This window comes from Paenibacillus sp. J2TS4 (assembly GCF_018403245.1).
In the GTDB taxonomy this organism is placed as follows: Bacteria; Bacillota; Bacilli; order Paenibacillales; family NBRC-103111; genus Paenibacillus_L.
Genome location: NZ_BOSH01000005.1, coordinates 173,015 through 230,685, shown reverse-complemented (window position 1 = coordinate 230,685; position 57,671 = coordinate 173,015). Strand labels below are relative to the sequence as shown.

Here is a 57,671-nt window from a genome sequence, read left to right as displayed (position 1 = left end):
CCAAATACGGAGCGGATGGAGATGTTATCGAGATCTCTTTGAACACGGTCAAGGTCCAGAATTGGGATAAGACGATTACGACCTTGCCGACTTATGCGCTCATCTCGGATTCCTTCAAAAACTGGAGAGGCATGCAAGCTTCCGGCGGCCGGAGGATCAAACGCTCGGTTCATGTCGATATGGGCAGTATTGCCTTTTGCAGCGATGACATGATCGAGAAGTTCAAAAAAATTCATTATCTTCACGACTATATTACCAGTAGAGAGAAAGAAATCGAGCAGCATAACATCGAAAATGAAATAGACCGATCCAATAAAGTGAATGGCAGGGCATTGACGAACATCGGTGTTTTTAGAGCCTATATTGTACAATATCTCGAGCATCATCCCCAAATTCATAAAGGCATGACACGCATGGTCAGGCAATTGAATCCCGGGGAAACCGGACTGCCTTTGGAAATTTACGCCTTTACGAATGATACCGCTTGGGCGGTTTATGAAGGGGTACAATCCGATATTTTTGACCATATTCTTGCGGTCGCTCCAGAGTTTGGGCTTCGAGTCTACCAGAATCCAACCGGCCATGATTTGAAGAGCTTGTTGAAGGCGGGTTCGGCCGATTAGAGGGCTTGCCAAGCCAAAAATCGACTAATCCAAACTCTCAACCCCTATCCACCCGTCACAACATGCTCACCTGCATGCTGATTTTTTTGTAAATAATGAAAGCCTTTCCATCCCTGCATCGCTATGCTAGAATCCCACATAGGATAAGTTACAGCTTAAGCTCAAGTAGGCTTGATGGCGGGAGGGGTCGCATGCTTGCTTTTTTAAGGAGACATTCGATACGTTGGCAGTTGATTTTTACAGGCATCGTTATTTTGCTTATGCTCATTGTTATTGTCATTTGGAGCTATTATCGCATTCTGGACATTACCTATGAGCGGAATAGCGTATATACTCAGGAAATGATTACGACTATCAAACAGAATATTGTTTCTAACGCGGATACGATCAACCGGATCATGCCGAATATAGCGTATAACGATACGGTGCAGCAATATTTGCGGAACGAGGATCCGCTCGCCAGGTATGAGCTTTATTTGAAGCTGGAAAAATTGCTGGTGAACCTGAAATCGATGAAGCAGGGCATTCTGGAAATCGTACTGATTGGAATGAACGGCAACACGTATAATTGTATCAACTGCGAGAAGGACATTCCTTTAGAAGAGATTCCTGCGCGCACAACGGCCTATTACTTGGGGATTCACCCGATTCCGGCCGGAGTTCCCGTCCATCTGAGATCAACTTTTTCCGAAGATTATGTCATTTATGTCGGGGCGCCCATTTACGATACCGCTACCGGAGCAGGAACCAAAATCGGATATGCGATCATGGTGCTGGACGTCAATGCGCTTGTGCCGCATATGGACTATATGTCGCAGCGCATCACGGGTAAATTTTATGTTACGGACCGCAATGGGATGATATATGCGGGCAACAGTCCAACCGAAATCGGCCAGCCGCTTCCTGAAACGTTGAGGGTTTATGAACAGGGAGAGATCTCTTCCACCTTCAAGCATAATGGGGAGAAGTCTGTCGTACATACATTACAGATTCCTGAAATTGGAAGCAGAATCATTAGCATTTTTCAGGTGAAGGAGCTGTTTCGCGGTCTGGAGGATGTGCAGACCTTGATTATTGGGGTTTTTGCTCTGCTGATTGTGGTTTTGTTCTTATGCTATATTTTCATCAGCCGGAACATTTTGCTCCCGCTTCGTTCTTTCCTATCCTACATCTATGGGATCCGGGCTAAAGGGCTTGAAAGCCGAAGCCACCGTATAGCTGTCAGGGGCTATGCGGAATTTGACGTGATGGCGAACAAATTTAACTCGCTGCTGGACGAAATTGATGATTTGGTCGAAGAACTGATCGAATCCCGGACTCATATTTTTGAATTGGAGATATTAAAACAGCAGGCGGAGCTGCGCTTCCTGAAGAGTCAGATTAACCCTCATTTCTTGTACAATACATTGGAGACGATGAAGGGGATTGCCCTGGCACGGGGGGTTCGGGAAATCCGCGATATGTCGGATGCGTTAAGCCGGATTTTTCGTTACAGCATCAAGGGGGAGGAGCACGTAAGGCTGCAGGAGGAAATCGATATTATTCAAGCCTACGTCCATGTTCAGCAAACCCGCTTTGAAGGGCGTTTTAATGTGCAGTATGAGTTCGCTGAATCCACTTTAAACTGTAAAATGATCAAGATGATCCTCCAGCCTCTGGTGGAAAATGCGATATACCACGGGATTGAGCCGAGTATGGTGACCTGTCATCTTGTTGTAGGCAGTCGAATGGGCGGCAACGGGGAGATGCTGTTGTGGGTGAAGGACGATGGAGTGGGCATGGTGCCGGCCATCCTCGACAGCATCAGGCAGAGCCTGCGGAATCAAGAGACGGGAAGAGAGCTTCTCCCTGTTTCCTCTCCAAAGCATATTGGTATAATGAATGTGCATCAGCGTCTTCGTTTTGCCTACGGAAGTGGATACGGCATCTCATCCATTGACAGCCTGCCGAACGAAGGGACGAGGGTGACCCTCTGTATTCCTGCAAAAGGAGAAGATTTAGATGTATAAGGCTATGTTGGTGGATGACGAGAAGTGGATTCTGGAGAGCTTGAGGGGGACGGTGGACTGGACAGAAATTGGATTCGAAATCGTCGGGATAGCCGCGAATGGCATTGAAGGCTTTGAACGCATCACGGAGCTTCGGCCGGATGTGGCCTTTATCGATATCCGTATGCCGGGCATGAACGGGATCGAGTTAATCGGGAAGCTGAAGGCTGCCGAAGTGGCTACCAAATTCATCATTGCCAGCGGTTATGCGGAATTTGAATATGCCAAGCAGGCGATGACTTACGGGGCTGTCGGATATTGCTTGAAGCCTTTCAAAGAAGAAGAAATTATGGAGGCGCTCCTGGCTGTCAAACATTCGATAGCTAAGGAACGGCAGGCATTGCGCCATGAACTCGAGCGCCTTCGTGACCATGGGGATGTGACGCACCCCTGTGCTGCCGTTGAAGTGGAACCGGCGGGCTATAGTATCCCGGGTGAAAAGGGTGCGGCCCCTGCTCCAGATGCAGCGGATACGGACGGCAAAGAGACACTTCGGCTCATCGTGCGGCATATTCAAGAACATTTTCGCGACAATCTGACCATTCAGGACATGGCCAGGCAATTTTACTTACACCCGAATTATTTAAGCTCTTTGTTCAAAAAGGAGCTGCAAGTGAACTTCACCAAATATTTGACTGATTTGCGCATGCAACATGCCTGCAAGCTGCTTAAGTCTACACAGCTGGCCGTCAGCGATATTGCCATTCAGTCCGGTTACAACGAATACTACTACTTTGCTAAAACATTTAAGAAATATACAGGCAAAACACCTACCGAGTTCCGCATCGACTAATGGATTAGTCGGGGAACTTGGTTTTTTATCTAAGAACGTCTTAGAAATTTCCATACGTCAAGTGAGATTAATCCATAGGTACTTTCCCGGGTCTCCCTTACAATAATATGAAAGCGCTTAAAACAACAACGAAATGAGGGGATACGGATTGGGTTTTCGCAAGAACCTGCTGAGGCGGATGATCGAATATAGATATTTTTATATTCTCGTTGCCCCGCTGCTTGCTTATTACATCGTCTTCGAGTATGTTCCGCTCTACGGCCTGATGCTTGCGTTTAAGGAGTTTAATTTTTCCAAAGGGATTTGGGGCAGTGAGTGGGTCGGCTTGGCAAACTTTCAGGAAATTTTCTACCTGAACGATTTTTGGATTGCCTTTCGGAATACGGTCATTATTGCGTTCGGCCGGCTGCTGTTTGAATTCCCCGTGCCGATCGTTGTGGCGATTTTGCTTAATGAAGTACGTACCGCCCGCTTGAAGAAGTTTTATCAAGTTGTTTATACGTTTCCTCATTTTCTGTCCTGGGTCATTATTAGCGGAATTCTGATTAACTTCCTGGGGACCTTCGGGGTTTTGAACCAGATCTTGGAACTATTCGGCATCCAAAAAGTCAACCTGCTCGTTGACCCGAGTTCATTCCGGGCGCTTATCTTCAGCAGCAGCTTGTGGAGAGATATGGGCTGGGGGACGATCATTTACCTCGCAGCCATAGCGGGGATTAACCCTTCCTTATATGAGGCGGCCAGCATAGACGGGGCGAATCGCCTGCAGCGGATGTGGCACATTACTTGGCCGGGGCTAAAGAGCACGGTCGCCATCCTGTTCATTCTCAATGTCGGCGCGATGATGAGCTCGGGCGGAGGGGGCTTCGATCAGATTTTTAACCTGTATAATCCCGCGGTTTACGAGAAGGCGGACATTCTGGATACCTACATATACAGAAGGACATTTTCCGTAGGAGAAAGCTTCGGCACGTCAACGGCCGTCGGCTTGTTCAAATCGATTATTAATTTTGTCCTGCTGTATACGGCGAATAAAGCAGCCAAACGTCTTGGACAGGAAGGATTATTCTGATGAACTGGAAGAACACATGGGCGGACTACGCTATTCACGTATTTTTAATGCTGTTGGCTTTGATCACGATTTTGCCCTTTTACAACGTGTTAATTACTTCGTTCGCAGACCCGGCTGCGGTGGTCAAGCAGCAATTCTATCTGATCCCGACCAGCTTTAAGCTAAGCTCCTATGAGATGCTGCTTAAAGGAAGCTATATTGGCAGAGCATTGACGAATTCGCTGATCGTCACTTTGGCCGGGGTAACCATCAACATGCTGGTAACGACTTGCGGCGCCTACGCCTTGTCGAAGAAAGGCATGCCGGGCAGAAATGTGATGATGTCCGGGGTTATTTTCGCTATGCTATTCAGCGGCGGGTTGATTCCATTTTACTTGACGATCAAGAACTTGAAGCTCATTAACAGTTATGGCGCCATGATTTTGCCGGTGGCGGTGAGTACCTTTTTTCTGATCGTCATGATTAACCAGTTTCGCTCCATTCCGCCGGAGCTGGAAGAATCGGCGAAGATGGATGGCGCCAACGACATCTTTATTCTGTTTCGCATCGTTATTCCCATATCGAAGCCGACGATCGCCGCGATTACTCTCTTCTATGCCGTTGCCCGCTGGAACGAATGGTATTACGCGATGTTATTCATGACGGATACGAAGATGTATCCTATGCAATTATTCCTGCGAAACATGCTGATGGATGTGACCAAAATGGCCAGGGACGATATGGGCGCATCCATGGTGGCCCAGCTTAGCGAAACGTATCCGGACGGCCTGAAAATGGCCAGCGTCATCATAACGATGGCCCCGATCATGCTGGTGTATCCGTACTTGCAAAAATACTTTGCGGCAGGGGTCACCTTGGGTGCCGTGAAGGAATGAAGCTTCGGAGGCCCTTTCCTTCGGAACGGAATGGACGCTTTTCTTTATTGTCGTATTATAGAAAAAGTTTACAAGGGAGGACTAACGTGAACAAGAGACTAAGAACGATTTGGCTAATGTCCGCATGGGCTATTCTGCTTTTGATTATGGTGGGCTGCTCGAAGGATTCGAATTCGACGAATGGAAATACGGGCAATTCCGGAGGGAATGACAAGGAGAAGCAGGAACAAACAGGCGGCACGGACGACAACCCATTCGCCGAACATATGGACATTTCCGTATCCACGTTCAATATTGGCAAGGCGTTCCCGGACCGAAATTCGGACGAATATTTAAAGAGGATGGAAGAGAAGTTTAACGTGACGTTTGTAGATAAAGTGATCAGTTATTCCGATTATGTCGAGAAATTCCAATTGTGGAGCGCTTCCGGTGAATTGCCGGATGCCTTCAGCCACGACATCATTAACTCGGACACCTACTACTCGTGGATCAAACAAGGGATCATTCGAGAATTGCCGGATGATCTGAGTGCGTTTCCCAATGTTCAAAGAGTAATGAATCTGGATGAGACCAAAGCGCTTAAAGTGGATGATAAATTTTACATGATCCCGCGCCAGACGTATCAGGAACACGATCAATGGGCCGTGGAAAGATCCCTGGTTGTAAGAAAAGATTGGATGGACAATCTCGGGCTGGAGGCTCCGGTCACTTATGAAGATTATCTGAATATGCTCAGAGCCTTCGCCAAGGAGGACCCGGACGGCAATCATAAAGATGATACGGTCGGCCTGACGTTCCGCTCCAATGCGATGCTGCTTCCGATCGCTACAGGGACTTTTGCCAATTTGAGCAATAGCTCTTGGGTCAAGGAAGACGGTAAATATATCCCTTACTTTGCTTCCGAGCGGATGGATGAAGTCGTGAAGCAAATGCGTGAGCTTTATACAGAAGGAGCTATCGATCCGGACTTTGCCATTATGCAGACGAACGATGGCATTGATAAGTTCGGGCAGGGGAAGGTCGGGGCCATCTCCATTCAAGCCACGCCGAATGCATTGAAAAATCTCAGTAATTCATGGGAGAAATATAACAAAGATGTCAAACTGGAAGATGTCATCGCCATTATTCCCGAATCCTGGGCCAACCCGGAGGGGAAGCGCCATCGCCATCAAGCCATCACCTTCTGGTCGGAAAGCTACTTCAGCTCCAAAGTGGACGATAAGAAGATGGAACGGATTCTCCACATTTATGATTACTTACTATCCGATGAGTTTATCATCGACCGGTTTTATGGCATAGAAGGCAAAGATTACACGAAAGAAGGCGATACCTATACCATTACCCGCGAAAAGAATGAAAACGGCGAATTCGTGAGCATCGGCTCGCTCTATCCTTCCTTCAATATGCTCGGAGGTCTTGCGGCCTGGTATCAATGGACCGAGTTCTCCGGAAGTGAAGCGGTCGATATTGCTTATGGAGCGAAGCTGGTTGAGATGTCTCGTAAGGAACTAAACCATCGGATAGAAAATTATGAGCCGGTTCCGACCAATTTTAAAGTGGAGCTGCTGCATACGCCGGCTAAAGCGAAGCTGAGCGCGATTAACGTGGCGGAAGATATAACCCGGATTATGCTGGCCAAGGAAGATCCGGTGGCCATGTGGAAGGAGACGGTCAAAGGGTACGACAATAAAGGATTACAGAAAGCGATCGAAGAAGTCAATGAAGCGGTGCAAGCCCAAGGGCTGGATAACTGATATGAGCAAAATTAAGGAAATTCAAACTGACATGGGGCGGACTGCATGTGCGCCGCCTGATCCCGCTGATTGGAAGCCCGGCACCTCCATCCAGCTTGGGGCAGGTGCTGTGCCGAATATAAAGCTGGAGGATTTACGGGCCAGCGGCATAGACTGCATCGAACTGGCCTGGCGCAATGATGTATTCGATATGCTGGAGCCGGGCAACCAGAATCGGTGTGCGGAGCTTATCCGGCAAGCCAGGGGACTGGGCATTCAGGTCTGGTCCTTGCATCTGCCCTATGGTACAGAGTGGGATGTCTCGGCGGTGGATGAACGACACAGAGAAGCAGCAATCGCTCGGCATCTGCAGTTGATGCACTTAGCGGCTGAATGGAAGATCGGCACGGTCATCCTGCATCCAAGCTGGGAGCCGATACCCGATGCCGAAAGAAACGAGCGTCTGCAAGCTTGTCGAAGGTCATTGGCCCGTATGGCGGCCGAGGCTGAACGATTCAACCTGCGGGTTGCGGTGGAATGCTTGCCGCGAACCTGTCTCGGCAATACGAGCGAAGAAATGGGAGAGCTGCTCGAAGCCGATGAACGGCTGGGAGTATGCTGTGACGTTAACCACCTGCTGCAGGAGGCGCCGGAACAATATATAAGAAAGATAGGCTCACGCATCCTTACGGTCCATATGTCGGATAATGATGGCCTGGACGAGAAGCATGGGTATCCGGGGGAGGGGGTCATTCGTTGGAACGACGTGATTTCCGCATTACTTGAATGCGGTTATCAAGGCCCATTCATGTTCGAGGTACGACCGGTTAATCCTGACCGGCTTGGACAATGCTGGAGTCGTTTGATGAGTGCCTATAGCAAAAATGAATACTGAAAATAGCAGGAGGAGAAGATGAAGATCCCGCACCTATCGAAAAATGTTGGCGTCAGCAACAATACTGTTGCTGTGACGGATCAAGCCTCGCACCAGATCATTGTTCTGAGGATAGATGAATGGGCAAGGGGCCAGCAAGCCGCCGTTGTGTGGACATGGTCTGCAGCCGCCTCTAATGGATTTGAGAGACTCGAATCCTCCTGGGGACTTCCTACCGATGCCAAAATCAGGAGGAATGAAAAGCTCGGCGGATATTGGATGGCCGTTACCGATTCCAGAGGCCTGGCTGCGGTTGTGCCTTACCCCCAAGGAGACAGCAGACAATGGGGATGCAACGTCGGAGGCAATCCCCACTCCGCCGAACTATTGCCGAACGGAAATATTGCGGTTGCAGCAAGTACGGGCGGGTGGGTGCGCATTTATGCATCCTCCCAGGGGCCGGACTGTGGCGATTATGTGGAGTACCCGTTCCCCGGGGCTCACGGGGTCCAATGGGATCCCGAGCGTCAGGTGCTATGGGCTCTTGGCGACGATGATCTGGTTGCGCTTGAGATTGCAGGGCCCGATGCGGCCCCGGTAGTTCGGGAAGTGCATAAGATTGCCCTCCCGACACGGTATGGCCATGATCTTCAACCGGTGTATGGAAATACGGATCGGCTCTGGGTCAGTACGGGGAGCCATGTATACCAATATATCAAGTCCTTGAATGACTTCGATGAAAGCTATTCTAATAGCGATAGCATCAGCCGGGCTAACGTTAAAAGTGTGGGGAATTGTCCATCGGGTCAAGTCGTTTCCACGGTCCCGGATCAGGTGATCCGGCCGGATACCGGAAGCAGCTTCAACGATTGGTGCACCGCTCGTATTGATTTCATTAACCCCTCCATGACGGGCAATCTTCCCGGAGCGGCGATTTATAAAGCGCGGGTTTGGAATCCGAACTACAATTAATGCAAACCGAACCGAAACAGGTTATAATAATGGGAACGAATGTGCTATTATTATGATCTGCTAAGGAGTGATGTTTGATGAGTTCATCCAAACCATCTAATCCCAAACAGACATCGAAAGTGAAAGAACAGCGGGGGATTTACGATGTGCCCGAGCGCTGCGAAATTATTGGCGGAATTCGGTATGATTTTTTATCCTCCCCCAAATATGTGCACCAGAAGATATTGACGAATTTTCATCTTGCATTTCATGGGGCGTGCAAAGAGGAGGGGGAAATATTGCTCGCTCCGATGGATGTCCACTTCGACGAGGAGAATATCGTACAACCAGACGTCATTTATATAGCTAATGCGAACCTTGGAATTATTCGTGATGGTTTCGTGTTCGGTGTGCCTGATTTGCTTGTTGAAATTTTGTCCAGCAGTACGGGACAGAGAGACAAGACGATCAAGAAAGAGTTATATGAGAAACATGGCGTCAAAGAATATTGGCTTGCCGACCCAAGCTATCGGACGGTAGATCAATTCGTGCTAACCGAAGGGGAGGGCTATCGGCTTGCGGCCACTTTAACGGAAGAAGATCAACTCCAATCTCCGACGATTCCTTGTTTGACGATAGATCTCGCTTCGATCTTTCCGGACAATGATCGGCAATAAATATAGATAAAGGGCGTGATTTACGCCCTTTCTTCTTTTGTCACTGTAGCAACGATAATCGAAATGAAGAGCAATTCAATTCCTGTGTCCATACTTAAAGCCAACTGGGACAAGGAAAATGAAGAACCTGAAGTCGATGAATGACTTATTTGGAACAATCTATTAAAGAGCTGGAGAAAAAATACGGTGCTACCTTTGAGGAAACTTTTGGCGACAAGACTATCAGAGAATTAACCGAGGAAGACACGGACGCCTCCGTCTGGTTATCGTACAAAGTGAGGTTGGAAAGTGTCAAAAAATCTTAATATACCTAAGTCCACTTTCGCTACTTTAGAAAAGTTATACGATGAGATTTTCTCAATCCAGTTTCGGGAGATAAAAGAGCGTTTACGGGCCTTGATGCTTCCGTTACACAGGGGCAAATTATTGTGATCGACTGCTTATTGCTCTTTGCAATTGCGCTTGTCGTAATGCCAACTTCTCTTCGTCATCGCAGATCGCGACCCGGTACATGAAAATCGCCTCCTGCTTATCGTATGTCTTTCAGATACCGCACCCATTTCAAATGCTGCTTCTTGGCCAGTCGGAGGATGAAACCGTTCAAATTAGATTATATTATCAATATCTTCATCAAAGATCGAATTTGTACCTGAAGATGATAACATGGATTCACTCAGTTCTTGTTTATAACTTAAGATGTTATCAATTTTTTCTTCTAATGTATTAATCGTAATTAGTTTATGGACTTGTACAAAGTTTTCTTGACCTATGCGGTGTACACGGTCGGTGGCTTGATTTTCAACTGCTGGGTTCCACCAACGATCAAAATGTATAACATGGTTAGCTGCTGTTAGGTTCAAACCTGTTCCTCCAGCTTTCAAGGAAAGGATAAAAATAGGTGTTTTTTTGCTTTGGAAATCGTCCACCATCTTCGTCCGTTCCTTTTGTAAAGTACTACCGTGCAAGAATAGAACATTGACACCAAATTTTTCCGTTAAATGTTGTTGTAATAACTCCCCCATTTTTACATACTGAGTAAAAAGAATTACACTTTCATCTGCCTCAAGAATAGTACTAATCAGTTCATCAACTAGGGCTACTTTATTAGAACGTTCTGCGATTTTTGTTATGTTCTGTTCCTTTAAGTATAATCCAGGATGATCACACAATTGCTTTAATTTTCCGATTATAGTCATCATATATGGCTTCCGTGTTTTCCTCGTTAACTTCTTTGCTTTTTCTTTTACTTCATGCACCAATTTTTTGTATAACTCTTCTTGTTCATCAGTTAATGTGCAGTATTGCTTTTGCTCTATTTTCTCAGGTAGATCACCTTTTATTTTTTCTTCCCTCTTTGTTCTTCTTAGAATGAAAGGCTGAATGAGTTGTTGTAACTGTTGTGTCTTTTCTTGATTATGCTCACGTTCGATTGGTTGGACATATAGCTGCCTAAATACTGCTTCTGTACCCAGAAACTTTGGATTTAAAAACTCAACAAGTGACCATAACTCCATTAGACGATTTTCAATAGGAGTCCCGCTTAAGGCAACTTTACCCTCACTGTTCAAAGAACGTATAATATTGGATCTTTTTGTTTGGACATCTTTTATATGCTGAGCTTCATCCAAACAAATAATATGCCAATTCATGTTCTTGAAGAGAATATGGTCATTTGTAAGTGTGCTATAAGTTGTTAAGATAATATCGAATTTATCTATAAACATTTTGAAGCTATCTTTTTCCCTTTCGGTTCCATAGTGAATGTGGACTTTAATATTGGGAGCGAATTTACTGATTTCTTTTTCCCAATTAGCTAGTAATGAAGTAGGTACAACGATTAATGAAATTTTTTGTTTGTGACGTACTTCATTAAAGAAAGCGATTGTTTGAATGGTTTTCCCCAATCCCATATCATCTGCTAATAAAGCTCCGATTTTATGTTTATTTAGATGTACTAACCATTCAGCACCCTCTAATTGATATTGTCGTAATGTACAGGTTAGCTCAGTAGTCTTCTTTAAAGGAGTCTTTCTTTTTTTGATAGCCTTCATTTGGTCACTATATAATGGATTTTCCGAACGCTCTGAAGATACGCTTCTTTTTTCGATCGTCTTCCAATAATCAAATAATTCGCTTGACTGTCCGGGCTTTTGCATACGTTCCGTATAAAAAAAGGTAGCCGTAATATGTTCACAAAACGAAGCTACAGAACATGTACAACTGTATTTTAACTCTTGAATTTTCACCTCATGTCCACCGCTTTTACCAGCAACACTTGCTTGAATTGATTTTTCATCATGGCTATAATTATAGACTGCTCCTGATCGACTTAAGTGACGACCAGTTGTGATAATTTCTTTAACATAATCGTTTGAACTATCGTACGGACGAAGGAACTCTTTCCACACTGCTAATGTTTCCATCTGTCATCACTCTCCTATCCTAAATAATATAGGGATAAAAAAAAATAGGAAGACTTGTATTTTGCACTATTTTCAATTAGCTAGGTCCCATTTTAACGAATCGCAGCAATATGTATCAGCATTCCAACGGATGGGCCAATAAAAGCAGTTTGGAATTTTTGAGATCAGGATAATAACCTGGTCTTCTTTTTTTTGAAAGAATTTGAGCCTCCGTTTCTTTACATAAAAATAACAAATAAAGCGTTGACAACCTTAATATTATATTATAATGTTATAACCAGTTAGAAAAGAAGGCACTATCCTATCAAACGTTGACATATGAATTCAAAACACCATGGGCTATAATATAGCAAAAATCATGATTCATGGAGGAATGATCGTGCTAGATGATACTTTGCCAGTAACGCTGCAATATCAATTGCGGGGCAAATTGCTCGACAAAATCGAGAAAAGATTCTGGTCCCCGGGTTCCCAGATTCCAAGTGAACGGGAATTGTGTGATGAATATGGTGTCAGCCGGATTACAGTGCGGGAAGTGCTGAAAGAGCTGGTGCAAGAAGGCTATCTGGTCCGCAAGCAAGGCAAAGGCACCTTTGTATCCTTGCCCAAATTTGAGCATGAGTTAACCAGTTCCTACAGCTTATCGCAGGAACTGGAGAAGGAAGGCCTGGATTCCGGCTTTCAGCTTCTTGGGTTCAAAAGATGCAGTGCCACAAGCTTATTGCAGCGAGTCTTTGGAATATCCGCTCAGGATAGCGTGTATGAAATCACGCGTCTGCGGTTTATCGGCGATGAGCTGTTTGCTTGGGAAAGAGCTTTCGTTCCTTGTTCCCTTATGGAGGGGGCCGGGGAGGAACAGTTGAAGAAAGATGGGCTGTATCTCACTATTTTCCGCCGTTCGGGATTGATGGCAGAAGAAGCGGAAGTAGAAGCCGAGGCTGTGAATTGTCCCGGTGAGATCGCGGAGTTGCTTCAGATCAAGAAAAACACGGCTGTACTGCGTCTTAACCGATTGACGACGGCCAAAAATCGCTGCATTGAATACTGTGAGAGCTACATCCGCAGTGAAAAGTACAAATATAAGTACAAGCAAACTTTAAGGAAGAAAGCATTCTATGACGATGCTTACTCTGATCAGACAGAGGGGAAGTAAGAAACGAAGTAAGTCTATTAACTACGATAAAATCCGGATCTTTCATAAATGTCGATAGACCGGATTTTATAGATTAGCAGCAAAAAACAAACCAACGAGGAGGGCTTTTATTGAAAAAGAGAGTTTCTGTTGCTGCGTTTATGACAGTGCTGATCTTATCAGTTGTTGCACTTTCGGCTTGTGGTAAGGACAATTCTGCCCCATTATCGAAAAATGCGGGGACATCTGCGGAAGGAGGAGCACCCGACTACTTAAATGAAACCGGTTTCCCGATCGTGAATGAGCCGATTACATTGTCCGCGATGGTTCTGGTAAGTCCATCACAGCCAGCCGACTGGAATGATATTGCAGCTTGGCAGGAGTACGAAAAGATGAGCGGTATACATATCGATTGGGATGCCTACACCAGCGCGGATATAACGGAGAAGAGAAATTTGGCGCTCGCGAGCGATCAGCTCCCGGATATTTTCTACCGGGCCAAGGTGCCGGACAAAGATATCGATAAATACGGCGAGGAAGGTTCATTCATCAAACTGAATGATTTGATCGATCAGTATGCGCCTAACTTCAAAGCCATTATGGAAAAGTATGAAGACGTAAAAAAAGGCGTCGCGACGGCGGATGGCAGTATCTATGCCCTGCCCAACCTCACCGATTCTCCAAGCATCGAGATTACCCGCAAGCTGTTCATCAATCAGAAGTGGCTGGAGCACACGGGCAAGCAGCTGCCCACTACGACGGATGAGCTGTATGATGTGCTGGTGGCATTCCGGGACGGTGACCCTAACGGCGACGGCGGCAAAAATATCATCCCGCTGACTGCAGATACTCTTGACGATATCATTGGCGTTCTGAGAGGCTCCTTCGGACTTGGGAATAGAGGAACCGGAAATGGCTATTGGGATGTGGAGCCCGATTCAGAAGACCTGCGCTTCTACCCGGCGAGTCAAAGCTACAAAGAGCTGCTGGCCTATCTGAACAAGCTGTACACAGAGAATCTGATAGACCGGGAAATCTTTACAAGCAGCGGTACGAAGGTACTTGCGAAGAATGAGCAAAATCTGGTCGGGAGCTTCTCCTTCGGCAACGTCGTTGCACGCGCCAATACCAATGCGGATGATTTTGTCGGTCTGGAGACGGCGCTTGCCGGTCCGAATGGAGATCGTCTCTATACCAGTGTACGGGGACATTTTGGCTCGCGCGGGGCGTTCTTGATCAGCAAATCGAATAAATATCCGGAAGCTACGATGCGCTGGATCGACCACTTCTACAGTGAAGAAGGAATTCGGATGCTGTACATGGGAGTGGAAGGCGTTTCCTATCAGAAGGATGCGGATGGCAACTACGATTTTATTCCGGAGATTGTCAATAACATCCCGGAGGGCTCTTCTTTCGATCAGGTCGTCTCCAAGTATGTCCCTTATGCGGGAGGTTCCCTGCCTACTCTCATTCTGGAAGAATACTTCAAAGGCGGCGAGACTCAGCCGTCAGCCAAAGCGGCAGCGGAAAATCTGCGGCCTTATGTGCCTGAAGAGCTTTGGGCTCCGTTTAGCTTTACTTTCGAGGAATCCGAGGAGAAGCTGTCGCTGGAAGCGGATATTTATGCAATGGTCAAACAACGTACAGCCGAATTCGTGCAGGGCAAAGCGTCTCTCGACGAATTTGACAGTTATGTAGCCCAACTGGAGAAGATGGGTCTTGGCCAGTTGAAGGACATCTATGACAAGGCCTATGACCGGTATAAACAGGACTAATTGAATAAAAGGGACTAAACCTAAGCGATAAATAAAGTGAAAATTGTGAATATTGTGAAATTTCAGATAGTTGTAAATGGTGTGAGGCTCCAGGCGGATCGACGGTCTGGAACTTCACATCTCTTCCAACATAACAAGCGGCCCGCATGATTAAATTAAGTGGTCGTCCGACGAGAGGTGTATATCCATGACATCAGGTCCGGTAAGAAGCTTCCTATCAGCAGTTTTGCCCCGCTCTGTCCGCAAAAATTGGGATATCTACCTGCTGGTTTTACCGGTAGTCATTTATTTTGTGCTGATTAAGTATTTGCCGATGTACGGAATTCAAATTGCCTTCAAGGATTTTTCGGCTGCCAAAGGAATTTGGGGCAGCAATTGGGTAGGGATGAAGCACTTTATCCGATTCTTTAACAATTATCAGTTCTGGACCTTAATTAAAAATACGGTGGGGATCAGTCTGTTTCAAATTACGGTCGCCTTTCCTCTGCCGATCTTTTTTGCGCTGCTGGTCAATGAGGTACAGAACAAATGGTTCAAAAAAAATGTGCAGTCGATCACCTTCATGCCTCACTTTCTGTCCACGGTCGTGCTTGTCGGGATGGTCATTGCGCTGCTCTCGCCTTCAACCGGTTTGGTCAATAATATTCTCGGCCTGTTCGATCTGGAGCCCATCTATTTCATGACGGAGCCGGGAATGTTCAAATCGATCTACGTGTTTTCTGATATTTGGCAGAACATGGGCTTCAATTCTATTCTTTACATAGCGGTATTATCGGGGATTGACCGGCATCTGTATGAGGCGGCCATGATTGATGGCGCGAGCAAGATGCAGCGGCTCATTCATGTATCGATTCCAGCCTTGATTCCGACGGCGATCATCATGCTGATCTTTCAGTTCGGCTCGATCATGGACATTGGCTTCGAGAAGGTGTTCCTCATGCAGAATGAGCTGAACCGTCCCACTTCCAGCGTCATTTCGACTTATGTGTATGAGATGGGTCTGCTTGGGTCGCAGTACAGCTTTTCCGCTGCCGTAGGAATGTTCAACTCGGTCATTAACTTCATCTTGATTATTATTGTCAATTATATCGCCAAGAAAGCCAGCGGCACCAGCTTGTGGTAAGGGAGGAACAGCTGTATGGAACATATAAAAAAACAGGCCTGGGGCGATCGGATATTTGATATTACGATTTACACGATTCTCACGATCATTACGTTGGGAACGCTGTATCCGCTAATCTACATTGTAAGCGCATCTTTGAGTGATCCCATGTCCATTGTCAAGGGAGAGGTTTGGCTGCTTCCCAAAAATCTCAATTTGGACGCTTACCGCAAAGTGTTTCAAAACTCCGATATTTTGATGGGCTACCGCAATTCTCTTATCTACTTGGTGGTCGGAACGACCATTAATATAGTCATGACTACGATGGGGGCTTATGCGCTGTCCCGCAAGGATTTAAAAGGACGCAATGTGCTGGCGCTGATTTTTACTTTCACCCTGCTCTTTAACGGCGGTCTGATTCCGACCTACCTCGTATTCAAAAATATGCTTGGCCTGTACAACAATCTTTGGGTGATGGTCATTCCTAGCGCCATCAGTGTATGGAATATGATTATTATGAGGACCTATTTTCAGACCGCCATTCCGAATGAATTGCATGAAGCTGCTTTTATAGACGGCTGTAATAATATCCGGACACTCGTCAGCATAGTTCTGCCGCTGTCCATGCCGATCATTGCTGTCATGACTTTGTATTATGGAGTCGCTCACTGGAATTCGTATTTTACCGCGTTGATTTATCTCCATGATTCATGGCGGCAGCCGCTTCAGATGGTTATTCGCTCCATTTTGATTCAAGAGGATATGTATGCAATGGCAGGAGGGGAGGGGGAAAGTATTGTGGAACAGCTGCTGCTGATCGAGGGGATGAGATATGCGGTGATCGTCGTATCGAGTATTCCTATGCTGCTGCTGTATCCCATGGTCCAGAAGCATTTTGTCAAGGGCGTTATGGTGGGTGCGGTTAAAGGTTAGACAAATTTAGTTGAGTGGGTGAGGATATATGATTAATAACAACCAGAACGAAATGTTGAAGCAAGCCGTTTTGTTGACTCAGGGCAAAATAGCTACGGCTGAAGACCAGCTTGAAGGTTCTGAAGCGGACAAGGCGATCGATGGCCGGGACGACACTTGTTGGGCGGCCGCTCCTTACTATAAATGGTGGAAGCTCGATTTACTGAAAAGCTGCCACATTACTCGGATGGCTATCCGCACGGGTTCCGATGCCGGCGGCCATACCCGCTATTTCATTGAATACAGTCAGGATAATTTGAACTGGGAGACGGCGGTGGAGAAGAAGGATGACACCGCGTCAAATAACGGAGAACAATATGATGTATCCTTCATCGCCCGCTACATCCGGATAACCATCACTTATTGCTCCACCGGGGAAACCGCCCAAATCCGTGATTTTAAAGCTTATGGTCAGGAATGGGATGCTCCGGATACAGGGGTATCCGGCAAAGTATCGCCCCGCAAGTTTCTTGCGATTGCCTGTGATGAGGCGAATGGGTTTAGTGAAATGGAAATAAACGATTTGGAGCCCGGACAGCGGGATCAAGTGCTGGTCGGAGGAGAGACCGGCAGCTACCTGGTTTATCGCGGTGTGGATTTTACGGAAGCCGGGGTTGACCAGCTGCGCGGAGAATTCGGATTTATTGAGCCTGACAAACAAAAGCGGATCACGATGGAAGTGAGAGTAGACGATCTTAATGGAGAAAAAATAGGGGAGATCATTTTATTCAGACAATGGAAGACGTGGTCGATCCTGGGCGGCCGTCTGGAACATCCGGATTCGTCGCTGCTGACAGGCGTTCATGATGTCTATCTCGTTATTAAAACATCCGAACCGCCTCAGCGCTTGATGATTCACTGGCTGGCATTTGTCCGGAAGTCTCCCTTGCCTGCGCCGAAACCGCGCTCCCGCGCTTTGCCCGCTCCCGTGGACAGCGATTATAAAATCTACTTCGGCAATCTGCACAGCCATACCGGATTTTCGGATGGTCAAGGGGTTCCGGAAGCTGCATTCGATTATGCAAGATATACGGCCGGTCTCGATTTTCTGGCGCTTACCGAGCACAGCAATCTCTATGACCACTACCTGGATTGGGATAAAAGCCGCAAATTGGCGGAAATCCAGCAGATGGCCGACAGCAAAACCGAAGACGGAGCTTTCCTAGCGCTGGTCGGTTCGGAGACGACCTGGTACAATCAGTTCGGTCATATGAATACGTTCAATATCGAATTTTTTATCAACGCCTATGAGACCCAATATAATGAGATTCCGTTATATTATCAAACGTTGAAGCAGTATCCCGACTCGATCCATCAATGGAATCATCCGTGGTCAAGCGGCAAGCGTCACCTGGATGGATTTGAACCCTACGATGCGCAGTTGGATGATGTCTTGCATTTGCTCGAAGTCAATCCGATTGAATCGAAGGAACTCGGAGGGCTCCATTACTATATCATGGCGCTCGACAAGGGATGGCATGTATCTCCCGCAGGCAACCAGGACAATCATCATCGGCAGTGGGGGACACAAAATAATCTTCGAACGGCTGTGCTGGTGGACCAACTGACGAGAGAGCACTTCTTCGATGCCGTCCGCCATAATCGCGTTTACTTCACATCGGCTCTCCATCTGAAGGTTTGGTTCCGGGTGAACGGCGCCATCATGGGATCCAGAATCAAGCGGACCGATACTCTCGATTTCGATATTAAGGCTTTGTACGGTAAGGATACGGGCCGCCGTATCGTTAAGGCGGAGATCCTCGGCGAGCATGGCCATGTGCTCCATACGATTGAAATCGATGACCGGCAGTTGGACTGCCAATTTTCGCTGCCATGTGAAAGCAGATACTATCTTGTGAAAATGACTCAGGACGATGGCGAGTTTGCGGCCACCTCGCCGGTTTGGATAGAGATGGAGTAAATTGATTTTTTTCTTCTGATTCAAGTTTCTTTGGCAAACACGAATTCCTACGATAATGCAGTTAGTATCCATTGAAAATAAAGTGCTGGGGAGAAAAGCCTGCGATTATACCAGTCATTTCCGGATAAAACGGCCCAATCTCCAATGGAGCGGGAAAAAAGATGTATTGTTGCAGGCTTTGTTGCGGCGACGGATCAAATGGCCGAAAATCCTGCAGAATTGCAGGCTTCCTACAATGTCAATAAGAGATTCTCGAAATATTGCTTCCTCGGCGGAGCGGTGTTTATTGATTCCCGCGGCTTCCTATCAGGTCATTTGGATTTGGATGGGGAGCCGGACGGGATTATGTCATTAGGGAAGTATTGACGATTCTGGGAACAGGTCATCAGAGCAGATCGATTTGTAGCCGGATTCTATGCCGGCAGGATAGAGGATGGAACGATACGGAGACTGTTGAAACGGCTGCAGGCCTTGTATGAAGGTGCCTACACTCACGAGTAACTTGATCGCACCACACTGGCAGTATGGGAGGGCGTGGGTTCAAATCCCATCGAGTCAGTCGCTAGTCACTACATTGGTGTGTAGGCCATTAAGGCTCTGTAATGGCTTGATCCGTTTTTTGGTAATAATCATACCACAGACCTTTGTTATACTCTTTCGGATCGATCAGCCCAATTTCTATACATAATTCCACCAGCAGATGAACCCCATAAAACTGTCGACGGTTGCGGTCATGAATGCTCGATAATGCCTCCAATGTAACCTTCTTCGCTTTTTCGATGCTCTGATGCTCGACGCCCCTCACGATTTCTTTCATATTTTCCAAAATATAAACCGTCTTGCGTAATGTACGGATGAGCAGAATCTGCCGGATGTGCGTCGGAGTAAAAAGCCTGTACCCATTTTCCGGATCCCGTTCGGGAGTGATCAGCCCTTCCTTTTCCCAGTGCCGGATCGCCGAGGGCTGAACATCGGCAAGCGCGGCCGCTTCGCCGATCGTCATGCGGTTTTTTAGTCTTTTATTGGAGATCAGATGAAGCTCTGGATTCTGCAGCATAGCCAGGGTCTGTTCGGCAACCGCTTTTTCGTGATGCAAGCGCGCTTGCTCCTGATTGACAAGCCAGAAGGCTTCATTCATGTCGCCATTTTGAATCAAGAGGAGAACTTCGCAAGTCGTGCCGGTGCCGAATCCGGAAAACATGGCCCGAAGGCAGCGAAAATAAGCCAAATGTACTTTGGTATAAAGGCGGTAGCCATGGTCTGAACGCTCAGGCTTTGGGACCACTCCCCAGGATTCATAATGACGTAGGGCGCTTGTACTTATATACAATTCCCTGGCAATCTCGATCGGCTTGTAATAGCGCAAGTCTCCATCCCTCCTTATGGATTGGATTAATACTATATCAAAGGATTTCAAGCAAAGCAAACACTGTTCAAAAACCTTTAAGTTATGTGATAAGATTCCATATTCGCTTCATGTATTCATTCTATTGAAATTTCCTTGGACCTTCTCACTTGCATCAGTGTTATAAAATGGGGGGTGTAAGCTTGAGATCAAGCCAATGAGGAGGCAGGTGGAATCATGTTTGCAAAGGAAAATGCCATTGAAGTTCAGGCATTGAAAAAAGCCTACGGCAAGCAGGAGGTTCTGAAAGGGATGGACCTGAATGTCGAGCGGGGGACGGTGTATGGCGTGCTCGGACCCAACGGGGCGGGAAAGACGACGCTGGTCAGCATCTTGTCCACGCTTCTGCGGCCGGATTCCGGTACGGTCCGGATTTTCGGATTGAATGTGGCTCGTGAGGCCGATGCCGTTCGACAAAGGATCGGGCTGACCGGACAATTCGCTGCGGTAGATGAAGAGCTTAGCGGCCGCGAAAATCTGGTGCTCTTTGGAAGGCTTGCCGGGTATTCTATCCGTTCAGCCAAGGCAAGGGCAGAAGAACTGATTGAAGCGTTCGGTCTGATGGATGCCGCCGGCCGTGCTGCCGGAAAGTATTCGGGAGGCATGCGGCGAAGGCTGGATATAGCGGCCGCAATGCTTGTTGCGCCAGATCTTCTGTTTCTGGATGAACCGACAACAGGATTGGATCCCCGAAGCCGCAACGACGTGTGGGACATCGTCCGCGTTCTGGCGGAACAAGGCACAACGGTGCTGCTAACTACCCAATATCTGGAGGAAGCCGATCAGTTGGCCAGCCGTATTGCGGTCATCGACGGGGGGACCGTGATTGCCGAAGGCTCGCCGGGTGAGCTGAAGGCTTCCATCGGATCGGGTACGATTCAGGTCCGGCTCATACATCCGAAGCAGCGGGCGGATGCCGAACAGGTGCTGCATCGCGTACTTGATACGGCGGTGAGGCTTCATACCGATCATGCCGCTCTGTCGGCGCAAGTATCGGATCCCCGGTTGGCAGCGCAGGCTTTAACGGAACTTTCCGGCGCGGGGATACTGATAAGTCAATTTTCGCTTGGTAAGCCAAGTCTTGACGAAGTATTTCTTACCTTGACCGGCAGAGTCGCCCAAAATGAAACGATGGAGGAGGGGAGTCTATGAGCCATACGCAATCCAGGCTTCTGCAGACCATGAACTTAAGCGAACGTCCGCAGCGGCCGAATGCGCTGCGAGCCGTTTCCACATTCGTTTGGCGTTCCTGGCGGAAAACGCTCGGCAAGCTTCATTATCTGGCGATCGATTCGATCATTTTCCCGGCGATATTCCTGCTGATCTTTACCTATTTGTTTGGCGGCGCCATTTCCGGATCGACGGGGAATTACTTGCAGTTTCTGCTTCCGGGCATGATGGTCTATACCGTCACCACCATGACGGTTTACATCGGAATCGGAATAAAGACCGATATCGAACGCGGCGTATTCAACCGCTTTAGAACGCTGCCTTTCTGGCAGCCGGCCGCGATTATCGGCACGATGGCCATCCATCTGATCTCATTCGCAGCGGCCGTCATCACGACGTTCGGGCTTGGGATGCTGCTCGGCTTCCGTCCGGAAGCTGGCATAATTGGAGTCCTTCTTGCATTTCTTCTTGTCATGTTCTACGCATTTAGTCTCAGTTGGATATTCGCTTGCATCGGAATCGTGGTGCAAAAAACGGAGTCCCTCACCACGATGTCGTATATCGTTTTGTATCCGCTGATGTTCACCAGCAACGTCTTTGCGGACACGTCCACCATGCCGCATTGGCTCGGCCGGATCGTTACATACAATCCCGTCAGCTTGGCATCCGCTACGGCCCGGGGACTGATGCACGGGACAACCGAGATTTCGATGCTAGTCACAACGATCGCCGGTCTGGGATTGATCGTTATGATATTTATCCCGCTGACGTTTCGGCTGTACCGCCAAAAAGCACATTAATGAAAAAATAAGCAGGAGGATTCGTCTATGTACCATAACGTCATTGAGATCCGGGGCGCCCGGGAAAACAATTTGAAAAACGTAACCCTTCGCATTCCGAAGCATAAGCTGGTCGTTCTGACCGGCCCATCGGGTTCGGGCAAATCGACACTCGCGCTGGACACGCTCCAGCGCGAGTGCCAGCGTCAGTACATGGAATCGATGGGGATGACATCGGATACCATTGCCAAGCCGAAGGTCGACGCCATCATCGGATTATCCCCATCGATCAGCGTGGGGCAGCATATCACAAACCGGAATCCGCGATCCACGGTTGGTACGGTTACGGATATCCACACGTATCTGCGGGTGATCTATGAAAAGCTGGGAGAGAGGGATTGCCCGCACTGCGGCCTACGGTTTGTACCTGGACCGGACGCCCTTGAGCCGGGCGAGGCTGCCAAACATGAGCGCGGGGAGGGTCGCCCCGGATCCGTGCGTTGCCCTTACTGCTCGGAAACCATGCCGCAAATAACCCGAAGGCATTTCTCCTACAACACGCCGGAGGGTGCTTGCGAAACCTGCGCTGGCCTCGGCCATACGGTCACTTTGAACCAGGATGCCGTTTTTGATGAAGAGCGAAGTCTGCTGGGCGGCTGCGTCACCATCTGGTACGACATGATGAATAAGTACAATGCATCGATCCTGAAAGCGGCCGCGAAGCATTACGGTTTTGATTTTGATCCGGACCTCCCCCTCAAGCAATATGGCCAAGTCCAGCGGGATCTGCTGTTTTACGGCGTGGAAAGCGAAAAGTTCTCTGCTTATTTTCCCGGGATGAAACCACCGAAATCGGTGACGGGAGGCAAATTCGAAGGGGTCGTGACCGGCATTTGGAGGCGTTATAAGGAGAAGGGAAGCGAATCGGGCGAAGCCGCGCTGTTTCTAGAGCATACATGCGCCGCATGCGACGGTGCCAGGCTGAAGGAGGAAGTCCGCCGAGTGACGGTCGGGGACGCATCCATTGCCGATATTTCCGGATGGGCGCTGCAGGATGCGTCTCTTTGGCTGGAGCGGCTAATGGGGGAGCTTCGGCCGGAAGAGAAAGAGCAGGTCGAGTCGCTTCTTTACGATTTAACTGTTCGGATGAAACGCATCGTCGACGTCGGGCTCGGTTACCTGTCGCTGAGCAGGCAGTCGGTTACGCTCTCCGGCGGAGAAGCGCAGCGGCTGCGGCTTGCTTCCATTCTTGGCTCCGGACTTACAGGGGTGCTGTATATTCTCGATGAACCGACAGCCGGACTTCATCCTCGGGATACTGCGGGCCTCATTCATGTCTTGAAGCAGCTGCGCAATATGGGGAACACGGTCCTGGTGATCGAACATGACGTCGAGATGATGCGCGCCGCGGATCATGTGATCGATATGGGGCCGGACGCTGGAAGCTCCGGCGGACGCGTCGTCGGCGAAGGGACGCTGCTTGAGCTGATGGACAACCCGGAATCGGTCACCGGCGCATTTCTGCGGGAGGCGGGTTCAGCCGGACTAATGCAGAAGCATCGTCGGAGAGGGAACGGTCATTTCTTAAACGTCCGCGATGCTTATGAACGGAATCTGAAGCATATTGATGTGGCCTTCCCGCTGGGCTGTCTGATTGCCGTCACGGGAGTATCCGGTTCCGGAAAGTCCACGCTGCTATTCGACCTTGTGGCGGCTGGAGGAAACGACGATCTGCAGCGCCATGGCTGCGGCAGCATTTCCGGCTTCGCTGCCGTCGATAACATCGTGACGGTCGACCAGTCGCCGATCGCCCGGATGAGCCGATCGAATGTAGCAACCTACTCTGACGTGTATACCGCCATGCGGAATTTGTATGCGGGATTATCGGAAGCACAAAGAATGGGACTTACCCCGAAGCATTTCTCGTTTAATACGCCGGGCGGACGATGTGAGCATTGTCAGGGGATCGGAGCCGTGCCAATGGACATGTTTTTCCTCCCCGGACTGGAGGTTCGCTGTCCGGTTTGCCAGGGCAAACGATTCCAGGAACATGTGCTTGGCGTCACCTACAAAGGGCTGTCGATTTCAGATCTGCTCGATCTAACCGTCGAAGAGAGCCTGCCGCTTCTTCAGGATCAATCCAGGATGAGCGGCCCAATTGCCCTGTTGGCCGAGGTGGGACTGGGATACCTTCATTGGGGACAATCGGTCCGCACGTTATCCGGCGGGGAGGGCCAGCGGCTTCGACTGGCCAAGGAGCTGAGCGGGAAGTCGAAACGGCACACTTTGTATTTGTTGGACGAGCCCTCAACCGGACTTCATCCACGGGATACGAAGCAGTTGCTGGTGCTGCTAAACAAGCTGGTGGATGCCGGCAATACCGTTATCGTCGTAGAGCATAACCTCGATGTCATACGCGAATGCGATTGGGTCATCGATATTGGACCCGAAGGTGGCGAGGCAGGCGGGGAAATCGTTGCCGCGGGCACCCCGGAAGCCGTCGCGGCGGTTGAAGCTTCCCATACCGGCCGTTTTCTGCAGGAAGTGCTGCCAAAGCTTTAACTAAAAAAGCGCCGACAGGGGCGCTTTTTTGCATCATTCAGCAGACGGACCCAATGCAGTTTAAAAATCAATGTAATCGACGATTATGTTGTATGGGGATGATGGTGTACTGTACGCAGCCAATAGCGACGAGGATGCAGAAAGGGTCCATTTTCAACAATGGAAAAACGGATTCACGTTAGCGATCTTCCCGCTCGTAAGGGATACAATGTTAACTGAAAGTAACATTATATGTTAGCTTCGATTGGTGGGTTTATTCGGAAAAGAACTTTATAATGACTGCAAAGGATGTGAAAAATATGATAAGTATGAACTTGAAAAGGTTGCGAAAAACGTATAGATACACACAAGAAGAAGTCGCTGATAAAATCGGTGTTTCCAGACAGGCTGTTGCGAAATGGGAGAACGGGGAGACCGTGCCGGATATCAATAATTGTGTGGCTTTGGCGGAATTATATGGAGTCGTGTTGGATGATCTGGTCAACTATTCCGAAGATAAGGAACCATTAGGAATTCAGCCGAAGGGGAAACACATATTTGGATTCGTAAAGGTTGGAGAACGAGGACAAATCGTAATTCCTAAAAAGGCCAGAGATATTTTTAGCATTAGTACCGGTGACAGATTGCTGGTTCTGGGCGATGAAGCCCAAGGAATTGCCATTGTAAGAAGCGAGGGCTTCCTGCAGTTTGCACAAGACCTATTTAACGCGCAGGAAATCGAGGAGGAAGATGAGTGATTGCTATTCAAACAATGAATTTGACGAAGAAATTTCAAGATAAAGCCGCCGTGAACTCTCTCAATCTTTCTATCGAACAAGGCGAGCTTTTTGCTTTGCTCGGAGTGAATGGCGCAGGTAAAACAACAACGATCAAGATGTTGACTTGCCTTACCAGCCCTACCAGCGGCGATGCCACTCTGCTTGGTGACAGTATCGTCTCCAATCCTTATGCAATCAAAGAAAGAATTAACGTTTCCCCGCAGGAAACGGCTGTAGCCCGTAATTTGTCGGTCAAAGAGAATCTTGAATTAATTGCTCAAATATACGGGTTTGACAAGAAAGCTGTAGACCTAAAAGTGGAGGAAATGATGACGACTTTTAGCCTGACGGAAGTATCCAAAGATAAAGCAAAAACTTTATCGGGAGGAACACAGAGGCGACTCAGTATTGCGATGGCCCTCATTTCAAATCCGCAGATCCTTTTCCTTGATGAACCTACATTGGGACTGGATGTGATTGCAAGACGGGAACTGTGGATGGCCATTGAGAAATTAAAAGGAAGGATTACTGTTATACTCACGACTCATTATATGGAAGAAGCAGAGGCGCTTTCGGATCGAATAGGAATTATGGCGAAAGGAAAATTAAAGGCCGTTGGAACGGCGACAGAATTGATGGCAAAGACGAACACCAAAACACTTGAGGATGCCTTCGTTTCACTAGCTGCAAAAAAGGAGGCAGAACGATGAAAGCAATAGCATTTGCCGCACGAAACCACAAAGAGATTGTTAGAGATCCTTTGAATTTGATGTTCGGTTTAGGTTTCCCGCTGGTTATTTTATTACTGCTATCTGCCCTGCAAACGAATATTCCCGTTGAAATCTTTGCCATTGCTAAACTGATACCGGGAGTAGCCGTTTTCGGTCTTTCTTTCATTTCTCTATTCTCTGGAATGCTAATCGCTAAAGATAGAAGTACTTCATTTTTAATGCGGTTGTTCACAGCTCCGCTTACTGCCCCTGATTATATCACGGGATACACTCTGCCGCTAATCCCCATGGCGATCCTGCAAATAGTCATAGGCTATATTGCCGCTTTCTTCCTGGGCTTGCCCGTCAATGCCGATGTTATGCTTTCTATTATTGTGCTTATACCAACAGCTATGCTATTTATAGGAATCGGGCTATTGACAGGGAGTATATTTAATGACAAGCAGGTAGGAGGCATCTGTGGGGCGCTGCTGACTAACCTTAGTGCATGGTTGAGTGGTTCATGGTTTGATCTGAATCTGATTGGCGGATGGTTTAAAGGGATTGCATACGCCCTTCCCTTTGCTCATGCTGTGGATGCGGGCAGAGCTGCCATTGCCGGAGACTATTCCTCGATTTTATCGCACCTTTGGTGGGTCATCGGATATGCGGCGGTCATCCTGGTTATTGCTGTTTATATGTTCAAGAAAAAAATGAGCGGCGATACCGCTTAAGGGTAGAGCAAATAGGATAACTTTGGAGGAAGACATCAGCGGCAGGAATGCCGTTTTTTCTTTTGCCAAAGATACTCGAAGCGAAATCATTCTCATTTAAGGTTTGTTTAAGGTTAACCCCTTATGATAATTAGCGGGTTGTTACCGGGGCATCCATACCAGGCTGGCATCTTACTTTTAAGACATACTTGCCAGATGCTCCTCAAGACGATCCATAGTCTGCTCTGCACCTGGGACGGCATATGTTTTCACCTTATCGAATACAGCGGCATTTTCTTCAAAAACTGTGCTATAAGTGAGTTTGGTCTTACCATCCGCGTCCTCAAAGGTTGCTGTCGTCAGAAAATGGGGAAACACAACATGGTGGATGACGATTCGCTCGGGTTTAACGACCTCGACAAAGACGTTGGTGTTGGGAAAATCAACGCCATCAGGACTGTGCATGATAAACTGCCATGTACCGCCCGGTTTCATATCAAACTTCTGAAAAGTCGTCGTAAAACCTCGAGGTCCCCACCACTTCGACAGGTGCTCCTCTTTCGTCCAAGCATCAAACACAAGATCGCGTGGAGCATCCAATACGCGGGTGATCCTAATCTCGCGATCACCTACTTGCGTTGCGATTTTGTTTGTTGCGTTGTTGTGGCTCATGTCCACCCCTCCAAAAATGAATTTGAGTTCCTTTCCATATTTAATAAGGGGTAAGTATTACAGTCATCATTGATCAACTCTTTTTTTCAATTATATATACTCGGCACTAAAGATTTCAAAGCTCATGAAGTGGAGAAAGAAAGATGCTTCCAGGGCGAGTTTTGGCTTTGTATTCCTACTATCCGAAGGCCTATTCAATAAATAAGGAATACAAAACAAGATGTTTGAAGCTTCGGAGGCACTTTCCTTCGGAACGGAATGATAGCTTTCTTTAGTGCCACATATATAGCAAATAAATAATGTATTGATTTCTTTCCGATTGCTCTCTTGAATAATAGAGGAAAATAGTCAAAAAACGCCTTGACATTGGAGTTTACTCTAATGTTATTCTGAATTCATGGAAAAACTTTATTCTATACAAGAGGTTTCGCAGATCCTTGGGATGTCCAAAGATAAGCTCCGGTATTATGACCGGATCGGGATCGTTTCACCGTCCCGGGAAGACAATCGGTACCGCACCTATTCGAAGGAAGACCTCATTGACTTGATGAATATTCAGATCATGCAGTATGCGGACTTTTCTCTTGACGAAATCAGGGGGAAATTTGGTTTCCACAGGATGGAAAATATCGACCCCGCTTACTGCGAAGAGGTTGCTGCGTTCCTTGATGCCAAAAACGCAGAAACGCGCAAAAAGATTGACCATCTGGAGAAGGTCAGTCGGCTGCTCAACCTGGCCGCCGAAACGTTAAGAGACTTTAATAACGAAAGCGACCAACGGTTGGCAGAATTCGTCCGCGAGCTTTACAAGGATATCCGAAAGAAAGAACCGGGAATTTCCAAGGAGGGTTGTGATGAACATCAAGGTTAGAAATTTTTATTATCTGATTGCAGGCATTCTTGCGATGCTGTTTGCCGTGACGCATGTATGGAACGGGCAATCGGCTGTGTTGCCGGCTCTCAGCATTGGGGCAATATCCACGGATATCCGGACGGTATTTACGTATGTTTGGCACATTATCACGGCGGAAAATCTGGTCTTCGGCATCGCATTCATTTTTATGTCATTCCAAAGTGAACAATCGAAGATCCGGTTTGCCGCATGGATGATCGCGGCGATCCTGATCGTGCGACTGATGGTCATTCTTGGCGTAACGGCCATGCTTGACGTTTCGGCGCTTACGGATACGTTAATAGATTCGATTGCCATCTTAATCTATGTCGCATTGATCATACTGGGCACTAGTAGGATGACAAAACAGTCCAGCGGTCAGCAGCAATAACAGAGATGTCCAAGTTGTCTTCTGACTCTGCAGACTCGCTCAGTGGTCTTTTTTCATCTTTAAAACAATGGTTCGGGAAACCATAATCGGGTCGGATTGATGGCTTAGCATAATTATTATAAAGTTATGTTAAGCTAGATTAAGGGGTGATAAAATGCCACATATTAGACCTGTTTCGGATTTGCGAAACCACTTTGCGGATATTTCAAGGATAGTGCATGAAACTGCGGAACCCGTATTCTTGACCAAGAATGGTTATGGTGACATGGTGGTTATGAGCATTGAGGCCTATGAGCGAAAACAATTTGAAAGTGAGGTATATATCAAGCTAAAAGAGGCGGAACTTGAAGCCAAGTTAACTAATAAACGTTATTCACACGAAGAAGTGTTTTCAGATCTAAAGGAAAGCCTTGCTGATAAGGCTCAGGATAATGTTTAAACTGAAATACCTGCTATCAACCACTTATGTCTTTCACAACGGACATATGACGGGTTCGCTCTTTGAGGATTAGAATCGGAGCTCAGGTGAATATCATCGCGACCGCCGAGGACGGGCAGCCATTCTGGCTCTCCTGCCCACGGCTTTCAGCATTATCCCTTCCGAAGGGGAGAAACGTAACTTCTATCTGTTGTAGTAGCAGATCAGTCTTTCATCTCGGCCGTAATCATCCAGGTTACATGATATTTGTCGACAAGCTCCCCGTAAAATACGCCAAAAGGCTGCATTTCTAAAGGATGTTTCACTTTACCGCCTTCGGAAAGCTTTGTAAATGCTTTAACGGCTTCGGCTTCTGGACCGAACTCCACGCTTAGTGCGATGTCGTTTCCTTGCTTTAAGGGCTCCATCGAGTCGGCCATAAAGATGTAATTGTCTCCCGCAATGGCGAAACACATATGCATGATTTTATCCTTGTATTCGTTCTTCGTTCCCATTGCCTGTTCATGTGTTGTCACGGACACGATCCGTCCCCCGAGCGCTTGCGTATAAAACTCGGCTTGCGCCATTGCGTCTTCTGAAAGAATATAAGGCTTCAGTTTTGCCATCTCCAACATCCTTTCTAACTCGATTTATCATGAGATTCAGCACTATATTATCATAATGCATGGCCCTGTATTTCTTATGGATTGCTGTTTTCGAAGTCGTCAGCGAATTGCCATTGCGACTGCCTTGATCCGCAATCCGAAAATCCTGTTGCTTGACGAGGCGACTTCGAGTCTGGATAGCAACTCGGAGCAAATGATCCAACAGGTATTGAGAGCATTGATGGTTGGTGTACATATTATTCCAAATACGTTATTATGGTAAAGTAATACAGTGATAATATAGTGAAGAAAGTGGGTTGGATTATGTATAAAGCCGTGTTTCTTGATTTCTACGGTACACTTGTGCATGAAGATGATGTGTTTATTGAAGAAATATGCAGAAAAATAATGACATCGACGCCAACTCAAACCACTACAAAAGCTATTGGCAGGTATTGGTGGGATTCCTTTTCCAAAACTTTTCAATCCTCTTATGGCGGTAACTTTAAAACTCAACGTGAAATCGAGCTTGGTGCTCTGGAGGATACAATAGCCTATTACAAGTCGTCTGAAAATCCAATTGAACTAAGCGAAATTTTATATGACCACTGGCAAGCTCCCCAACTATTTGATGATACAAATCTCTTTTTGGAAAGTATCAGCATCCCCCAAGTAATCCTATCAAATATTGACCGAAATGACATTCAATCTGCCATGAATCATAATGCATTATCCTTCGACCACGTTATTACCAGCGAAGACGTAAAATCCTATAAGCCAAGGCCCGAGATGTTTCAGGAAGCCCTTGCGGCCTACAATCTTAAACCGATAGAGGTTCTTCATGTTGGCGATTCACTAACAAGTGATGTTACCGGTGCTCAAAACGTTGGAATTAAGGCGGCTTGGATTAACCGAAAAAATAAAGAGCTGCCGCAGAATTATTCTCCGGATTACGTTGTAACTTCGTTAAATGAACTGATCCCTTTGTTATCTTAAGGCCGGACGCATTTAATGTTGTTTTCACTATATACTCGATACATGTGGAGTATTGCTCACTGTTGGCTAGGAATGACTAATAGTTGAGATGTATTGGCGGAAATAGTAAAGAGGGGTGCCGAACCCCTCTATTTTTTGTTGAGTCTGTTATCACACAATGTTGATTTTGAACAAAAAAATGACCGCCATTTAGGTTTTAGGCGGTCACGCTTTTCAGTGTTGTTGCTATTGTGCCATCTTTCTGCGATATGTTTCTTCAAGAATTTGTTTTAAACCTTCGGTCCTTTTGTTAATAAATGTTTCCCAAAATATCTTCCCTTTTTCTCTTAATTCATCATCAGAATAGCTTCCTTCTTCAAATTTTCCCCAACATCCATCTTCGGTAAGTTTATCCCACCCCATATAATCTGCATAAAAACGATTCTCTAAAGGAATGTTTGAACCCATAGACCTCGTTTTGACGTGTTCGGGGCAGAGCCACATGGCTGTGCAAACGGACAATAACCCACCATGTACCTCATTTAAACCTTCAAGTCCTGCCTTTTTTGTTGCTTCTTCCCAAGCATTATAATTATTGTGATTCGGAGCAATCAAGATAATCTGTGGGTATTTGTAATTTATATGTTTAATAAAAGCCCCTTCCCAGTAGGCTCCCCCATGCCCATTGCAAACCACAAATTTTTTGAATCCTTGTCTCACCAAATTTATAATAAGTTCTTCTAACATTGCGGTTAAAACATTTGGGCTAACAGTTACCGTTCCCTTAAAGTTGGCATGTTCTTCAGAGGTGTTAAACGGAATCGTCGGCAATACGTATGCATTTAATTCTCTTCCATACGCTTCAGCGTACAAATCTGCAATAAGAGTATCCAAATGCATCGGAAGGAAAGGTCCGAATTGCTCTGTTGCTCCTACCGATAAAATTACAGTGTCAATCCCACTGTTTTCAACTTCAGTCGTTGTATTTTTATAGCTAAGCATTTATAACCTCCTGCTTTTATGGGTTTATTTAGATGTGTCTTTGTTCATTGTATACACCTCTTTCATAACTAGGTTTCCAACTTGAGATATTCGAGAGTCCCCCACATAAAACCTTTTATTAACCCTAGAGGAATTGGAGAAGGCTAGAGAGTCATTCTTACGGGTGCTGTACCCAAAGGGTGAAGACACAGCCTGATAGAGGTAAAGCCTAACTTTGTATGTCCCTTTACTGGTAAAGGCATTGGCTTAATCAAAGCAATGATAAAGGCGGCAGTGCCGCACTTGTGTTTCGATTTCCGATTAAGTGGATTCCGTCTCCCGTTGTCCTGGATCACCATATTAAAGTTTGGACGGGAAGCGACAGCTTCGTCACGTATTATTTGAATTCATTAAAGATCGCTGTCATCAGTTCAGCCGGGGCCGTCTTTCTGGCAGCCATCGCTGCTTACGGATTTTCCAACATTCAATTTCCGGGCAGAAATATTTTATTTCTTTTCTACTTGTCGATGATGTTGATTCCGCCGCAAATCCTGTTTGTGCCCAAGTTTCTCATGTTTGATTGGATGGGAATTTACAATACCCATTGGGCTCTTATTCTGCCTAATCTGTTTACGATCTATGGTGTTTTTATGATCAGGCAGTTTTTCCTGTCCATTCCGATCGATATTTCGGAGTCGGCCATGATTGACGGGGCGGGTCACTTTAAAATATTTTTCCGCATGATGCTTCCGCTGGCGAAGCCGGTGCTCGCGACGTTCGCGGTCATCGATTTTTCCTGGCACTGGAATGATTACGAGCATGCCTTAGTGTTTTCTTTCACTCCGGATTGCAAAGATATGGATATCGAAAGCAAACTGCTTCAAGGGGAGCTGTTATTTGTAAGGAGCCATGGCGATAATCATTATCCTGCCCAGGTTAAACATCCAATGACATCTATAGCTTAGTTTCTTAGCTTATTTCTTGAGCCCGCTTATTTCTTTCCCGACTTTTCTGGTGAAGATATCGTATCCCAACTTATCCATGAAGAAAGCATATAAACTGCCCATATTAAAAATTCGGACGAAAAGAAGCGAACAGGTCATAGAGAGGATCTCTAGATCTGAAAGTTCCTTTTTTTAATCAAGATGCCAGCGATTAAATCGGGGCATCCTTTTTATTGCGGATTGGCGCCCGCCGAACCGTGGCCGGTTAATAGCGTGGGATCGTATCCGTCACTGGTATCGGGCCAGCAATTCGGAGAGCCTCTTCCGGATCGTGTCCTTCAATTCTTCTGGCTCCTCGAGAACAACCTCGTTCCCCAGTCCGATGAAGAAGGACGAATAAAAAGGAATGTCGCTACGGGATACATCCCTATCGATCACGCCGCTTCCATCCTCGCGCACTTGCAGCATTGGAGCAAGCCATAGCTCGGCTTCGCACCGCTGGACACCGGCCCGGCTTAGCTCCGCACGAAGACGAACGGGCTCTCTCGGCTCAGCAGCCTCCTGCCGGCTGAGGCGGGTGTCGCCTAGCTGGAGTGGCTCCGTGGATGAGTCATGTGTCGCATCGCGAATCCGATCGCATCGGAATACGCGGAATCCCTGGCGCAGGAAGCAGTAGGCTGTACAATACCAGAGACCGTTGTTCGCATAAATTGACACCGGCTGAATCCGACGGCTGCTCGCGTCTTCCTCCTTAGATTCGTATTCGATAGCAAGCACCTTCCCAAGGATGGCGGCGTCTAGAAGAGTGACCAAGCAGGGGGCATCGGCCTGCCTTGTCGGCGTAACGAAGTCGACCCGGTTCTTCATGGAGTCGATCCGGTCCCGGATGTCTCCGGGTATATGGAGGTAGAACTTGTTCAGCGCTGAGGCGGATTCCGCTTCAAATGGCAGCGAGGAATAATGACGCAGGGCATGCACCGCAAAGAACATCGCCACTGCCTCCCCCTCCGTGAATGCAATCGGAGGCAGCACCCGCTCTCTTATCACCTGATAGCCCCCGTGAGGCCCTACTTCCGAGTAGAGTGGCACCCCTAGCTCGCTTAACTCTTGCAAATCCCTCAGAATCGTACGTTTGGAGACACCAAACTCATCGGCAAGCTCCTGAACCTTGAAGCGTCGTTTCCGGTTGACGGTCATCATCAATTCCATCAGTCGCTTGGATTTCGACATCCCGATCAGCTCCTATTTATGAATAGATAAATCAATGACATGTTCTGTCACTATTATGCATTACGATAGTCACAGCAAGCAATATTAAACTAATAGGAGTGATAGACTGTGCGTAAATTTACAGCAATATTTTTCCTCATCATGTTCATGATAGGAACCGACACTTTCCTTATCTCGCCTTTGCTCCCGACTCTGCAGACGCAATTCGGGGTTTCGACGGGGATCGCCGGGTGGATGCTCGGTGCCTACACACTCGGCTCAGCGGTCTTCGCTCTCCTTGCCGGGCCTCTGTCCGATGGCTGGAATCGAAGAACCGTTCTGCTTTGCGGTTTGCTCGGATTTTCCATCTCTACGATCATGTGCGGCTTTGCGGACAGCTTCTGGACGATGTGCCTGTTCCGTTTCCTTGCGGGGGTAAGCGCGGCATTCACGGCTCCGCAGGTGTGGGCTTCCATACCTGCGGTCATGCCTGCATCCCGAATATCCAAAACAATGGGCATCGCCTTCGCCGGACTTGCTGCATCCCAAGCACTTGGCGTGCCGATTGGAAGCTGGCTCGCCGTCACCCATTGGTCTGTTCCGTTCTGGACGATTGGATTCGCTTCGTTGCTGCTCGCTGCCGTCGTCTTTTACTCGCTGCCCGACCTGAAACCTAACACGAGTGAGCGAGCGTCCATCCTTCGGCGGTATGTCCCGCTTATTATGAGCGGCAAGGCAAGGAGCGGCTTCCTTGCTTACCTGCTCCTTCACTTGGGAAGCGGCACCTCATTCGCTTTTATTGGCAAGTGGATGGCTGATCGCTTCGAGCTTCCCATTGGGCATATCGGTACCGTGATGATGTTCCTTGGCTTTGGCACTCTGCTAGGAAGCATGATCAGCGCTTATGCGATTCGAAAGCTGGGCCGGGCAAACGCAGTCATATCAGGAATGCTGCTGCTCGTGGTGCTATATACGGTTATGCCTTTTATAGCAAATCTCCCTATTGTGACGATCGGCTATCTGATTATCTTCGCGACGCTCGGGATTATGTTCCCGATGGTCATGGAGGCACTCACTTCATTGAACGCCTCCATCCGGGGGACGATTTCCAGCTTGGCCAACTCGACGATGAATGGCGCTAACACACTTGGCGCGTGGGTAGCCGGTCTACTCTATGTCCAGTTCAATGGATATTCGTCAATTGGGATATTCTCCGCCGTCTGTCTGCTACTCTCTCTCGGGACATTCCTGGCCGGGGGCATCTTTGGAAGGAAAGCGGAGCACACAAGCCAGGAATCGGCATCTGCTTCCTAAACCAAAGAATGCATTAATTATTCAACTATAATATCATTAGGTTAAGCTGCCGATTCTGCGACTGCCCTGGATCAACAGATGGAGCGCCTCCATAATGAAATACAGGAGATCGAAGAGGAGCAACGTTTTCCAATCCCCGCAGCCTTGCTGAATCTTTTTATAGAGGAAGAGAGCAAGAATTAAGATCGAATAAAAATCCGCAAGATTATCGATGAGGCCAGGGGACGGAGAGGAGTATACAAGCCAGCCTCTTCTTGGTTATAATAAAAACTGAAGCGGCAATGCCCTTCAATTAATAGGGATAGGAGATGTTTCTGGCCATGATCATCCAATTCATTCGTTATCGTTAATGGAGGGTACGGTAATTTAGGCTCATGTCATTTTTTTTCTTAATGGCCTGGGTTTATTTAACTGTACCTTATTTCATTCACTAAATACGAATGAATGAGGTGTTCTTATGTTTGAGAATACAAACAATTTCTCCGAATATGAACAGATTTTTGCATGCCCCCTATGCTCCAAGCCGATGAAAGTCGTTCATGTTAACAGCTCAAGCTTAATCTGTTCGAATCATCATTGCTTCGATATCTCTAAGCGGGGATATGTGAACTGGTTGACCCGTCCTCACAGAACCAAGTACGATAAACGAATGTTTGAAGCCCGAAGGCAAATAAGCGCAAGCGGATATTTCGAACCGCTGATCAGCCGAATTTGCGAGATCATCTTGCCCGAGCTGGACACAACCCATGAGATGTTAAAGATACTGGATGCCGGATGCGGGGAAGGCTCCCATTTAATCGATATTCAACAAAAGTTGGTTGAACAAGCGAAGGATCACCTGCTGGGTGTAGGGATAGATATATCTAAAGAAGGAATCCATATGGCTTCGAGGAGACGTCCCCCAGCCGAAACTATTTGGTGCGTTGCCGATCTCGCTAAGTGTCCGTTCGCTGATCAGTCTTTTCGCATAATCCTGAATATATTATCCCCATCCAATTATTCCGAGTTTCAGAGAATGCTTGTGGACGATGGAATGGTCATCAAGGTTATTCCCGAGAGCAGGCATCTTCAAGAGTTAAGAGAGAGGTTTGACAAATCGTCCGCCAGAGATGCCTATTCGAATGAAAATATTGTGGAGCATTTTAGAAGGAATTTTAAGCTGGTGGATACTCAGCACATTCAATATGGAGCAGCTTTGGACCAGGCAAATCTTGAACATTTGATTCATATGACCCCACTATCTTGGGGAATATCCGAAGAGGATATAAAGAGAATAACAGATATGAAACAAGCTGAGATTACCTTTGACTTTGCCGTCTTACTTGGACGGAAAAAATAAATAGTTCCGAACGATCCACCTGGCCTATGCTGGGTGGGTCGTTTCATATAGGGGAGCTAGCGCTCTAGCCCCGGTTAATATTGACAAGAGTTTGATTTCCTTTTATTATGTTGATTAACATGAATGTCAATGAAAAAGAGGGATTCATCATGTCACCACGTACGAAAGAACAAAATGAAGAGATTCGCAAGCAGCGGACACAAGAGATTATGCAGGCTGCTATTCTCGTTTATGCAGAAAAAGGCTATGCGGCATCAGAGATTGGTGAAATAGCGGAACGAGCGGGTCTGGCACGGGGATTAGTCTACCATTACTTCAAGAATAAGCAAGCCTTGTTCCGCGAACTTTACGAGTATATGATGGATAGGACCCAACGTTTTACAGAGTCTCATTTTGAGCAAGAGGGCTCCGTATTTGAACTGTTTAATAGGTATGCGCGGGTAGTTTGCGACCAAGTTCTGGAGGAGCCTGCGGTCTCCCTCTTCTACATGCGAATCAGTATGGACGTGCATTACTTGTATACGGATGAATCATTTTCTCCGCTGGAGTGGGCGAAGAGCTTCATGCAGCCGATGGCGCAAGCCATTGTAAGGGGCATGGACCAGGAGACGATCCGTCGCGGGGACGCAAGTCTAATGGCGATGCAATTCTGGGGAGCGGTATCCCAAGGGATGAATTATTTAAATAAGCTGCAGCAAGATCTCATCGCACACGGAACCTCGGAACCGGAGATAAAGAAGCAGCTAAAGAGCGCTTTAGACCAAGTGATCGAGTCGGCTTTGGCAGTTATAAAATAGAAATTTTTTGCCCTTAATATTGACATTCGTGTTAGTCAAAAAAAGGAGTGACTAAATGACGTTAGTAGCTATGAAAAAGCAGGAATTCGATTCATTGGATGACGACAGTCTTGGATGGGCCTGCATGGAACCAACCCTCCTGCAAATTCGGGGAAAAGAGATGGCGGTAAAAACAGAAGCCATATCTCGGCTTAATAAAGGACAACAGGCATTATGTATGTTCAGAGTCTTGTACGACCATGCCAAGAACTCGGCAGTTGAGTACTATACTTGGATATCCTACTTGTTGGATAAACCGGGGTACTGGTCGGGGGTAACAGGTGGTTTGCGCTTCTTTGGCGATAGTTCCATGATGCATTTGCTGGTAGAGACGAAAGAGGTTCTGGAGGCAAGTAATCACAGGCGGAGAGTATCGATTAGTGACGCTACCTATAAAGACCTGGAGCAGGATAACGAACTGCAAAACGCAGTCAGTCATTTATTTGCACGATTCCTTGAACTCGCTCCGCACAGCTTGCAAATGATCAGCACGTATATTCGAGCCCATCCGCAAGATTTTGTAATAATAGAAAATTAGATAAAGAAAACACCGCGCGAAAAACCCCTCATAGCCTATGAGGGGTTAGGTTATTGTTCGGGGATTTTAAAGAGAAATGCGCATTATTCGGACGGATTCAGGTTTTGATTTACATTGTTTATTCCCCGCATCGATTGTGCCACTTGACCGACAATAATATCTTCGATTTCCGGAACGAAAGGTCCGCGCAGCCCGAAGAAGAAATTACATTCGGCTTCATAGCCGCCTTCAATCTGCCATTCAGGCCTGTGTTTTTATGTAACTATATATGTGGTACTAAAGAAAGCGATCATTCTGTTCCGAAGGAAAGTGCCTCCGAAGCTTCAAACATCTTGTTTTGTATTCCTTATTTATTGGATGGGCCTTCGGATGGTAGGAATACAAAGCCAAAACTCGCCCTGGAAGCATCTTTCTTTCTCCACTCCATGATCTACACATTCTTTAGTTCAATTTATATAGTTCATAATCTGTTCAGTCAGAATTGTTAGTGTATATAGATGTGATTTTATTTTATATAATATTGTGGAACATACATAGATACGATAACACCACCGGTAAATATGGAGGCGTCAAATTTGGGAAGGATTCAATTACCTGTCTTGGAATTACTCCATGAACAAGATTTAAATGACGAAGCCTTGTTAAAACATCTGTTTAATATGCGAGCAGCTAACATGATGCGTTATAAAAACGCGTTCACGCTCGTATTTATATCCATTCATCCATCGAGTGAATCTAGTCCTTCATGAGCTCCGCCGGATGCCTGACAATAAGAAATATATTATTATCATGATGTCCAATAATAAAACGGATGAAGGGATGGTTTACTCGGACGAGGCCGGCGTCGATGAGTATATTGCCAAACCGTTCAATATCAGGCTGCTTGAAGCACAAATGAAAAAAATATTAAAGAGCCTTCATTAATGAAGGAATCTTGCAAGCTGTTCAAACTACAAATATGCGGGAGTTGTCTTCGGCCCATGCGGCTGCAAGCCCCGTCATCCAATAAGGCTTCTTATGACAGGACAATCCATCATAAGGAGCCTTGTTCGTGCAAGGATTTCCGGGCATTTATTCTACAGGAGCCCCAGCAGTCGGGATGTTCTTGTTATTTTGCTAAATATTGATCAAAAGTTCATACTTTTCAAGTAAATGTGTGATATTTGTCACACATTGCAAAATGGCGTCGGTTTATAATGAGTTGGAAGTTAAAAGGAGCTGATACTGTGGAAGCATTGGAACTAGCAAGATGGCAGTTCGGCATTACAACCATCTATCACTTTTTATTCGTGCCGTTATCGATCGGGCTGGCTTACTTGATCGCATTCATGCAAACTATGTACGTCTTCAAAAAAGATGATAAATACAAGCAGATGACCAAATTTTGGGCTCGGATCTTTCTCTTGACCTTTGCCGTTGGCGTTGTCACGGGAATTATGCAGGAATTTCAGTTCGGGATGAACTGGGCGGATTATTCCCGGTTTGTCGGCGCTGTATTTGGGGGACCCCTTGCCGTGGAAGCGTTGGTGGCGTTTTTTCTGGAGTCCACCTTTCTTGGCATTTGGATCTTCGGCTGGGAACGCTTGTCCAAAAAGCTGCATCTGGCCTGTATTTGGATCGTGGCTCTGTCGGCTACGCTGTCGGCCTTCTGGATTTTGAGCGCGAATGCGTTCATGCAGGAGCCTGTTGGATTTGAGATCGTGAATGGCCGCGCAGAAATGACGGATTTCTTCGCTCTGCTAGGGAATAAGCAGCTGTGGGTCGAGTTCCCGCACGTCATTTTCGGGGCACTGGCAACGGGAGCGCTGTTCGTTACAGGGATCAGTGCTTACAAAATATTGCGCCGCCAGCAGACCGAGTTGTTCAAAATATCGTTCTCCATCGGCATCATTCTGACCCTGGTGTCCAGCCTGCTGACGGCTATTGCCGGACATGATCAAGCGCAGCATTTAATGAAGTCCCAACCGATGAAAATGGCGGCTTCCGAGGCGCTCTGGCATACAAGCGGAGAAAGCGCCCCCTGGACAGTGATCGCTGCGATCGACACGAAGAATCAGGAGAACCATTTTCAGATAGACATTCCTTATGCGCTCAGCATATTGTCCTACAACCAGCTGTATGGAAGCGTGCCGGGCATGCTGGATTTACAGGCGGAGTATGAAGCCAAATACGGTCCGGGCAACTATATTCCCCCTGTGCGGACGACGTTCTGGAGCTTCCGGATCATGGTGGCGGCAGGAGTAGCCATGCTGCTGCTCGGCTTGTTTGGCACGATAGCCGTTGTACGGGGGCGCTTGGAAAAATATCGCCTTTACTTAAAATGGATGCTGCCCGCTATGGCACTGCCGTTTATCGCTAATACGGCGGGCTGGATTATGACCGAGGTGGGCCGTCAGCCATGGATTGTCTTTGGTCTGCAGAAGACCGAAGCCGGTGTATCGCCGCTCGTCTCCAGCGGAATGGTCGCTACCACCTTAATCGGGTTTACGTTGGTGTATGGAATATTGGCGGCCATCTTTATATACCTGGTCAAACGCGAAGTGGTTAAAGGTGTGGATCACCAGGAATCCGAGACTTCAGGCGTTTCGGATCAAGCCAATCAGACGCATATGGCTTCGCTGTAGTGGACGGTGCCGTGATTCACCCGCCTGATTAACGAAGAAGTGAAAGTGAGGCGAAACGATATTCATGTTGGAAACCTTATGGTTTATATTAATTGCTGTTCTGTTCGTCGGATTTTTCTTTCTCGAAGGCTTTGACTTCGGCGTAGGAATGCTGTCCAGATTCATCGGCAAGACCGATACGGAGCGCAGGGTGCTGATCAATACGATCGGTCCGTTCTGGGATGCCAACGAAGTGTGGCTGATCACTGCCGGGGGCGCCATGTTCGCCGCTTTCCCGAATTGGTATGCCACTTTGTTCAGCGGGTTCTATATGGCGCTTTTCTTGATGCTGCTCGCGCTAATCGGGCGCGGGGTAGCCTTCGAATTTCGCAGCAAGGTCGATAATCCCCGATGGCGCAATACTTGGGATTGGGTCATCTTCTTCGGCAGTCTGCTGCCTCCTCTGCTGTGGGGAGTCGCACTGGCCAACTTAATGAAGGGCGTCCCGATCGACCAGAATATGAATTACGTCGGGACATTCTGGGATTTAATTTCCCTCTATTCCCTAACGGCGGGTGCCAGCATTGTGCTTCTGTTCCTGCTGCACGGCGCTTTGTTCCTGTCGTTAAAGACAGAAGGAGAATTGCGCGAGAAGGCGCGCGGAGTTGCGCTCAAAATCGGAGCCTGGACGAGTGCGGTCATGTTCCTGTTCGTCATCCTGAGCTATTTTGAGACAGAAATGTTTACCGCTCACGGGATCAATCCCGGGATGATCCCGATATTGGCGGGGATGTCTTTGCTGTCTGTCCATTTCTTCATCAAAGCCGGACGTGACGGGTGGGCGTTTGTCGCGACCGGAGCGACGATTGTTTTATCGACGATTACCGTGTTTATGCTGTTATTCCCGAACGTCATGATTTCGTCGCTAAATCCCGACTGGAACCTGACCATTTATAACGCGGCGTCCAATACGTACACGTTAAAAGTAATGACCGTTGTTGCCGTTACCGTCATTCCGTTTGTGCTGGCTTACCAAGCATGGACTTATTGGGTATTCCGCAAGCGGGTCAGTGCATCCGATCACCTGGATTATTAAGGGTACAGATTATGATAAAAAAACTGTTTCAGCAAGTAAAAGACACCCGCAAGCTGTTTGTGGCGAGCGTTCTATCCGGGACGGCGGGCGGGGTCCTTCTTATCTTTCAAGCCATCTATTTAGCCAGGATCGCGGACGGGGCATTTCTCGGCGGACGAGACCTGGCTTCGTTATGGCCGCTGCTGCTCGTTCTGCTCGGCATCATCGCGGCCCGTTCGGTGCTTCATACAGCCGGTGAATACACCTCTACGCAAATGGCCCAGCGGATCAAGAGTGATTTGCGCAATCGTCTGCTCCGCAAGCTGGCAGAGCTCGGTCCCAACTATGGAAAGGGCGAACGGAGCGGGGAATTGATCGGCACGGTTTATGAAGGCGTCGAGCATCTGGAAAACTATTTGGCGAAGTATTTGCCCCAGGTGGCGCTTTCCGCTTTTATTCCTGCCGCTGTCTTCTTCCTTGTCGCCGGAACGGACTGGATTTCTGCGCTTGTATTAGCGATTACGCTGCCTCTCTTGGTGCTGCTGATGATTTTGATCGGAAAAGCGGCTAAAGCCAGAACAGACAAGCAATTTCTTCTGCTTGGCCGATTGGGCGGACATTTTCATGAAATTTTGCGCGGGCTGCCTACGCTCCAAATGTTCAACCGCAGCAAAGCACAGATCGAGATCATTTCCCGAATAAGCGAAGAGCATTGGCGCTCGACCATGAGCACGCTGCGGCTTGCCTTTTTGTCTGCGCTCGTCATGGAACTGTTCGCAGCTCTTAGCACTGCCATCGTAGCCGTTTTTCTTGGGCTGCGGCTGATTGAAGGAGAAATTGGTTTTGAAGCGGCTTTTCTTGTGCTGCTGCTTGCACCGGAGTTCTATACGCCGATTCGAACGCTCGGCACGCAATTTCATGCCGGAATGAATGGAGTGACGGCGGCGGAGCGGATTTTTCATATTCTGAACACCGAGTCTATGGGATGGGTTGAGCAGGAAGAAGGCCTGCAGCTGCCGCCGAAGCGGGAAGGCTACCAGATCCGGTTCGAAGGAGTCAGTGTCCATTATCCCGGAGCGGATCGACCGGCGCTGTCCAATTTTTCCTTGACGATAGAGCCGGGAGAACGGGTCGCTATCGTGGGACCGACCGGTGCGGGCAAAAGCACGCTGCTCGATCTGCTGCAAGGCTTCATCAAGCCGACGGAGGGACACCTGTATATTGACGGTGTCGAGATGTCGCAGCTATCCATCCGCTGGTGGCGGAGTCAGCTGTCGGTAGTGTCGCAGCGAATTCATCTGTTTCACGGGACGGTTGGCGACAACATTCGCTTAAGCCGGCCGGAAGCGAGCGATGCGGAGATGATGGCGGCAGCCGAAGCGGCTCAGGCAGATGCCTTTGTTTCCGTCCTGCCGCAGGGCTACAACACGATGCTGGGGGAAGCGGTGCGGCTGTCGGGCGGACAGGCGCAGCGGCTGGCCATTGCGCGAGCTTTGCTCCGGGATTCGCCGCTGCTCCTGATGGATGAGCCGACGAACGGGCTCGATCTCGCGAATGAAGCAGCCGTGACGAAAGGGATGGAGCCGCTGCTGCAAGGCCGCACGTCCATCACGGTGGCGCACCGGCTGAGCACGATTCGCGAAGCGGACCGGATCGTGGTTCTTGCGGAAGGGCAACTGGCCGAAGCCGGCACTGCGGAAGAACTGTTCGCTGCCGGCGGGCTGTACGCCCAGATGATTCAAGCGGTTCATGCGGAAACGGTCTTGGAATCGTCGCAAGAGCTGCTGGAAGAGTCGGCGATGAAGCCTGGCGCCCTGAAGAAGGCGCATTTGGCGGCTGTTGATCTGCATGCGGCCGGAACGGAGCAGCTCCCATCTTTGGCTGCAGAGGCAGCCTCCAACCCGCAGCCAGCAGCGCCAAGCAGCTGGAGGACGTTTGCCCGCCTGCTTCAGTTCGTCTGGCCTTACAAATGGTGGGCGGCTCTCGCCGTGCTGCTTGGGATGGCGACAGTGGCGGCGAATGTAGGCCTGATGGGCACCTCGGGCTATCTGATTGCCAAAGCTGCGTTGCGTCCGGAAACGGTGCTGCTGCTTTACGTGCCCATTGTTGGCGTACGGTTTTTTGGCATCGCGCGGGGAGTAGCCCGCTATGTAGAGCGGCTCGTATCGCATGATCTAACCTTTCGCATTTTGAAGCATCTGCGGGTATGGCTGTATGAACGATTGGAGCCGAGAGGAGCTTGGCTCCTTGAGAACAGACGAAGCGGGGATTTGCTCGGCTCGGTCATTAGCGACGTGGAGCAGCTGCAGAACTTGTATTTGCGCATTATTGCACCGCCGCTTGTCGCCTTGTTCACGCTGCTGCTCGGCTTCGTGCTTCTGGCTAATGTGCGGCTCGAGCTTGGCTTACTGCTTGTTGGCATGCTGCTGCTGGCCGGCCTCCTCGTCCCTTGGCTCAGTCATCAGCTGGGACGCCAAAGCGGAGCCAGGCTCGTTCAGGCTCGATCGGAAATGTATGAAGAAACTTCCGATCTTGTCACCGGGCTGTCTGCGTTGGTCGTCTATGGCCAGATTCGAGACAGGGAAGAGCGCATGGAGCGCATCCAGTCTCGCCTGGACGGGCTTCAGACCACACAGAACCGGCTTGCCGCCTGCACGGGCGGGGCTATGGCCGGCATGTCGCATCTGACGATGTGGCTCATGCTGGTCGCAGCCATTTCGCTAACCGCAGCGGGGCGAATCGACGGCGTGCTCATCCCGGCGATCGTGTTGGCCGCCTTTGCTTGCTTTGAAGCGGTGATGCCTTTGCCGCTTTCGTTCCAGCAATTCGGCCAGGTTCTGTCCGCCGGAGACCGGCTGCTTCGGCTGGCTGACGAAGCCGAGCAATCGGCCAGCCAGGCGGTCGGGCCGCCTTCCCGCACGGAGCCGGAAGCAGAAGCGCAGACGCAGCAAGCCCGCTTGGTACAGACACAACAAGCGGGAAGCTACGGAGCGGCTGCGGAGTCAGCTTCCTGGCAAGCCCGGCTAAGCGGCTTGTCTTTCCGCTACGGAGCGGCTGAGCCTTATGCGCTGCGCGATCTCTCCCTGGCGCTCGAGCAAGGGAAGCGCATAGCTATTGCGGGCGAAAGCGGAGCGGGCAAAAGCACGCTGCTGCAGCTGCTTCTGAAGCTTCGGCCGTACGAAGAAGGCTCCATTACGATCAATGGAACCGAGCTGCGTACTATGGCCGAGGAGGCCGTTCGCAATCAGTTTGCGGTCGTATCGCAGAACATTCAATTGTTTAACGCGACCGTAGCGGATAATTTGCGGCTCGGCCGTCCCGAAGCTGCTATGGAAGAGCTGCAGGAAGTATGCCGGATCGCCATGATTGAAGATACCATTAGGCAGCTGCCCAATGGCTATGACACAATAATCGGCGAATGGGGCGCCAAGCTGTCCGGCGGTGAAAGGCAACGGCTCGCTCTGGCGCGTGCGCTCGTTCGCAACTCGCCGGCGATCTTGTTCGACGAACCGGGAACGGGGCTCGATCCGCTAACCGAGCAGGCGTTCACCGTTAACCTGGAGCCTGTGCTTGCCAGCAAGGCCGTCTTGTGGATTACGCACAAGCTTGCCGGTTTAGAGAGAATGGATGAGATTCTCGTACTCCATAACGGAATAATCCGGGAGAGAGGAACACATGAAGAGCTTCTCGGACGCGGCGGACTTTATTGGGGACTGTGGAAGTTCCAAAAGGAGAAGGAATGTGAAGACAAGCTGATAACGACCTGAAAAGCCGGGTTTTAGTTGCTTTCTTGGGGATTCTGATGAAGGATCCCGATGCGAAAGGTGCTATACTTTTGATTTAGTACCTGTAGTCAAGGCAGGAAAACAAATTAAGGGGCAAATATACACCCCAATTTTACCAATCTAACCATTTTTGCGATTAGGGTGTAAAAGTGCGCTCTATTTTCTACGTTTAGTGAAAATTGGACGATTTCGTCAAATTAAAGGGTACTTTTGCACTTCAATTCCCGCTATTGGGAAAAGGCTGGATTTAAGAGGCACTTCTGCACTTCGATTCTTCCTATGTTGCACTGCAAGATTTAGGGAGACTATCTCCTATAGGCAACGGCTGGGTCAGGGGCATTGCCTCCGCTGCCCAACGGCTGGGTCAGGTGTATTGCCTCCCGCAGCCCAACGCTTGGATTATGGGCATTGCCTCCCACCGCCCAACGGGCTGGATAAAGTGTACTATCGCCCAGTTGATATGGCGCCAGTACCTGCATAAAATCGGATAAAATCCATTTGGTTAGGAGAGAGTGGGTGTCAAGTACAAGTTCAAGGTGGAGCCATCATTTATATATCAAATCCAAGGGGCAGTCCCATAAAGTCATCGAAGATGACCCAGGGGGCAGCCCCTTTTGGATGATCAGCAAAAAAATGGAGCAATCTTATTGAACGCCGCAATCGAGAACACAGTCGAGGTTATGCTTGAAGATAGCAGAAACTCAAGTGATGACAGTTGTTAATAACGTCGGTGGCAAGCGGATTGCCGTTGATATTGCGGAACCGAAGGAAGATCGGGTTATCCGTACAAAATTCGCAGCATCGAATGAATTCAAATTTGGCAGAGGTTCGGCGTCTGCGGTATGGGGGTCAAATCCCTGCTTAATAATCGATAAGATTCCCATTTATATTGAAAAATGGATCCTGGGAAAGGAAAAGGACAAGCAGATACAAAAATTGGAGGAAGAAGGACATCAATATTCGGAGAATCAAATCATGGTTTGATTTACTGTATTAATAGTGTACCGTGCCGTTAGTAGAAATCGTATCTTAATTACCGTTCACAGTGGATAAATTAAGGTTAAACCAGAATCTGACGAATATTTTTTCGTCAGATTCTTGGTTTAAGTTTGTGTCTTTTGTATTAAGTAATAAAGAACAGAAGTGCACTCTAATTTCGGTATTTCCTCCGCCATCGGCAAATGAAGAGCAGAAGTGCACTCTAATTTTCCGATAATCGGGAATTTCCCCGTAAAAGGGCGATTAAAGCGCAGTTTTGCACCTTAAAGCCCCCAAAATATCGAAAGTGCCTAATTGGCGTGCAATTTTGCACCTTAAACCGCAATTGCGCGCCGCGTTCCTCAATCTTCAAATTGAAGCTGGAATCGTTCCGGAACGATCTGGGGCTGCTTTCTTCCCAGCAAATGAAGAACAAGCTTGGAGACCAGCACGCCTGGCCCCAGGGCTTGTCCGACGCTGATCGTGGGAATGGTCTGCTCGCTGAGCCATCCGGCCACCAGCTCCGGAGTCGCATATTGGGGGAGCTGCTCACTGTAGGAAGCCGCAGGAAAGGTCAGTTCCTTGGCTTGCTCGGGAGTAATGTCCTCCGGGATGCCGATGTATTGCTCCAGATTCAGGCCGTCGGGAGCGAAGGTCAATACGGATGTGCCGAATCCAAGGGCCACCGCCGTAGTGATGAACAACCCGTTTGCCCGTGCCGCTCTGTGCAGAATCAAGGAGGCGGAAAAGGCAAAATAATCAATGGCATCGATCACATAATCGGCACCTGCGAGAAATTCCTGTACGTTGCCGCTGTGCACGCCCTCCGGGAAGGCATCGATTTGCAAGTCCGGATTGATCGCGAGCAGATGCTGGCTCAGCGCTTCCACCTTTGGCTGACCAACGGTCAAATGAGTGGCGGCGCACTGCCTGTTGATGTTGGATACATCGAAATGATCAGGGTCAGCCAGCATCAGCCGGCCGATACCCATGCGGGCCAGCAGCTCCGCGGAGAAGCCTCCGATGCAGCCGCACCCGGCTATGGCAATAGAGGAACGCTGCAGCTTGTCAATATCGGCTTCGGACATAATTCCCAGATTGCGAATAAACTGTTGCTTCATTATAAGCTCACCCTTTCCGAGACATTATTTAACGGTGACATAAAAAATTCATAGAGAGAAGGTCGATGCTGCTGGAGGCTGGCGAGGAATTCGGATAATTGCAGAGCGCATGGAATGGTTACGGAGCCCAGATATACTTGCGGCTCGCCGATTACTTTTAAGGGAAATTTTATCATTCGGGTCATATACTTGTACACTCTTTCGTCAATGCAGCAAATCCAATGGGTAAGCCCCGTATCCAAAGAGTACTGCAGGACGGTTTTGATCAAGCCCGCACCTACTTCATGCTGCGGCATTTTCGTAAACGCGCTCACTTCTGCAAATCTGGTTCGATCCAGCTGGCTTAACTTTGCCATTTCCAGATCGTAAATACGGAAATACTGTATGGTTGGCAGCTCCTCCAGTCTGTCTTTAATAAGACGCGTAACCCCCACAATTACCCCGTCTTCCGCTTGCGCAGCAAAATAAGTGGAGAGCTGCTCATAAGGATCGATTTCGTTCTTCTTGAAAAACCCGATTTCCTCGTACCTGTCATGATGGAGACGAATGGCCTGTTCCCGCATCACCCCTTTGGCTACTGCATACTGATACTGTGTTGTGTCCTTCATTGTTCAACACACTCCTTATATTTTTTTGAGTGATTTTCACTCCACTCGAGTATAGTTCAAGTTGGAAAATCATGTTACAATAAGCTATACGACGCTATGAAAAACAGGGATGATACGAACAGATGCTACCAACAACGGACAAATTGATCATGCTTGGCAATTACTATAAAATCCACAATGAGCAGGTGAGCACCAAAATATTGAATGCCACCTTCTTCTATTTATTGCTGAGCATTGTTTGGAATTCCGCATTTCTTCTTTTTGGGCTTCCGTTCTCGCGGGCCAACCTCTTTTTGCTGCTATCGTGTCTAGGGGCCTGGTTCATTGTGGTATGGGGCAAACGACTTTTACGTCTGTCTGCCAATGTCTCTATGCATCTCGTTCTGCTATTTATGATTTTAGTTGTCTGTTGTTTATACTTCGGCTCCGGATATAGGGAAGCGTGGGGGTTTTTCTTACTGATTCCGCTAATTTCCGGTTTTTATGGAGACCGGTACGTGCTTATACTTTATTCTCTGCTCGGGCTCGTGATGATGATATTCGTGGGGCACCAATACCCGATCGTTTCCGGCATTTTTGACTCTATTGATTTGTCCAACCGCATTCTGCTGTATATTATTATTGCTACCTTCAGCCATCTGCTGCTTAAACAATTGAATCAATTGTATGAGGCACAGGTTACTACGATTATGAATTCGGCGGATGCCTCCATTCGGCAAGTGGTCAAAACTTTTATCATTGCAGTGGAGGCCAAGGATGCGTATACATTTGGACATAGCGAACGCGTCAGCAAGTATGCCATTGAGCTGGCTCGCAACCTTCCCGAGTACCGGGATAAGAAGAAACTGCAGTCCTTGTATTTGTCGGGACTGCTTCACGATATCGGCAAAATCAACATTCCGGAGCAGGTCTTAACTAAATCAGGAGCTTTAACGAAGGAAGAGTATGAGTTGATTAAATCTCATCCAGTAGTTGGGGGGAGAATGGTTGAAAAGCTGCCCATGCTGGGCTCGCTCAAACCCGGAGTTCTATATCATCATGAAAAATGGGATGGAACCGGTTATCCTACCGGCATTAAAGGCGAAGAGATCCCGCTGGATGCCCGCATTTTGGCTATTGCTGATGTCTTTGACGCGGTCACCTCCAAACGTTCTTATCGAGAAGCAATCACTCCTGAGGAGGCCTTCGAGATTATTGAGCAAGGGAGCGGTACCCATTTTGACCCTTATTTGGTTGATAAATTGAGAGAAATTAAAGCTAAATGGATTGAGGTATATAACGAATCCAGTAATGAAATCAAGGAGTTCGAGCAGTTGACTGAATTTTTATAAAGTATAATGTCGCGCGACAACTACAGCCGCTTTGTTCCCTTCGGAATAAAGCGGCTGTAGTTGTTACAGCACCGACCCAGGCCTGGCCTTTACTTCATCATGACCTATAACTTATGGATATAAGTTTATAACTATTCCATATTACAAATGTATATCGAGTTATATTTATACTGAGAGTAAAAGGGATAAATCCCCTTATTTTAATAAAGGAGGTAAAGGAAAATGTTCAGAGCCCGAGGAAAATCTTTAAGCTGTGCCGTGTTAGCTTTCTTTATGCTGCTCGCTGCACCTGCCACTGCATTCCCGGATCGACTGCCTTGGTACGATCAAAATTGGCAGGCGGAGGGAACTGGAGGAGCGGCGGCGACGGAACATCCCCTTGCCAGTCAGGCGGCTATGGAAATTTTGAGTAAAGGAGGCAATGCGGTGGAAGCGGCCATTGCAGCCTCAGCCGTATTGGGCGTCGTTCGTCCGTTCTCCGGCGGAATTGGCGGAGGCGGTTACATGCACATTTATTTGAAGGAGGAAGATCGGTTCATTGTGCTGGATCATCGGGAAACCGCCCAGGGTACCTTTGGTCCTCATTCTTTTATGGATGAGAATGGGGATGAATACGATTCGGAAACCCGCTATGCGAGCGGGATGGCCGTAGGGGTTCCGGGTACGGTGAAAGCATGGGAAGAAGCTTTAAATCTGTATGGAACCGGGATGACCTTAAGTGAGTTGCTGCAGCCGGCTATCGAGGTGGCGGAGAATGGCTTCTATGCGGATGAAAATTTGATTCGAGAGATCTCGGAAAATACTTTGCGCTTTAGCAGCTATCAGTCTACCGCAGATTTATATTTGAATTCGGACGGAAGTATCCCGTCTGTTGGAACGCTGATGACAAATCCGGATTTGGCGGCTACCTACCGGTTAATAGCGGATCAAGGAAGTCATGTGTTCTACAACGGTGAGATTGCACAAGCAATCGTAGACACCGTGAATGCTCCTCCTGCTGTAGATCAGCCGGTGGTGACGGTGCTGCCCGGGGACATGAGTTTGTCCGATCTGCATAATTATAATACGTTGACATATTCGCCGGTGAAAGTAGATTATCACGGATATGAAGTCTATGGTCCGCCTCCTTCCGCTTCCGGAGGAACGACGATTGGACAAGCCCTCAATATTCTCGAAGGGTATAATTTGAAAGGGCTTCCAAGATCGGAGGCTTTGCACTACTATATTGAAGCATCGCGATATGCGTTTGCGGACAGGGACGCTTATTTAGGAGATCCGGCGACTTATCATGGTCCGCTTCCGGTTACAGGATTGCTATCCAAAGGATATGCCGAGTCGATTCGTCAACAAATAGAGCAGACCGGAACCGGATATATTCTGGAGCCTGGAAATCCGTGGCCGTACAACGAAGATCCGGAGCTTTGGCCGGATCCCCTTCCGTCTGCGGGCAAAAATCGATTGACCGTCTCTTTTGCCGGTTTGGCGGATGGAGCTTCCTGGGATTCCAGCGGTAAGTTCTGGACAGCAACCGGAATTGGTTCCAATCGTCCAGATGAAGGTGCAATAATCGATGTTCAGGATGGCACAGGGAGAATTGAGCTCACGGGAACAAAATATGCCTATGCCCGGGCTGAGTCGGACATGGAGGAAGTCTATGACAGCGAGCTGCTCATCCGCTTCAAGATGAATGAGCTTGGCGATGATCGCAATTTGCGCTTCTGGTTGAGAGCGGATCATTGGAACAGCACCACCGCTCCTAGTAATGGGTATGGCATAGAAGTGAATACGGGTTCGGACAGCATCCGGATCATCCGCACCCGGGACGGCAATGGAGTATATGGACTTGCAGAATTCGATTACAATCGGACGACCGATTGGCAGTGGCTCCGTTTTCGGGTCGAAGGGGATCAACTGAAAATCCGGCTGTGGAAGGATGGGGAGAGTGAACCAAGAAACACATGGACCCATACTCTGCAAAACAGCCAGGTATCCGGTATCGGCAAATTTCTGCTTAGTGCGCTTGAGCTTACGGGAGATGGCCAAGGAGGAAGCTTTCAGATCGGCGACGTCTATGTGACGGAATTGAATCCGCTGGCCTTCGGCTTTCAGTTCGATGGATTGGCGGACGGGGCCTCCTGGGATTCCAGCGGAAAGTTTATAACGGCGACCGGGACTGGCTCCAGCAAGCCGGGGGAAGGAGCGGTGATCGATGTCCGGAATGGCATAGGAAATATCGAGCTTACGGGAGCGAAGAATGCTTATGCCCGGGCCGAGCCTCAGATGGAGGCGGTTTATGACAGCGAGCTGCTCGTTCGTTTCAAAATGAATGAGCTCGGTGATGATCGCAACCTGCGCTTCTGGCTGAGAGCGGACGGATGGAATAGTACAACGGCTCCCCACAACGGTTATGGCCTGGAAATCAATACGAAAACAGATACCGTACGAATTCTTCGCACACGAAACAGCAATGGAATTTACGGACTCGCTACTGTGGATCATCCGCGGACCACGGAATGGCAATGGCTCCGCTTCCGGGTGGAAGGGGGAGGTATTAAAGTACGCATCTGGAAGGACGGAGAGGAAGAACCGGCCGGATGGCTGCACCAGCGGACGAACAACGACGTGGTCACACCGGGCAAATTATTGCTCAGCGCCATTGAACTGACAGGGGGAGCGGGGGCTTCTGGCGGCAGCTTCCAAATAGATAAGCTGAAAGTATATGATCTGGACAGTCTTAATGTCCGCGAATCCACCATTCATCATACCGTATCCGATCAGGACGGGAATATCGTAGCTTATACCAATACGCTCAATGCGATTGGAGGAAACGGGATGGTGGTGCCGGGGTATGGGTTTTTATTAAATAACGGATTAACCTCCAGAACTGCATCCAGCGTCCCGGCCGGACATCCCAATGCGCCACGTGCCGGCATGCGCACCTTAAGCAGTATGTCTCCCATCATTATTATGAAGGATGGGGAGCCGGTTCTGGCTGTAGGATCACCTGGCGGGACGACGATTATAACTACAGTACTGCAGGTCATTATAAATTATCTTGATTTTGATATGTCCCTTCCTGAAGCTGTTACAGCACCGCGGGTGTCTCAGAGAAATCATAGTTCGAGCGGGAAAACGCTAGTAGAAGCCGAGTTCGAGAATACACCCGAATTCGGGCAGCTTCACTTGTACGGTCAGGAATTTAATATTTCCGGTTTATCCTACGGCATTGGAGCGGTGAATGCGATTGCGTTTTTCCCTGACGGGCATGTGCAGGCTGTCTCCGAGCAGGTCCGCAGGGGAGGGGGAAGTGCGATGGTAGAGAACGAGTCTCTTGCTCCATCCGGCCATTGAGATGAGCTTTGCGAAACTCCCTGTCCAATAAAGAAAACCAACCCGCCATGAAAGGCGGATTGGTTTTCTTCCTGTGTGGCTCGAATAGAGTCCATAGAGGGGGGAAAGAAAGAGATCTACTGAGCGAGCTTTGGTTTGTATTCCTACCTTCCTAAGACTTGGGAAGCTTCGGAGAGCTTTCCATCGGGACGGAAAAATGGTCAGTGCATATTCCTCGCTAAAGGGATATCAGCCATGGTCAGAAGCCCGCTCCGCTCGAACGAATGAATTGTTTTTGCGGTATTAACGACAATATTCGCTGTAGCGGTATCGCCAAAAATTCCATGGGGAACGACGATTTCCAGTGTCCCCATTTCTGCCGTTTCCAGAGTGAGCCGGTCTTCTTGCTTGGCGCCTGCGGACATAACCAGATCCAGTTCAATCGGGATACCGGCGGCTATTCCGCGGGAAATTTGATGGAGACCAATCACTTCATTTTTCTTTATCGACCCGGAAGACAATTCCATGTCCTGCCAGGAAATGACCGGATCGATCCTGTTGTATACATCGGATAGGCTAAGGTTGAGCCCATAGGCAATCAGGCGTAACGATTCTTCCAGACCGACATGCCCGATTCGGTCTTGCTCTGCCAGCTCCATGAACTGTTCCGGGGTCATGCCTATGCCGACCTTCTTTTGCAGAGGAAGGCGGCGCTTGGCCACGTCCACTTTGCGCGAGATATAGATTCGGGTAATGCTCTGGGTGACGGAAGTGGCGAAAAGAGCAAGGGAGTCCATGACAAATCCGGGATTGACTCCGGTTCCGATGACGATTTGCTGTTTATCGCTGGCATATTGATCGATTTCCCGGGATAGTTCCGGATAACGATGCCATGGATAAGCCAATTGCTCACAGGTGGAGACAACGGAATAGCCGTGATCGAGCAGTTGTTTAATTTGTGGCCATACCATTTCTAAATTCGACCCGGTTGCATGAAGCGCAATCTTCCGGTTTGCACCGGATGGACTTCCTATTTCTTCTACATTGGAGACTACGCTTACACCCGCATATTCTCTTCCCGCCAATTCCCCGACATCCCGCCCGATTTTAAGAGGATCGATGTCCACCGCGGATATCATGCGGACAGCCTCAGTCTGCAGGCAATTTTCAACAATCTTGATTCCGATCGGTCCCAAGCCATAGGGCAGGACATGTATGTGTTCTGATGGCATTCGCTATTTCCCCTCTCTCCAATAGAGCGCATTCAATAGTGTGCTTGAACAGCTCATCTTAGTGTTGACATCCACAATGTATCACTAAATGGTTTAAAGAAAAAATACGAATAAATTATACATATATAAGTATGAGTTATAAAAAATGTGAGTTATTAACAAGCCCTTCAGGTGTTTTATTTACTCGGTCGATTGCTGAAATTGTTTTAGAATGTCAAGGGCATCCATAGTCAGGACAGGGGTGTTCATATTATTCCAAACGACGGATATAGAGCTGAATAGAGGGAGATTTTTTAAAGCAATTCCTTTAATTCTGTAGGATTGAAGGAGCTCGATCATATCTCTGGGCATTAAAGTGATGCCGATTCCGTTCGAAATCAGGTTAGCTGTTGTCAAGATTTCCGGACCGGCACCGATCGTTTTCGGAATGAAGCCGGCGGTTAGACAAGCGTGCTCCAACAAATAGTATAGCGCAGGCGAATGCTTCGGATCGTAATGAAGAAACGTTTCGTTCTTAAAATCCCGCAGATCCGCTTCATCTTGCAGAGCCGCGGGATGCTGTTCGAATACGGCCAGCTGCAGCGGCTGCTTCGAAAACTCCAACCATTGAAGAGGCTTTAGCAGCGATTGTTTGATATCGATCGGCGTACGGATGAAGGCCAGATGATATTCACTCTTTTGTACCAGTTCAATAGCATGGACGGATGTCGTTTCCTTTACGTAAAACTCAATAAGTTCGTGCCGTTTTTTAAGCTGTTTGATTAAAAAAGGGACGAGATGGCTTGCAGCAGAAGGGACGGTTGCGATACGGATCGTCATTTGCGGAACACTTCCCGCTTCGATCAGCTCGCGCACGGTTTTATCGATGTTTTCGAAGGAGGGAAGCAGATTTCTGTAAAGATATTCGCCTTCTTCCGTCAGCGTAACTTTCCGGGTGGAGCGGTATAGAAGCTTGATGCCGAGGTATTTTTCGAGCGCGGTTATTTGCTGGCTCAGTCCAGGCTGGGAAATGTGCAATTGTTGGGCGGCTTGACTGAAATTCAAGCAATGGGCAATTTCCAGGAAATAACGCAATGTTAAATAATTCATAGGCCAGGCAACTCCTTACTTTGTAGGGTGGTTTTCATGACATAACGGATAAGCTGAAGAACCTGCATTTTTAAAATAGATCAAGCTGTCTTTAAGATCGGAATCGGCGGAAAATATGAAAGGGCTTCCACGAAAGTTTTTCCCATTATAGCATTTCTAGTAAAAAAGCAACCATTTATAATGCAAAATTATAAGTATATAAGAATCTCGTATTTTTTAGAGTGAATTTTTGGTGTTAAAATAGTATCATAATTGAAACGCTTTCATTAATTTTCAAAATTATCATTAAGTGGGGAGGCTGTAAATTGAAACCTATTATTGGAATAACGTCCTCCATCAGAGAAGAGAGATTGGCGGTCACCGGCCAAGATTATATTCAGGCCATCGCATGGGCAGGCGGCGTGCCAGTCGTACTGCCTAATTTGTCCGATGAAGCATCTGCGGATAAGATAGCGGCAACGATTGATGGTCTGCTTTCTTCGGGGGGAAAAGATATTGATCCGACTTTGTTCGGAGAAGAACCTCATCCCCGATTAGGAGAGGTATCTCCGGAAAGAGACCGGTTCGAATCGATGATGATTGCTCGAATGCTGCAGCTCGATAAGCCGATTCTGGGCATTTGTCGCGGCTGCCAAATATTGAATGTAGTTCAAGGGGGGGATATGTACCAGGATATCCATGCTCAGCATGAGCAGACACTGCTGCAGCATCAACAAGTGGCTCCCCGGTACCACGGCTCACATTATATTGATGTTTGCGAAGGCTCCCTTCTTCATCAGATCACCGGCTCTTTACGGTATAAGGTCAACAGCTATCATCACCAGGCCGTACGAAAGATGGCCGACGGGTTCGAAATATGCGCACGTGCCAGCGATGGGATTGTTGAGGCGTTCGCAAGTGTCAAGCATCGTTTCGTAATCGGTGTGCAGTGGCATCCTGAGAACTTGTTGAGAAAAGAAGACATCTATTCCCAGAAGTTGTTTGAGGCGTTTGTTCAGGCCTGCTCGAGCGCCATTAAGGATAGTTAAGCAAGGATTAAAACAATCAGGGGGTTAGTACATGCAAACTATGAAAGCGTTTTTAAGCCTGATTTTGGCTGGAATGGTTTTATTATCCGGGTGCGGTCCGAGCAGTTCGTCCGGGGGCAGCAACAGTGACAAGAGCGGGGACGGCAAGGGCAGGCCTCTCACCATCGGAGCGCCAACGGAAATCGTATCCATGGATATATACAGTCATGGCGATCATGTCACACTGCAGGCTACAACGAACATGTACAATTCCTTGTTTAAGCGTCAGGAGAACGGGGAGATTGTCAATGATTTGGCGGAGTCCTATCAAAATATCGATGATACGACCTGGGAATTTACGATTAAGCAGGGAGTAACCTTCCATAACGGCGATCAACTGACAGCGGACGACGTGAAATTTACATTGGAAAGGGCAGCCACGGATAAGAGCTTGACCGAGAACGGCACCTTCAAAACGATTAAAGAAGTCAAAGTGATGGACGATCATAAGTTTCAAATCGTGACAAACCAACCGGATCCGATCCTGTTGAGTGTATTGGCCAGACCCGGAGCCGGCATTTATCCGAAGAATTATATCGAAGAGAAGGGTTGGGACTACTTTCAGCAGCATCCGGTCGGTACCGGTCCGTTCAAGTTCGAAGAGTGGAAAAGGGGAAGCCACATCTCCTTTGTCCCCTTTGATAATTATTACGAAGGTCCAAAACAGAATTGGAGCAAATTGACGTTTCGAATCGTGCCAGAGAGCTCCACCCGGGTTAACGAGCTTCTGACCGGTGGACTGGACCTGATTCCCGGTGTGACGAGCAACAACTGGGAGCGGATCAACAACTCAGACAAGACGAAGCTCGCTTCTTCTATCTCTCAGCGGGTAGCCTTCATCGTTCCTCGCGCGAACGAAGGCAGCCCAACGGCAGATAAGCGGGTCAGAGAGGCCATCGAGCTGGCCATTGATAATAAGGCGATTATCGATACGCTGCTCGGCGGTGAAGCGACGCCAACCCGGACGCGGGTGACACCGGGAAATTTCGGCTCCAACGAATCGTTGTATGACACTTCCTTGTATGATGTGGAACGGGCGAAGCAGCTGTTGAAAGAGGCAGGATATGAAGATGGTGTGGAATTGACTTTGCACTCAACCAGCGGACGCTATTCCAGAGATAAGGAAGTGGCCGAAATGCTAGTTGGAATGCTGGCAGAGGCGGGCATTAAAGTCAATCTGCAATTGCTCGAGTGGAGCAGTTACGTAGAGCTGAGGAACTCCGGCAAAATAGGAGATTTACATATCGTATGGCTGGCCAATTCCTACTAT

51 protein-coding genes and 1 pseudogene (2 of these 52 running past the window's edge) are annotated in these 57,671 nt (G+C 48.1%); 42 read left to right on the top strand and 10 right to left on the bottom strand.

Features of this window, described 5'->3' with window-relative positions; all coding sequences use genetic code 11:
- The 10 genes from KJS69_RS13295 to KJS69_RS13250 form a co-directional block, all read left to right on the top strand.
- A protein-coding gene (locus tag KJS69_RS13295) for a mechanosensitive ion channel family protein (RefSeq protein WP_213584260.1) crosses the window boundary here: on the top strand, positions 1 to 623 show its 3' portion. Its footprint begins 622 nt before the window's first position; 623 of the gene's 1,245 nt are visible here — the last part of the coding sequence; its start codon lies beyond the left edge, outside the window; its stop codon occupies positions 621 to 623.
- Positions 624 to 814: 191 nt separating this feature from the next.
- Entirely contained in the window at positions 815 to 2,632 is a 1,818-nt protein-coding gene (locus tag KJS69_RS13290; protein WP_213584259.1) for a cache domain-containing sensor histidine kinase, read from the top strand.
- Entirely contained in the window at positions 2,625 to 3,464 is an 840-nt protein-coding gene (locus tag KJS69_RS13285; protein WP_213584258.1) for a response regulator transcription factor, read from the top strand. Before KJS69_RS13290 ends, KJS69_RS13285 begins: the two co-directional genes overlap by 8 nt.
- A gap of 148 nt (positions 3,465 to 3,612) precedes the next feature.
- Positions 3,613 to 4,536, top strand: coding sequence for an ABC transporter permease (locus KJS69_RS13280; RefSeq protein ID WP_249730503.1), 924 nt, complete (start codon positions 3,613 to 3,615; stop codon positions 4,534 to 4,536).
- On the top strand, positions 4,536 to 5,411 hold the full coding sequence (locus tag KJS69_RS13275) for a carbohydrate ABC transporter permease (RefSeq protein WP_213584256.1): 876 nt from the start codon (positions 4,536 to 4,538) through the stop codon (positions 5,409 to 5,411). The genes KJS69_RS13280 and KJS69_RS13275 overlap by 1 nt, the downstream gene beginning before the upstream one ends.
- Before the next feature lie 86 nt (positions 5,412 to 5,497).
- Entirely contained in the window at positions 5,498 to 7,165 is a 1,668-nt protein-coding gene (locus tag KJS69_RS13270) for an extracellular solute-binding protein (protein ID WP_213584255.1), read from the top strand.
- A gap of 1 nt (position 7,166) precedes the next feature.
- Positions 7,167 to 8,039, top strand: a complete 873-nt coding sequence (locus KJS69_RS13265; protein WP_213584254.1) for a sugar phosphate isomerase/epimerase family protein — start codon at positions 7,167 to 7,169, stop codon at positions 8,037 to 8,039.
- Between the two features lie 18 nt (positions 8,040 to 8,057).
- Positions 8,058 to 8,990 (top strand): DUF6528 family protein, encoded by a 933-nt coding sequence (locus KJS69_RS13260; protein ID WP_213584253.1) that lies wholly within the window; start codon positions 8,058 to 8,060, stop codon positions 8,988 to 8,990.
- Between the two features lie 77 nt (positions 8,991 to 9,067).
- Positions 9,068 to 9,646, top strand: coding sequence for a Uma2 family endonuclease (locus KJS69_RS13255; RefSeq protein WP_213584252.1), 579 nt, complete (start codon positions 9,068 to 9,070; stop codon positions 9,644 to 9,646).
- 140 nt (positions 9,647 to 9,786) lie between these two features.
- Entirely contained in the window at positions 9,787 to 9,951 is a 165-nt protein-coding gene (locus KJS69_RS13250; protein WP_213584251.1) for a hypothetical protein, read from the top strand.
- Positions 9,952 to 10,251: 300 nt separating this feature from the next.
- Here KJS69_RS13250 and KJS69_RS13245 read toward each other — a convergent pair whose 3' ends face one another.
- Positions 10,252 to 12,069, bottom strand: coding sequence for a DEAD/DEAH box helicase (locus KJS69_RS13245; protein ID WP_213584250.1), 1,818 nt, complete (start codon positions 12,067 to 12,069; stop codon positions 10,252 to 10,254).
- 379 nt (positions 12,070 to 12,448) lie between these two features.
- Between KJS69_RS13245 and KJS69_RS13240 the strand changes: the two genes are divergently transcribed.
- The 7 genes from KJS69_RS13240 to KJS69_RS30250 all read left to right on the top strand — a co-directional run bounded on the left by KJS69_RS13240 (position 12,449) and on the right by KJS69_RS30250 (position 19,472).
- Positions 12,449 to 13,222 carry a GntR family transcriptional regulator gene (locus KJS69_RS13240; RefSeq protein WP_213584249.1) on the top strand — a complete coding sequence of 258 codons (774 nt, stop codon included), beginning with the start codon at positions 12,449 to 12,451 and terminating at the stop codon, positions 13,220 to 13,222.
- Positions 13,223 to 13,332: 110 nt separating this feature from the next.
- Positions 13,333 to 14,976, top strand: coding sequence for an extracellular solute-binding protein (locus tag KJS69_RS13235; RefSeq protein ID WP_213584248.1), 1,644 nt, complete (start codon positions 13,333 to 13,335; stop codon positions 14,974 to 14,976).
- 187 nt (positions 14,977 to 15,163) lie between these two features.
- Positions 15,164 to 16,099 (top strand): ABC transporter permease, encoded by a 936-nt coding sequence (locus tag KJS69_RS13230; protein ID WP_213584247.1) that lies wholly within the window; start codon positions 15,164 to 15,166, stop codon positions 16,097 to 16,099.
- A 15-nt stretch (positions 16,100 to 16,114) separates the two neighbouring features.
- Complete coding sequence (locus KJS69_RS13225; protein WP_213584246.1) at positions 16,115 to 17,011, top strand: carbohydrate ABC transporter permease; 897 nt, start codon at positions 16,115 to 16,117, stop codon at positions 17,009 to 17,011.
- Between the two features lie 28 nt (positions 17,012 to 17,039).
- On the top strand, positions 17,040 to 18,971 hold the full coding sequence (locus tag KJS69_RS13220; protein ID WP_213584245.1) for a CehA/McbA family metallohydrolase: 1,932 nt from the start codon (positions 17,040 to 17,042) through the stop codon (positions 18,969 to 18,971).
- 198 nt (positions 18,972 to 19,169) lie between these two features.
- Entirely contained in the window at positions 19,170 to 19,337 is a 168-nt protein-coding gene (locus tag KJS69_RS13215) for a hypothetical protein (protein ID WP_213584244.1), read from the top strand.
- 18 nt (positions 19,338 to 19,355) lie between these two features.
- Positions 19,356 to 19,472 (top strand): DUF6508 domain-containing protein, encoded by a 117-nt coding sequence (locus KJS69_RS30250; RefSeq protein ID WP_374706637.1) that lies wholly within the window; start codon positions 19,356 to 19,358, stop codon positions 19,470 to 19,472.
- A gap of 88 nt (positions 19,473 to 19,560) precedes the next feature.
- Here the strand turns inward: KJS69_RS30250 and KJS69_RS13210 are convergent, their stop codons facing one another.
- Positions 19,561 to 20,337 carry a TioE family transcriptional regulator gene (locus KJS69_RS13210; RefSeq protein WP_213584243.1) on the bottom strand — a complete coding sequence of 259 codons (777 nt, stop codon included), beginning with the start codon at positions 20,335 to 20,337 and terminating at the stop codon, positions 19,561 to 19,563.
- A 216-nt stretch (positions 20,338 to 20,553) separates the two neighbouring features.
- On the opposite strand from KJS69_RS13210, the gene KJS69_RS13205 reads away from it, so the two are divergent.
- The 6 genes from KJS69_RS13205 (at position 20,554) to KJS69_RS13180 (ending at position 27,089) form a co-directional block, all read left to right on the top strand.
- Positions 20,554 to 21,528 carry an ATP-binding cassette domain-containing protein gene (locus tag KJS69_RS13205; RefSeq protein WP_213584242.1) on the top strand — a complete coding sequence of 325 codons (975 nt, stop codon included), beginning with the start codon at positions 20,554 to 20,556 and terminating at the stop codon, positions 21,526 to 21,528.
- Positions 21,525 to 22,346, top strand: coding sequence for an ABC transporter permease (locus KJS69_RS13200; protein WP_249730502.1), 822 nt, complete (start codon positions 21,525 to 21,527; stop codon positions 22,344 to 22,346). The genes KJS69_RS13205 and KJS69_RS13200 overlap by 4 nt, the downstream gene beginning before the upstream one ends.
- A 27-nt stretch (positions 22,347 to 22,373) precedes the next feature.
- Entirely contained in the window at positions 22,374 to 24,887 is a 2,514-nt protein-coding gene (gene uvrA, locus KJS69_RS13195) for an excinuclease ABC subunit UvrA (RefSeq protein WP_213584241.1), read from the top strand.
- Positions 24,888 to 25,186: 299 nt separating this feature from the next.
- Positions 25,187 to 25,624: a helix-turn-helix transcriptional regulator gene (locus KJS69_RS13190; protein WP_213584240.1), complete on the top strand. Its 438-nt coding sequence runs from the start codon at positions 25,187 to 25,189 to the stop codon at positions 25,622 to 25,624.
- Positions 25,624 to 26,355: an ABC transporter ATP-binding protein gene (locus KJS69_RS13185; protein ID WP_249730523.1), complete on the top strand. Its 732-nt coding sequence runs from the start codon at positions 25,624 to 25,626 to the stop codon at positions 26,353 to 26,355. The genes KJS69_RS13190 and KJS69_RS13185 overlap by 1 nt, the downstream gene beginning before the upstream one ends.
- On the top strand, positions 26,352 to 27,089 hold the full coding sequence (locus KJS69_RS13180) for an ABC transporter permease (RefSeq protein ID WP_213584239.1): 738 nt from the start codon (positions 26,352 to 26,354) through the stop codon (positions 27,087 to 27,089). Before KJS69_RS13185 ends, KJS69_RS13180 begins: the two co-directional genes overlap by 4 nt.
- 177 nt (positions 27,090 to 27,266) lie before the next feature.
- On the opposite strand, the gene KJS69_RS13175 is transcribed toward KJS69_RS13180, so the two are convergent.
- Entirely contained in the window at positions 27,267 to 27,740 is a 474-nt protein-coding gene (locus KJS69_RS13175) for an SRPBCC family protein (protein ID WP_213584238.1), read from the bottom strand.
- Between the two features lie 397 nt (positions 27,741 to 28,137).
- Between KJS69_RS13175 and KJS69_RS13170 the strand changes: the two genes are divergently transcribed.
- The 3 genes from KJS69_RS13170 to KJS69_RS13160 all read left to right on the top strand — a co-directional run bounded on the left by KJS69_RS13170 (position 28,138) and on the right by KJS69_RS13160 (position 29,462).
- On the top strand, positions 28,138 to 28,611 hold the full coding sequence (locus KJS69_RS13170) for a MerR family transcriptional regulator (protein ID WP_213584237.1): 474 nt from the start codon (positions 28,138 to 28,140) through the stop codon (positions 28,609 to 28,611).
- Complete coding sequence (locus tag KJS69_RS13165) at positions 28,595 to 29,023, top strand: hypothetical protein (RefSeq protein WP_213584236.1); 429 nt, start codon at positions 28,595 to 28,597, stop codon at positions 29,021 to 29,023. Before KJS69_RS13170 ends, KJS69_RS13165 begins: the two co-directional genes overlap by 17 nt.
- Positions 29,024 to 29,177: 154 nt before the next feature.
- Positions 29,178 to 29,462, top strand: coding sequence for a type II toxin-antitoxin system Phd/YefM family antitoxin (locus tag KJS69_RS13160; protein ID WP_213584235.1), 285 nt, complete (start codon positions 29,178 to 29,180; stop codon positions 29,460 to 29,462).
- Between the two features lie 203 nt (positions 29,463 to 29,665).
- On the opposite strand, the gene KJS69_RS13155 is transcribed toward KJS69_RS13160, so the two are convergent.
- The gene (locus KJS69_RS13155; protein ID WP_213584234.1) at positions 29,666 to 30,067 is read right to left on the bottom strand and encodes a VOC family protein; all 402 of its coding nucleotides are present in this window, start codon (positions 30,065 to 30,067) and stop codon (positions 29,666 to 29,668) included.
- Positions 30,068 to 30,164: 97 nt separating this feature from the next.
- Between KJS69_RS13155 and KJS69_RS29680 the strand changes: the two are divergent.
- Positions 30,165 to 30,296, top strand: a pseudogene (locus KJS69_RS29680) (ATP-binding cassette domain-containing protein); the annotation flags it as partial.
- Positions 30,297 to 30,370: 74 nt separating this feature from the next.
- Entirely contained in the window at positions 30,371 to 31,042 is a 672-nt protein-coding gene (locus tag KJS69_RS13145; protein WP_249730500.1) for an HAD family hydrolase, read from the top strand.
- Positions 31,043 to 31,267: 225 nt separating this feature from the next.
- On the opposite strand, the gene KJS69_RS13140 is transcribed toward KJS69_RS13145, so the two are convergent.
- A complete protein-coding gene (locus tag KJS69_RS13140; protein ID WP_213584232.1) occupies positions 31,268 to 32,023 on the bottom strand; it encodes a creatininase family protein in 756 nt (251 codons plus the stop codon).
- Positions 32,024 to 32,307: 284 nt separating this feature from the next.
- On the opposite strand from KJS69_RS13140, the gene KJS69_RS13135 reads away from it, so the two are divergent.
- Complete coding sequence (locus KJS69_RS13135; protein WP_213584231.1) at positions 32,308 to 32,967, top strand: carbohydrate ABC transporter permease; 660 nt, start codon at positions 32,308 to 32,310, stop codon at positions 32,965 to 32,967.
- Between the two features lie 267 nt (positions 32,968 to 33,234).
- Here KJS69_RS13135 and KJS69_RS13130 read toward each other — a convergent pair whose 3' ends face one another.
- Positions 33,235 to 34,176, bottom strand: coding sequence for a helix-turn-helix transcriptional regulator (locus KJS69_RS13130; protein WP_213584230.1), 942 nt, complete (start codon positions 34,174 to 34,176; stop codon positions 33,235 to 33,237).
- 108 nt (positions 34,177 to 34,284) lie between these two features.
- Here KJS69_RS13130 and KJS69_RS13125 point away from each other — a divergent pair, with 108 nt between their 5' ends.
- The 9 genes from KJS69_RS13125 (at position 34,285) to KJS69_RS13085 (ending at position 46,629) form a co-directional block, all read left to right on the top strand.
- Complete coding sequence (locus KJS69_RS13125) at positions 34,285 to 35,469, top strand: MFS transporter (RefSeq protein WP_213584229.1); 1,185 nt, start codon at positions 34,285 to 34,287, stop codon at positions 35,467 to 35,469.
- A 457-nt stretch (positions 35,470 to 35,926) separates the two neighbouring features.
- Entirely contained in the window at positions 35,927 to 36,808 is an 882-nt protein-coding gene (locus tag KJS69_RS13120) for a putative RNA methyltransferase (RefSeq protein WP_213584228.1), read from the top strand.
- A 149-nt stretch (positions 36,809 to 36,957) separates the two neighbouring features.
- A complete protein-coding gene (locus KJS69_RS13115) occupies positions 36,958 to 37,605 on the top strand; it encodes a TetR/AcrR family transcriptional regulator (RefSeq protein WP_213584227.1) in 648 nt (215 codons plus the stop codon).
- A 55-nt stretch (positions 37,606 to 37,660) separates the two neighbouring features.
- Positions 37,661 to 38,182: a hypothetical protein gene (locus KJS69_RS13110; protein WP_213584226.1), complete on the top strand. Its 522-nt coding sequence runs from the start codon at positions 37,661 to 37,663 to the stop codon at positions 38,180 to 38,182.
- 759 nt (positions 38,183 to 38,941) lie between these two features.
- On the top strand, positions 38,942 to 39,106 hold the full coding sequence (locus KJS69_RS13105; protein WP_213584225.1) for a response regulator transcription factor: 165 nt from the start codon (positions 38,942 to 38,944) through the stop codon (positions 39,104 to 39,106).
- Between the two features lie 302 nt (positions 39,107 to 39,408).
- On the top strand, positions 39,409 to 40,806 hold the full coding sequence (locus tag KJS69_RS13100; protein ID WP_213584224.1) for a cytochrome ubiquinol oxidase subunit I: 1,398 nt from the start codon (positions 39,409 to 39,411) through the stop codon (positions 40,804 to 40,806).
- A 64-nt stretch (positions 40,807 to 40,870) separates the two neighbouring features.
- Positions 40,871 to 41,881 (top strand): cytochrome d ubiquinol oxidase subunit II, encoded by a 1,011-nt coding sequence (gene cydB, locus KJS69_RS13095; RefSeq protein WP_213584223.1) that lies wholly within the window; start codon positions 40,871 to 40,873, stop codon positions 41,879 to 41,881.
- A gap of 11 nt (positions 41,882 to 41,892) precedes the next feature.
- Positions 41,893 to 45,627, top strand: coding sequence for a thiol reductant ABC exporter subunit CydD (cydD, locus tag KJS69_RS13090; protein ID WP_213584222.1), 3,735 nt, complete (start codon positions 41,893 to 41,895; stop codon positions 45,625 to 45,627).
- A gap of 702 nt (positions 45,628 to 46,329) precedes the next feature.
- A complete protein-coding gene (locus tag KJS69_RS13085) occupies positions 46,330 to 46,629 on the top strand; it encodes a hypothetical protein (RefSeq protein WP_213584221.1) in 300 nt (99 codons plus the stop codon).
- Positions 46,630 to 46,985: 356 nt separating this feature from the next.
- Here the strand turns inward: KJS69_RS13085 and KJS69_RS13080 are convergent, their stop codons facing one another.
- Both KJS69_RS13080 and KJS69_RS13075 read right to left on the bottom strand, forming a co-directional pair.
- On the bottom strand, positions 46,986 to 47,744 hold the full coding sequence (locus tag KJS69_RS13080; protein WP_249730499.1) for a ThiF family adenylyltransferase: 759 nt from the start codon (positions 47,742 to 47,744) through the stop codon (positions 46,986 to 46,988).
- Positions 47,744 to 48,352, bottom strand: a complete 609-nt coding sequence (locus KJS69_RS13075; protein ID WP_213584220.1) for an N-acyl amino acid synthase FeeM domain-containing protein — start codon at positions 48,350 to 48,352, stop codon at positions 47,744 to 47,746. Before KJS69_RS13075 ends, KJS69_RS13080 begins: the two co-directional genes overlap by 1 nt.
- Positions 48,353 to 48,474: 122 nt before the next feature.
- Between KJS69_RS13075 and KJS69_RS13070 the strand changes: the two genes are divergently transcribed.
- Together KJS69_RS13070 and KJS69_RS13065 are read left to right on the top strand one after the other, a co-directional pair.
- The gene (locus KJS69_RS13070; RefSeq protein WP_213584219.1) at positions 48,475 to 49,683 is read left to right on the top strand and encodes an HD-GYP domain-containing protein; all 1,209 of its coding nucleotides are present in this window, start codon (positions 48,475 to 48,477) and stop codon (positions 49,681 to 49,683) included.
- A 222-nt stretch (positions 49,684 to 49,905) separates the two neighbouring features.
- Entirely contained in the window at positions 49,906 to 53,034 is a 3,129-nt protein-coding gene (locus tag KJS69_RS13065) for a gamma-glutamyltransferase (protein WP_213584218.1), read from the top strand.
- Between the two features lie 200 nt (positions 53,035 to 53,234).
- On the opposite strand, the gene KJS69_RS13060 is transcribed toward KJS69_RS13065, so the two are convergent.
- Both KJS69_RS13060 and KJS69_RS13055 read right to left on the bottom strand, forming a co-directional pair.
- Positions 53,235 to 54,245 carry a hypothetical protein gene (locus KJS69_RS13060; protein ID WP_213584217.1) on the bottom strand — a complete coding sequence of 337 codons (1,011 nt, stop codon included), beginning with the start codon at positions 54,243 to 54,245 and terminating at the stop codon, positions 53,235 to 53,237.
- Positions 54,246 to 54,425: 180 nt separating this feature from the next.
- Entirely contained in the window at positions 54,426 to 55,334 is a 909-nt protein-coding gene (locus tag KJS69_RS13055; RefSeq protein ID WP_213584216.1) for a LysR family transcriptional regulator, read from the bottom strand.
- 305 nt (positions 55,335 to 55,639) lie between these two features.
- Between KJS69_RS13055 and KJS69_RS13050 the strand changes: the two genes are divergently transcribed.
- Positions 55,640 to 56,362, top strand: a complete 723-nt coding sequence (locus KJS69_RS13050; RefSeq protein WP_213584215.1) for a gamma-glutamyl-gamma-aminobutyrate hydrolase family protein — start codon at positions 55,640 to 55,642, stop codon at positions 56,360 to 56,362.
- Positions 56,363 to 56,393: 31 nt separating this feature from the next.
- On the top strand, positions 56,394 to 57,671 hold the 5' portion of the coding sequence (locus tag KJS69_RS13045; RefSeq protein ID WP_249730498.1) for an ABC transporter substrate-binding protein. Its footprint extends 282 nt past the window's final position; 1,278 of the gene's 1,560 nt are visible here — the first part of the coding sequence; its start codon is at positions 56,394 to 56,396; the stop codon falls past the right edge of the window.

What these genes read in the sequence shown, in the direction of transcription:
- KJS69_RS13265 (WP_213584254.1), top strand. Translation starts at nt 7,167, where the DNA reads ATGAGCAAAATTAAGGAAATTCAAACTGACATGGGGCGGACTGCATGT.
- KJS69_RS13155 (WP_213584234.1), bottom strand. Translation starts at nt 30,067, where the DNA reads ATGGCAAAACTGAAGCCTTATATTCTTTCAGAAGACGCAATGGCGCAA.
- KJS69_RS13175 (WP_213584238.1), bottom strand. Translation starts at nt 27,740, where the DNA reads ATGAGCCACAACAACGCAACAAACAAAATCGCAACGCAAGTAGGTGAT.
- KJS69_RS13200 (WP_249730502.1), top strand. Translation starts at nt 21,525, where the DNA reads ATGAGCCATACGCAATCCAGGCTTCTGCAGACCATGAACTTAAGCGAA.
- KJS69_RS13055 (WP_213584216.1), bottom strand. Translation starts at nt 55,334, where the DNA reads ATGAATTATTTAACATTGCGTTATTTCCTGGAAATTGCCCATTGCTTG.
- KJS69_RS13205 (WP_213584242.1), top strand. Translation starts at nt 20,554, where the DNA reads ATGTTTGCAAAGGAAAATGCCATTGAAGTTCAGGCATTGAAAAAAGCC.
- KJS69_RS13215 (WP_213584244.1), top strand. Translation starts at nt 19,170, where the DNA reads ATGGCCGAAAATCCTGCAGAATTGCAGGCTTCCTACAATGTCAATAAG.
- KJS69_RS13160 (WP_213584235.1), top strand. Translation starts at nt 29,178, where the DNA reads ATGCCACATATTAGACCTGTTTCGGATTTGCGAAACCACTTTGCGGAT.
- KJS69_RS13105 (WP_213584225.1), top strand. Translation starts at nt 38,942, where the DNA reads ATGCCTGACAATAAGAAATATATTATTATCATGATGTCCAATAATAAA.
- KJS69_RS13245 (WP_213584250.1), bottom strand. Translation starts at nt 12,069, where the DNA reads ATGGAAACATTAGCAGTGTGGAAAGAGTTCCTTCGTCCGTACGATAGT.
- KJS69_RS13140 (WP_213584232.1), bottom strand. Translation starts at nt 32,023, where the DNA reads ATGCTTAGCTATAAAAATACAACGACTGAAGTTGAAAACAGTGGGATT.
- KJS69_RS13190 (WP_213584240.1), top strand. Translation starts at nt 25,187, where the DNA reads ATGATAAGTATGAACTTGAAAAGGTTGCGAAAAACGTATAGATACACA.
- cydD (WP_213584222.1), top strand. Translation starts at nt 41,893, where the DNA reads ATGATAAAAAAACTGTTTCAGCAAGTAAAAGACACCCGCAAGCTGTTT.
- KJS69_RS13260 (WP_213584253.1), top strand. Translation starts at nt 8,058, where the DNA reads ATGAAGATCCCGCACCTATCGAAAAATGTTGGCGTCAGCAACAATACT.
- KJS69_RS13120 (WP_213584228.1), top strand. Translation starts at nt 35,927, where the DNA reads ATGTTTGAGAATACAAACAATTTCTCCGAATATGAACAGATTTTTGCA.
- KJS69_RS13145 (WP_249730500.1), top strand. Translation starts at nt 30,371, where the DNA reads ATGTATAAAGCCGTGTTTCTTGATTTCTACGGTACACTTGTGCATGAA.
- KJS69_RS13165 (WP_213584236.1), top strand. Translation starts at nt 28,595, where the DNA reads ATGAACATCAAGGTTAGAAATTTTTATTATCTGATTGCAGGCATTCTT.
- KJS69_RS13250 (WP_213584251.1), top strand. Translation starts at nt 9,787, where the DNA reads ATGACTTATTTGGAACAATCTATTAAAGAGCTGGAGAAAAAATACGGT.
- KJS69_RS13225 (WP_213584246.1), top strand. Translation starts at nt 16,115, where the DNA reads ATGGAACATATAAAAAAACAGGCCTGGGGCGATCGGATATTTGATATT.
- KJS69_RS13110 (WP_213584226.1), top strand. Translation starts at nt 37,661, where the DNA reads ATGACGTTAGTAGCTATGAAAAAGCAGGAATTCGATTCATTGGATGAC.
- KJS69_RS13255 (WP_213584252.1), top strand. Translation starts at nt 9,068, where the DNA reads ATGAGTTCATCCAAACCATCTAATCCCAAACAGACATCGAAAGTGAAA.
- KJS69_RS13230 (WP_213584247.1), top strand. Translation starts at nt 15,164, where the DNA reads ATGACATCAGGTCCGGTAAGAAGCTTCCTATCAGCAGTTTTGCCCCGC.
- KJS69_RS13290 (WP_213584259.1), top strand. Translation starts at nt 815, where the DNA reads ATGCTTGCTTTTTTAAGGAGACATTCGATACGTTGGCAGTTGATTTTT.
- KJS69_RS13115 (WP_213584227.1), top strand. Translation starts at nt 36,958, where the DNA reads ATGTCACCACGTACGAAAGAACAAAATGAAGAGATTCGCAAGCAGCGG.
- KJS69_RS13065 (WP_213584218.1), top strand. Translation starts at nt 49,906, where the DNA reads ATGTTCAGAGCCCGAGGAAAATCTTTAAGCTGTGCCGTGTTAGCTTTC.
- uvrA (WP_213584241.1), top strand. Translation starts at nt 22,374, where the DNA reads ATGTACCATAACGTCATTGAGATCCGGGGCGCCCGGGAAAACAATTTG.
- KJS69_RS13285 (WP_213584258.1), top strand. Translation starts at nt 2,625, where the DNA reads ATGTATAAGGCTATGTTGGTGGATGACGAGAAGTGGATTCTGGAGAGC.
- cydB (WP_213584223.1), top strand. Translation starts at nt 40,871, where the DNA reads ATGTTGGAAACCTTATGGTTTATATTAATTGCTGTTCTGTTCGTCGGA.
- KJS69_RS13170 (WP_213584237.1), top strand. Translation starts at nt 28,138, where the DNA reads ATGGAAAAACTTTATTCTATACAAGAGGTTTCGCAGATCCTTGGGATG.
- KJS69_RS13075 (WP_213584220.1), bottom strand. Translation starts at nt 48,352, where the DNA reads ATGAAGGACACAACACAGTATCAGTATGCAGTAGCCAAAGGGGTGATG.
- KJS69_RS13080 (WP_249730499.1), bottom strand. Translation starts at nt 47,744, where the DNA reads ATGAAGCAACAGTTTATTCGCAATCTGGGAATTATGTCCGAAGCCGAT.
- KJS69_RS13060 (WP_213584217.1), bottom strand. Translation starts at nt 54,245, where the DNA reads ATGCCATCAGAACACATACATGTCCTGCCCTATGGCTTGGGACCGATC.
- KJS69_RS13275 (WP_213584256.1), top strand. Translation starts at nt 4,536, where the DNA reads ATGAACTGGAAGAACACATGGGCGGACTACGCTATTCACGTATTTTTA.
- KJS69_RS13180 (WP_213584239.1), top strand. Translation starts at nt 26,352, where the DNA reads ATGAAAGCAATAGCATTTGCCGCACGAAACCACAAAGAGATTGTTAGA.
- KJS69_RS13070 (WP_213584219.1), top strand. Translation starts at nt 48,475, where the DNA reads ATGCTACCAACAACGGACAAATTGATCATGCTTGGCAATTACTATAAA.
- KJS69_RS13220 (WP_213584245.1), top strand. Translation starts at nt 17,040, where the DNA reads ATGATTAATAACAACCAGAACGAAATGTTGAAGCAAGCCGTTTTGTTG.
- KJS69_RS13130 (WP_213584230.1), bottom strand. Translation starts at nt 34,176, where the DNA reads ATGTCGAAATCCAAGCGACTGATGGAATTGATGATGACCGTCAACCGG.